This window comes from Sinorhizobium americanum (genome assembly GCF_001651855.1).
In the GTDB taxonomy this organism is placed as follows: Bacteria; Pseudomonadota; Alphaproteobacteria; order Rhizobiales; family Rhizobiaceae; genus Sinorhizobium; species Sinorhizobium americanum.
In genome coordinates this window covers 1-57671 of the sequence record NZ_LNQC01000082.1, presented here as the reverse complement: position 1 = coordinate 57671, position 57671 = coordinate 1, and the positions used below count along the sequence as shown (strand labels likewise).

Here is a 57671-nt window from a genome sequence, read left to right as displayed (position 1 = left end):
CAAGATCTCGGGCTTTTTGGCGAAGTTCCTGCCCAAGGACCCAGTCTATGCATTGGCACGCTTTCGCAATATGCTGCTTCAGCGCTGCATCTACTCAGCCTCGCGCCGTTGGCCGAAGCAAACAAGACGTCTTCTGCTGGCTGGAGTAAGGAGACGGCTGGGACCTGATTTCGACCCCACTCACTTCGCGCCGAATTACAATCCCTGGGACGAGCGCCTCTGTGCCGTGCCTGACGCCGATCTCTTCAAGGCCATCCGGTCAGAACGGGCCTCGATCGTAACCGACACCATCGACACCCTTGATGAAAACGGAATCGTTCTGAAGTCCGGCGCTCACCTCGACGCCGATATCATAATTGCCGCGACTGGGCTCAACCTCCAGATGCTGGGCGGCATCACACTAAACGTCGAGGGCCGGATGGTGAATCTGAACCAGATCGTGATGTACAAAGGCGTCTTGGCCGACGGTCTGCCAAATGCAGGCGTTATCTTCGGCTACACGAACGCGCCCTGGACGATGCGATCCGACCTGTCATCGACCTACCTTGTTCGGCTGATGTCGCACATGCGGGAGCAGGGCTTCACGACCGTCACTCCCCGCGCTCCGGAAGGCGCGCAGGGCGTGTCTAGCATCATGGACACCATGCAGTCCGGTTATGTCCAGCGCGGTAACGCGGTGCTACCGCGGCAAGGGCTTTATGCGCCCTGGCGCGTCACCAACAACTACAATGCTGACAAGTCCGCGCTGCTATCCGAGCCGATCGAGGACGACGCGCTCGTATTCGAGCGAGCACCGGCTACCGAACGGACCGAGGCGCTCCTGGTCTGACTTGCCGGTTCGTCGACCCCGGGGCCTGCTAAGGAAATGAAGGAGGCTTTAGACGATTCATCGACAGCCAAAGCCGCCGCCTTCGATATTGAACCATGCATTCCCTCGCATTGAAGGGATTCGATCGGACGACCATGCCGTCGAGATCGCCCGGAGGCGCACCTGCGTAGAAGTAATGTTCAGCATTGCCAAGGATCAACAACAACGACGCCAGTGCCTTCGAAGTCTCTGATGTTTCGCGTTTGGGGGCCGCGACCGATCGTCGCGCTTCGTCCGGAAAGTCCGCAATCACGCCGTTTCGGCAGACGATATGAAGGGCAAATCTCACCCTACTGAGACGATTTGAAGCCGGCAACATTTCCCAGTTCGGGATGTCCACTAATATCCTGCGCGCTGAGGGCAGAGCCGTAATTTTACTCGATTTGAACAGACGGCGAGTGAAATAGCGCTCATCCTGTCACGTGCAGCTTCCCGGACGCCGCCTGAGTTCAACACATGTTTTGCAATACCGGCAAACTTTTCGCATCGCATCCTTCCCAAGGCTTGTCTCCGATTTGGCAGAAATGCAGTCGCCACTTGGAGACCGTTGACGTGTCGCCCGTACCGAGCACTTCGAGCAATCGATAATTGAGGGCACTATTGACGACGCAATTCAGGCTGGCTATAGCGCAGAGGATATCTTGAGTGGTTTACTCAAGATATGTGCGATGCAAAAGAGCGAGCGCGAGGCCGAACGCATGAAATATTGCCTTCTCTCCCCAGCACGATTGATCCCAACAGAAGAGGTGTGTCTCGACAGGGTCGATGCACTGCAGGCCAAAATCCTGCAGGCGGGCACATGGACCGCGCCAATAACAGCCGAGAAAGATGCCTTGTTCGTGATGGACGGCCATCATCGGTTGACGGTTGCCCGTCGCCTCAGGCTAACCACTGTTCCTGTGGTCCTCCTCGACTACGATTCAGTTCGGGTGGAGAGTTGGCGCGCCGGTGAGACGATCACTCCCGCGGAAATCTGGGCAATGGCCCGCAGCGGCCGCAAGTTTCCCTACAAAACGACCCGGCACATTTTCGCCGAGGGTTTGCCCAGGTGCGATGTGCCGCTGCGGCTTTTGTTCGAGCCCACCTCGCCCGAAATGGCGCCGGTCCGTGCCGCGGGGGCGCTGTCATGACGCTGCATGGCCACAAGACCGGATTTGGCCTTCCGCCGATTTTGCGATCGGCAACTGCGGACCTTCTCACTCGCCGCGGCGCTTTTCTTCTCGAATGGGTTCACCGTTATGGCTCGCCGCTCAACCTGATTTGGCCAGACGCGTTGCAGGAGAATCTTGCTGCCCTTGAAGGCACACTCGTAGATAGCCGTATTGCGCACGCAATCTACTACGGGGCGAAGGTCAACAAATCGCCCGGGCTCATGCAGGCAGCGCTCGCCGCCGGCGCGGGGATCGACGTTTCCAGCCTTTACGAACTGCGCGATGCTCGCCGGCTCGGGGCCGATGGTGCAAGGCTGGTCGCGACCGGCCCGGCAAAGACGCGTGCGTTTCATCAGGAGCTGCTCGATTGCAAGGCATTGATCTCGGTCGATTCTCCGGAAGAACTGGAGGACCTGGTCGCCTTGCTACCGGCAGATGGCGGTCCGCAGCCGATCCTGTTGCGCCTGCAGCCGCAGGATCAGAAAAAGAACCGCTTCGGCATGCCAGCCGATGCTGTCATCCATAGCCTCGCTCGGCTTGCCGGCGAAAACCGGCTGCGCTTCGACGGGCTGCACTTCCATCTCAGCGGCTATCGCTGGGAGAACCGTTTGGCGGCGCTGAACGAAACGGCCGAACTAATTGCCGAAGCGAGGCAAATGGGATTTTCACCGACGATAATCGACATCGGCGGCGGTCTGCCCATCCAATATGTCGACGAGGCCAAATACCAGGCGCATCTCGCGGCCAAGGCCCCCGAGGACTACCGCACCGGGAAAATTCCCGACTCGTTCTATCCCTATGGCGGCGCTCTCTCGGCGGCCGACTGGCTGCGCGAACTGTTGCAAGCGGAAATGAGCAAGGGTCCGAGCGTCGCCCGCTATCTCGTGCGCGAGGGGCTAACCTTGGCGATGGAGCCCGGACGCGCTCTGGCGGATCAGGCGGCCATCAGTGTCTTCAGGATCTTGCGGGTGAAGGCGCTGGGCCCGGATACGCATGTCATCTTCCTCGAGGGCAGCAGCTTCAGCGCCTGCGAAACCTGGTTTGCCTCCGAGTTCCTGATAGACCCCATTCTCGTGTCTGCCACCGGGGCCGCCGTTCGATCGTCGCCGGTCCGCGCCTATCTGGCCGGCCATAGCTGCCTCGACGAGGACGTCATCAGCAACAGGTGGCTGACCTTCCCGACCGCGCCACGCGCCGGCGACCTGATCGTCTACGCCAACACTGGCGGCTACCAGATGGATCTCCTCGAAAACGAGTTCCATCGCCATCCCATGCCCGCTCGCTTCTGCGTCACCGAAGACGCGGAAGGGCGGCCTAATCTCGTACCCGACACAATTGGAGAGGTTTAGATGCTGCACACCACCGTAACGCAATTGATCGGCCAGACGCCGCTCATGTCGATCGACGTACCGGAGCGCAACGCCACTTTGGTGCTGAAGATCGAGAAGAACAATCCCGGCGGTTCGATGAAGGATCGCATGGCGCGCAGCATGGTGGTTGCGGCGCTTCAAGACGGACGCCTCGTCCCCGGCGGCACGATCGTCGAATCCTCTTCCGGAAACACCGGTACCGGACTGGCGCTGGCGGCGCTGGAATTCGGGCTGCGTTTCATCGCCGTGGTCGATCACCATGCGGCGCCCGACAAGATCCGCATGATGCGGGCCCTCGGCGCCGAGATCCGCTATGTCGAAGGTGACTTTCGCGAGGACGAGGTCGCCGTTGTCGAGCGCCAGCGGCTGGCCGCGCAACTCGGCGCGCAGCTCCCCGGCGCGCTGTTCATGAACCAGTCCGACAACCCAGCGAATCCTGATGGCTATGCCGGGCTCGTCGAAGAGTTGCTGGAGCAGCTCCCGGACGGGATCGATGCCTTCGTCGGCTGCGTCGGGACCGGCGGCTCCATGACCGGTATTTCGCAGCGCCTCAAGCGCCACAATCCGGCCGTGGCCACCATCGCGGTCGAGCCGGCCGGGTCGATCGTCTTCGGCAAGCCAGGACATCCCTACTTCCAATCGGGCACGGGCACGCCCGCCGGCGACGAGGTCGGCAAGGTCCTCGACTACTCGTGCATCGACGAGGGCGTCCAGGTGACCGACACGCAAGCCTTCGAGACGGCGCGTTATATCGCCCGGCGCAAGGGGTTGCTCGTCGGCGGCTCGACCGGCGGAGCCATCTACAAGGCGCTCGAATTCATTGTATCAGGCAAGCTGACCGGCACGGTCGTGACCACGGTGGCGGATGGCGGCGAGAAATATCTCGGCACAATTTTCGACGACGAGTGGATGGCGAAGCGCCGCCTGCTGGACCCTGCCATCGCAGATCAGTTGGACGGCTGGCTCGCCGGAAGGGCGCGTGCTGCATGAAGGTGACGATTTGCGGTGCGGGCCGCACCGGACATTTGAATGCCGTGCTCTTCAAGCAGCGCCCCTGCATCGAGGTGTCCGTGCTGACGAATTCGTCGGAGGTCGCGGAAACCTGGGCAGTCGGCGACGGCCTGTGGCATGCGCAAACACCGGACGATCTCATCCTGACCGCCCGGCCGGACCATGTCGGCACCGATCCCCGCACGGCGCTCGAAGGTGCCGACCTGGTGGTGATAACCCAGCCGGCCCAGGCACGGCCGGCACTCCTGTCGCGGATTGCACCGCACCTGCCGCGCGACAGAAACGTCTATGTCGGGGCGATCCCCGGCTTCTGCGGCTTCGACTGGCTTGCGGCACGGGCATTTGAGGGTCGCGACAATGTCGTCATCTGGGGCATGAAGGACGTGCCGCACACGGCCTTCGATCTTCTCCCCGGGCAACGGGTACGCATGGGCGGCGGCAAGGCCGAGCTCTTTGCCGCACTGCATCGCCGCGAAAGCGCGGAAAGCTCTGCGGCGCTCGGGGCGATGCTCAATCGCCTCTATGACGCACCCGTTACGATGCTTCAGGACTATCTGGAGATCACGCTGACCCCCGGCAATGCGTTGATGCACCCGGCGGTACTCTACGCCCTTATCGGGCCGGGGGCTCCGTTCGAGGACAGGCCCGTCGACGCGCCGATCTGCTGGTGGAGCGACTGCCCGCTTGCGGGTGCCGAGCTGCTGGAGGCCTTGGACGCGGAAAACCAGGCGATCCGTCTGGCGAGCGAGGCGCGCCTTGGCATCGACCTCAGCTCGGTGAAGCCGCTTCGACAGGAGCTGATCGAGGCCTATGGCAAGCAGATCGAAGACGACAGCACCATGTACTCGCTCCTGCGCACCAACCGCGCCTATGCGGGGATCCTGGCGCCGCTCGTCCCCAATCCGGATGGCCCGGGGCTCGTCATCGATCGCGAAAGCCGCGCCTTTCATGAGGACATCGCCTTCGGACAGGCGCTGCTCGTGTCGATGGCGGCGCGGCTCGGCGTCGCCACCCCGACGATCGCCAAGACCTATAACTGGGCGCGCGACTACCATGGCCAGTTGGCCGCGGGCGCGCCGGACTATGTTCCGACAGACTGGCCGGAGGCTCAATGATGGACGAGAGAACTTCTTTCGCGGCAGCTCCCGTTGCAGGCGACGAACGCGCGCTTTTGTCGAATGCATCGCTGAACGCGATTAACCGGCTGGTGCGCTGCCTGTTTGCCGAACGCCTGCTCGATCCCGACGCGCTGATGTGGGCGCGCGACGGCCGTCAGGCGTGGTTTCCCCTCTGGGCCTCGCGGCGCGTGCTGCATTTCACCGACCTGCACCTGGCACCGGCCGGAACGCTGCAGAACCGCGGGCAGGTCGAGGTGCTGGACGGAACCGGTGGTCGCCAGAAAATTGACGATCCATCGGCCCTGATGAGGGAGGTCGCCCTCTCCCTCGCGATTACGCCTGCTGCCGATGGCCTCGAGCATCTGGTGCGCGACGTCGACAACAGCATGGCCAACGATATTCTCGCCCGCCGCGCCCGCGAAAACTGGAGTGCGACGTTGCGCCGGCAGGTCGCCGAAGCAGGCGCGCCGGGCTTCCTGGCCTTTCTACAGGAAAGCCTGCCGACGCATCTGGCGGCGATGACCCTCGACCAATGGGGCGCCCTCGAAGGTCATCCCTTCTACCCGACCTGGAAGGCAAAGCCGGGCTTGGCGCCGGAGGACGTCGTGGCGCTGGCGCCCGAATTCGGCGCGCGGGTGCCTCTCGTGATCGCGGCACTCCGACACGACTGGGCCTATGTCGAGAAGATGCCGCATGTCGGCAGCTATTCGGAATGGTTTGCAGAGAACTTCCCGGACCTCTGGCACGATTGGGCGGAGGGCCTGAGGGCGCGCAGCAAATCGCCCGAGGACTGGATTCCTCTCCCCGTCCACGGCTGGCATCTCAAGAATTTTGTGCGCCGCGAATTCGCGGCCGAGATCGAAACCGGCGTCCTCGATCCGGAAGGCCCCGAGATGATCACGCTGCCGTCGATGTCGTTCCGCACGATGCTGCCGGAGACCGAGGCGCCGAGACCCTTCGTCAAACTGCCGGTGGCGATCTGGATGACCAGCGAACAGCGCACGCTGCAGGGGAAATCGATCCATATGGGGCCGCGCCTCAGCACGTTGATTTCCGACATCCTGTCGAAAGAGGATGATCTGAAGCTCGAGCTGGAGATCTTCACCGAGGAGCTGGGCGCGATTCTGCACCATCCGGAGACCGGCGACGAGCATCCCGGCCGCTTCCTTTCGGTCGTCTACCGCAACGCCGATCCCTTGACTCGCGGCGACGGCATGCTGCCGGTGACCGTCGCAGCCCTGCTGACGGCAAGTCCGCTCGACGGCCGGCCACTAATTTGCGAGCTCATTGCCAGGTCCGGCAGCGCAAGCGAAGCGGCCGTCGCGGCGTTCTTCCGCGCCTATGCACGCACCGTCGTCCGCCCGGCACTCGCGATGTATCTCCTCTACGGCATTGCCTTCGAGGCGCATCAGCAGAACAGCACAGTCCTTTTCGACGATCTCGGCATGCCGCGAAAACTGCTGATCCGCGACTTCGGCGACGGCCGCAGTTTCGCGCCGCTCTTCAAGGAGCGCGGCTACGATCTGAAGCCGTTCAGCCGCAGGGGCATTCTGCCGACCACATTTGACGACGACATCAGCCTCGTCAGATCCTTCGTCATCGACGCCTGCTTCGTCTGCCATCTCCACGAAATCGCCCTTTGCCTCACCGAGCAGTATTCGATCGCCGGCAACAGCCTGTGGCGCATCCTGCGGGAAGAGACGGAAGCGGCGTTCGAGGCGCTGAGGCCGCGCATACTGTCGGATGCGTTCTGGATCGAGGAGCGCGACGCCTTCCTCGAGCGGCCCTGGCCGACGCGCTCGGTGCTGCGGATGCATCTGGAACGCTATCGCGATTACCGGGTCGAACATCACCTGCCCAATCCGCTTGCGAGCGCGCAATGACCGGTACAGTCGCCGTCCTGCGCGGCTTCGGACCCGTCTTCGCGCTGCTCTTCGGCCTGCAGTTCATTTCCATGGGCGCCATGGAAATGAGCGGTCCCTTCTGGCCGATCCAGATCAGGGGGTTGAGCGCGTCCGAGAGCGTCTTCGCGCTCGCCGGAGTCGGTGTCTATGTCTGCCCCATGCTCGGCGTGTCGCTGACGAGCGCCTTCTGGGGCCGCATGGGCGATCGCTACGGCAATCGGCTGATGATGGTGCGGGCGCTCGCCGGGCTTGCGGTCACGCAACTGCTTGTTGCCTTTGCCCAGGACGTCTGGACCATTCTGGCGCTGCGCTTTCTGCAAGGAGCCTGCGCCGGCTATATCGCCCCGGCTCAGGCCTACGGCGTGCAGGTGACCGGCGGACGCGATCGCGCCGGCCTCTTCGCCTGGCTCCAGGTGGCGACCAATGTCGGCTCCCTCGGTGGTGCCTTCCTCGGCGGCCTCATCCTCGATGCCTTGCCTTTCGCCGCCGTCAATCTCACCGCCGGCGTGATCTGCGCGCTCTGTGCCGCTGTGGCCTGGGCGAGCCTGCCGGTTCCGCCACAAGGAGCGGGCGGCACGGGTCCGGCCAGGGCGACGAACGTTTCTCCCGCACCCGCGACGGGCATATCGGTCCCCGGGCTTCTCACGCTGATGGGACTGCTGCTCGCGAGCCGGATGGTGCTGCAGGTGCCGTTTGCCCTCTATATGTCGGAGGTTTATGGCGCCCAGCATTGGATCACGGGCTTGAGCTACGGGCTGCTCGCCTTCGGCTTCGTAGTTGGCGCGCCGGTGTGGGCGCGGATATTCGAAGGGCGAGCGCCGGTCTTCGTACTCGGGTGGAGCGTGCTGATCGCCGCCGGCTGCCTCGTGGTCACCGGCCTTGCCGGATCGATCCGCGATATCGGCCTTTTCGCTGCGCTCTATCTTGCCTGGGGCGCGCTTCTGGGGGGAACGACGCCTGTTCTTCTGTCGCTCGTTTCGGCCTCAACGCGCAGCGAACGGCAGGGATCGGTACTCGGGCTCGCGCAAACCTGCCAGCAGGGCGCTTCCGTTCTCGGAATCATCACCGGCGTCGTCGCGACCCAAAGCTTTGGGCTTGAAGTGGCATTCCCGCTCGTTGCAGGCCTTTACGGCCTGTCTTTCTTGATGGCGCTCGCCCTATGGCTCAAATCGCGCCACCCGTTCGATAAAGGAGAAATACTGTGAGAAGAATATGTTCGGCGTTCCAGGCCGCAATCGTCGTGCTGGGCCTGTGGGTTCCGGCCGCGGCCCTTGCCGAAGAGCCGGCCGCGGTGGACAGGCAAACGCCGATCACCGTCACCGACATTGCCGGCCGCGAGGTGACCGTGAATGCGCCGGTCAAGCGCATCCTCCTCGGCGAAGGGCGACAGCTCTATCTGATCGCCTCGCTCGAGCCGGAAGATCCGCTCGCCCGCATCGTCGCCTGGCGCAACGACCTGATCGAGGCCGATCCGGCCACCTACGCACAATATCTGGAGGCCTTTCCCAAGCTCGCCAAGTTGCCGGCCTTCCCGGGGCAGGAGAATGGGCTGCTCGATATTGAGTCGACCATTGTCCAGAAACCTGACGTGGTCCTTCTCAATCTCGAGGCCATGCGCGCCAACGAGGACGTGAAATATATCGAGAAACTGGCGGAGCTGAAGATCCCGGTCGTCTATATCGACTTCCGCCACTTTCCGCTGAAGAACACGGAACCGACCATTCGGCTCCTCGGAAAAATCATGGGGCGCGAGGCGCGCGCGGAAGAGATCATCGAATTCCGCCATCAGGCGATGGCGCGCGTCAGCGACGTCATCGCCCGGGTAAAGCCGGAGAGTCCCAAGGTCTTCATCGAACGGATCGGCGGTTATGCCGATGATTGCTGCCTTTCCTTCGGTGCGGAAAACTTCGGCAAATATGTCGAGCTTGCCGGCGGCCACAACATTGGCAGCGACATCCTGCCCACCACCTTCGGCCAACTCAACCCCGAACAGGTGATCGTCGCCAACCCCGAGCACGTGGTCGTCACCAGCGCCGACTGGCAAGCCTATGTGCCCGGCGGGCACTGGATCCCGCTCGGCCCCGGCGCCGATCCGCGGGAGACGCGCAGGAAGCTCGAATGGTTCACCACCCGCGATGCCTATACCGGGATCGCCGCGCAGAAGATGCGGAATTTCCACGGCATCTGGCACCAGTTTTATAACAGTCCCTACGAGTTCTTTGCCGTCCAGCAGTTGGCGAAGTGGTTCCATCCGGAGCTCTTTGCCGATCTCGATCCCGACGCGACATTTGCCGAGTACCACCGCCGTTTCCTGCCGATCCCTTACAAGCCGGGCTATGCTATAAGCCTGGTGGGCAGCGCCGATTGATCGATCCGGTGGGGCGGCTGTCGTGATGACGCCGCCCCGACCAACTTGGGGCTATCTCCGTTCGGCCGTACAATTGCGGATTTGGTAGAATGGCGACGCTCTTCCGGAAAGCACGTGATACCCGCTCTGCCCTGCCGGGCATCTCCCACTTGTAGGCCCAAGAGGGGGAGATCGGCTAGGGGCAGGTGTTTGCCCGACCGTAAGGTCTTAAGCGCTGAAATCACTAACGGTGGTTTAATCCAGCAGGAAGCCGGTGGCGGGACATTCCGGTTTGGCGGTCTACTCCCTTGTGGGGGGAGATGCCCGGCAGGGCAGAGAGGGTGCCGCGAGCGCCACGCGGACACGCGACACCCACCGGATCGAGTTTCCTCCAAGACCAAAATGCTCCGGTGTTTTCCACCGGAGCATTTGTTTTCGCATCCAACATGTGTGCAGGATCGACACTCCATCGACGGAGGCTCGCCACGCCGCCACATCAGAAATCGGTCGTCATCGACACCTTCACAGTCAGCGGCGCACCTTGCGATATCGTCCCGAAGCTTGCAACGCCGGACCAGTAGTCGAGGTCGAAGACGTTCTCGACTTCCGCCCGGAAGGTGACGGGCTTTTCGTTGATCTCGGTCAGGTACCTGGCTCCGAGGTCAAGCCGCGTCCAGGAGGGGATTTCCATGGTGTTTGCCGTATTGACGAATTGCTCGTCCGTGTGGATGACATTGCCGGTGAGCGTCAGGCCCGGCACAAAGGGCGTGTCCCACTCGGCCCCCAAATTCACTTGCAGCGACGGCACACCGATCGGCGTGTTGCCGCGGGTGGCGGCGTTGTTCGTCTTCGTCAGTTCACCGCGGATGAAGGTCACGCCTCCGAGTACCCTGACCTCCGGGGTCACTTCGCCGAAGATATTGAGCTCCACGCCCCGATTGCGCTGTTCGCCGCCTTCGACAAAAACGAGGTCGGTGCCGCGGGTCTCGAGCTGGCCGAAAGGCCTTTCGATCTGGAACGCGCTAACGGTTACGGCCACGCGTCCGAGATCGACCTTGGTACCGATTTCATACTGCTTGGACCTGTAGGGGGCGAGCGTTTCCCCGGCATTGACGGCCGTCGTCGGCGCGGTGTCGCCGACGCTCAGGCCTTCGACATAGTTTGCATAAAGCGCGACATTATCCCAAGGCTTGACGACGATCCCCGCCAATGGCGTGACCGCGCTCTCATCCGAAAAGCTGCTGACGCCACCGGTGGTCGGCTCGTAATTTTCGGTATCGATGTGCTGCCAGCGCCCACCCAGCGTCAGCTGTACGCGCTCGTCAAACATCGACATCGTGTCGGAAAGCGCGAAGCCGTAGAAAATGTTTTCCGAGACCCTCGGCACATGTGTCGGCTGCGGCACATCCTGCTCGGGGCGGGGAAGCGGATCGAAGATATTGGTTAGCTGCGGAGTCCCCGAGTTCGAGCCGCGGGCGAGGCGCTGCTGAAGGCCGCTGACCTGGAATGTAACGGAGTGATCAATAGCGGCCGTTTCGAACTCGGCGCGCACACCTGTCTCGGCCGTCAGTCGGTCGACATCGAAAATGAAATTCTGTGGTGTGATGCTGGCATCGCCTGCGGAGTTAAGAAGCAGCGGCGTGCCAAAGAGCCGCTCGACTCGCGAATTGCCACCGCCGACGGCTGCGAAAACGGTGACCGCGTCGCTGACGTCATATTCGACCCGCCCCAACCAGGACAGGTCCTCCGTCTTCGCCCATTCCCACGATTCCTGGACGTTGGAGCGGCCATCCGGCGCGTCGGGAATTTCAAAGGTACCAACGGGAAAGAACGGGCGCAGCGGAGCGTCGACATCCTGCCGCTGACCGATGATGTCCAGTGTCGCCCTGAGGCTTTCGCCTTCGTAATCGAGTGCGAGGGCGCCGACCGCCACGTCAAGAGACTGGTTGTCGATCGCCGTATCGCCACCGTGATAACTGCCGTTGAAGCGAACGCCGAACTGCCGCTGGTCACCGAACCGGCGGCTGACGTCCAAATGGCCGCCGCCGTAGAGATCGGAAGCATAGTCGGTCGTCACTCGGGTCAGGTCGACGTCGGACGCGCGCTTCGGCACGATATTGATGGCGCCGCCAACGCTGCTGTTCGGCGAGACGCCATAGAGGAGTGCCGTCGGTCCCTTCAGGACCTCGACCCGTTCGATATAATCCGTAAACAGGCGGTAGGTCGGGGCAACACCGTACACGCCATCGAAGGCGACTTCGCCGAAGTTCCCTTCGTTCAGTGGGAAGCCCCTAATATAGAAGGAGTCCAGCATGCCGCCCGATGCGTGCGTGCTCCTCACCGAGGGGTCGTTGGCCAGGACGTCGGCCACGGTCTTCGCGCTCTGGTTTTCAATCGTCTCTGCCGTGTAGCTGGTGATATTGAATGGCGTATCCATGAAGTCCCGGTTGCCAAGCAATCCGACACGGCCGCCGCGCGCGACCTGCCCCCCGGCATAGTCTTCTGGCAAAGTGCCGATCGTTGAGGTCGTGGCCCCCGCCTTCACTTCGAGGCGCTCCAGCACCGTCGCATCTTGCGCCAAGGCGGCGCGACTCACTGTCGCCAGCAAAACAGTCAGCAGTCCAACACGCAATTCCATTCAGAGCCCCCTGTAACACATTGACCAAAAACATTTGGGTCGCCCCAGGAAGGAGCTGAATGTCAGTGGTTCGAAGCGGTGCTAATTAACATGACTGTGATTGTCAAGATATGTGCCAGAAGTCCAAGCTGGTGCAGCTCGCGCAATATTGAAAGCTAGGAATTAGGGAGATCGCCGCGGACCTCAGCCGGTTACCGTCGAAGCGATCAAGCGTGTCTGGAACGGGGAATCATTTTCTTTGATGAGGGGCCGGCTCCAGATGGCGGCACCGGCGTCTGCTTGGGCTAAGCCCAGCCAACTGTCTTAACCAAACAGAGCGCACCGGACTGGTAAGCGTCGCGCGATGGCCGCCTACCGGCGCTGCCCTGGAGTGGGATAGTGTCCACCAGGTGCTAGGTGGACACTATGGCGGTATCCGATGTCGGGAATGAGTCTCGCCGCAACGATCGAGCGTACCCAAGGCGGCGGAAGCCGTCAAAATGCTAGTGTTGACGCCTTTCCTCTCGGTCGTGCCGCGACGAGCTTGCGCAGTTCGACATCCATCATTCTGCCCGCAGCAGAGCGGCATAGGCGGCGAGGCGAGCGGCTCTAGAGTCGACGCCGTTGAGTAAGACGAAGAAGATAGGCTACCGCGAATGCAGTAGCAGCGAGCAGCATAACAGTGCCAAATGTGCTCCGCTGCTCTCGAATCTGGCGTTCTGCCGCCCGCCGAACGTCCGGTGTATCGACGACTTCGGTAAGCGGGCGATCGAAACCGGACGCGACTTGTTCATGCCAGCGACCGGCGGAGTCTTGGAATTCAATGTTCTCCGTCGAACCGGGAAGCTCATGGTGGCGCGCAGCAATTTCCGCGGCGGCAAGTGCATCGGCATGGGTGGGAAAGGTTTCAGAGAAGACGTCGTCAACTTTGTATGCCCAAGCCCCGTCGTGCTCTACTATCTCATACTGCACCTTTGCCATGGCGCTGCTCCCTTTAGATGAGCAGAAACATCCGACATCGATCTTAGTTCCGAGCAGCCTTAGGGCGGGGTACGAGCCATATGGCGATCAAATACCCCCGGCTAGGTACACAGCGACGGGAAGAAGCGCATTGATCGAACCCGTTCGGACGCCGACGAGCCGAAACTCGAGCTTACCGGACGACCGTAGCAGCCTACTTGGGCCGCGGAATTTCCAATGCTGCATGCACTGCAGACGGTGTGGCAAGGCACGCGAAGTTAGTCGACGGACAGCCTTCCCATCAGTTGATGTGCGGTTTCGGCGAAGCTCTTGAGGAAAGCATCGGCACTCAGGACTGGATTGGAAACCATGTGGCGGCCATTTGGGGGGACACGCCGTCAAAGTGGCTGAATGGCTGCGTGGCGTTTGACCATCAGGCCTGGCCTGTTACAGCTTCTCGCGCGCATTGCTGTTATTCAGCGGCTTGCTCTCCTACATCCGCTCTCCACCCACCTGAGACGATCGATCGACAGCCAAAGCGCGCCGAATGTGAGAGTCGACCGTGCATCCCTCGCCTTGAAAGGAATCGAACCGCCCCGTCGTGCCGTTGCCCCTTGGTACGGCAGTGACCGAGCGAATCGAGGTCGAAAAGTCCGACGCACGATGCCTTTCCCGATGACGCAGGCGACCTAGTGATGGATCTCACAGCCGCGCGAGGGCACTCTCAAGGAGTTCGTAGAACGCGTCTCTATCCGCAACTGTTAGCCAAAAGGCATTGGTGGCTCGCCCGGTGACAGCGTTCATGTCGACAATCGTCTGGCCATAGGTCAGGCCTGGCGTTGTATCGATCTCCACGTTCACCTCCTTACCGGAGAATATTTCGGGAGCCAGCAGCCATGCAATCACCGCAGGATCGTGGAGAGATCGAGGCCTACCCGTCCTCGTATAGCCCTCGTACAGGGTCAGCAGCTTTTTCAATTGCTCGGTGATTTTGCTCGTCACCGTCGTCAACCGATCCAACACATACTCTGTCATCAATAGTTTCGATGTGACGTCCAGCGATACCACCGTCTTGCTAACAGGTGCTGAAAAAACCCTCGCTGCCGCATGTGGATCGACAAAGACGTTGAATTCAGCGACAGCGTTCATGTTACCGCCCTGCGATGCTCCGCCCATGAGTACGAGCCGCTTCAATCTGCTTGCGATGTCCGGACGCTTTGCGAACGCAAGAGCGATGTTTGTCAACGGCCCTAATGCGCAGATCGTCACGCTCGCCGGGGGCTTTGACAGCACCGTCTCGATGATCCAGTCGGCGGCAAACTCCGGGCGTGGAGCAGTCGTCGATACCGGCAAATCCCAGCCCTCCGTTATCGCCTCGCCGTGCAGTCGCTCTGCCGTGACCAATTCGCCAACAAGTGGAGACGCCGCCCCCAGGAAGACCGGCACGTCTTCTCGCCCTGCCAATGCCAGAACCTTTAGAGCGTTCGCTGCGGTCGCCTGTACACTGATGTTCCCGCAGACGGCCGTTATTCCGAGAATGTCGAGCGCCTCGCCGTGAGCGAAAGCCAGAAGAATCGCTAGAGCGTCGTCCTGACCTGGATCGGTGTCGATAATGATGGATTGCCTGGGTATCGAGGCTTGCTGCATTTCTAAACCGTGCTGGATTAAGCGCTATTTACGCTTGCAGAGAGCCTGCTCTCTAAAGCGCTGGGGATTAGGGTGGATACGATAGGCGAAAGACACAATGCCGATGACTGCCGCACATGAACCAGCGCCAGTCCATTTTTGTTTGCCTTGTCTACATCAGCAGAATGCCCAGTGCTCGGTCGGGTGGATACCTTGACCGGGCTGAAAGTGCACCCGTAGGCTGCTGCTTCGAAATGCTTGCTGGAGAAAAAAGGGCCGCCGCAAGAAGCCGCCGCCCTACATTCGCATGACGACACTCAACCCACCATCTAGAGGGCAGACCTTACTTTTTCAGCGACGTCCGGGCTAACCCATTTGGTCCAGATGTCCTGGTTCGCTTCCAAGAAATGCTGTGCCGCATCTTCACCCTTGGCCTGATTTTCGTTCATCCACGCCAGGATCTTGTTGATCGTGTCTGCCGTTAGCTGGCGCTTCTTGAGGTAGTTGACGATTTCGCCGCCCTCCTCGTAGAATTTCTTGGACACCAGCGTCTTGACGTTGTCGGATGCAGCCCAGGCGTTGGGCTTCGGATCAGGGCAGTCCGCATTCGCGGTGCAGCGCTTCCACTCGACCGGATCGTGCGGGACACCCAGATCGACCTTCACCATGTCGTAGCGGCCGAGCAGCCCGGTCGGGGACCAATAATAGGCAATGATGCCCTCTTTACGCTCGTAAGCTCGCGATATCGCGCTATCCAGACCAGCCAAAGAACCCGGGTCGATGAGGTCGAAGTCTCGATCGGCCATATGATTTGCCTTGTAGAGCTGGGCCGTAACGATGGTCGCACCCCATCCCGGAGCACCATTGTAAATTCCACCGCGTGATGGGTTATCAGGATTCGGGAAGAGCTCCGGATGCTTCAGGACACCGGCCAGTGTAGCGAGTTCCGGATTATCGTCGACCATGTATTTTGGAACCCAAAGCCCCTGATGACCGGCATTGGAAAGAGGGTCCGATACAGCGACGATCTTATCGTTCTCGACACCCTCTTTGTAAAGTGTCGGGACGACGTCAACGGCACCTTCCGGGATGATATCCGGCTGCCCTTTTTCGATCATCGCAGTAATGCCTGGGACCGTGTCACCAGCCACCAGATCGGCATTGCAGTCGAAGCCGTTGTTCAAAATGAACTTGTCCATCGCTGCAAGAAATTCGGCTGACATTGAGCTCATATCAGCGATCGTGACGTCGTCACAGGATGCAGCTCGGGCTTGCTGAGTGGCGAAAAGGCTAAGAGCGCTGGCAACAGCGACACCTAGAATTCTCATCGTATGTTCCCTCCAGGGTTTAGACGTGACGGGAGGTTGCTTAGAAGCGGAGTCGATCTTAGGAAAACCGAGTCGTTCGAAAAATAACGACGAGCTCGTCGTTAGACGTCATCGTTCCCCGGTATCTTATTGTACACCGCGTCATGGCACCGTGAAAAAGCTTTGTTTTACCGGGCATGAACAACCAACGGCGCCATCTTTATCACCGGACCTATTGCTCGTATCGCGCAAAAAAATCACCGGGAGTTGATCTGGGCGTCGCCGCGTTTGGGTAACGCCCCACCGAAGGCGCATCTCGAGAGCTTAGCTTGAGGGTCTCGCTTGCTCACGGAGCCACGATTGAAACGATTTGGCTGCATGGGAAAGCGGCTTTTTGTCACTCCATGCAAGACAAAAACCAATCGGATCAGGTAGCGAGAGATCCGAAAATCGAACGAGCTTCCCTTGGTCAATTAGCGGCCGAACCATCGCGTCCCATCCTAGCGCGAGCCCTTGGTTGGCCTCGGCGGCGGCTAGCAGAACGGTGTACTTCGCAAATCTTTGACCTCGCAATCCCTGGTAACTAATCGATTTAGCTTGAAGAAAATCCTGCCACCTTGGCCAATTGGGAGCGGTCCAATCTAGGTGTAGAAGGGGCAATTGCCAGATAGGCGACGACTCGCTATCGCGATACTCCTCGGCAAAGGCTAAACCACAAACGGGATAGATAAAGTCATCGTACAGGGGCTCGCTGTTTTCATTCGGCCAAGCTCCATTCGCCGGCCTTACGAATAAATCGACTTCCGCATTGCGATAGTCGCCCACCTTCTCGGGGATCAAATAGTTTACTGTTATTCCGGGGAACCTGTTCGAGAAGTCCGCCATCCGTGGCATCAGCCAAAGCGTGGCAAACGCCTCAGTGCAAGCAAGCGTGACCGTTTCCTCCGGCTTGTCGGTTGTAATGGTACGAATAGTCAATGACCACCGCGAGAAACTGGAAGATATTTCGGCGAACAGGTCCTGAGCCGCGGCCGTCAATTGGACACCGTTTTTTTCTCTTATGAAAAGCCGAATGCCGAGTTCGTCTTCTAGGGCCTTTATCTGGCGGCTTATGGCGCTCTTGGTGACATTCATTTCATCCGCCGCGCGGCTGAAGCTCGCATGACGCGCAGTCGCTTCGAAGACGGCCAAGCTCGTAAGAGGCGGGAGGCCGTAATATTTCCGTACGATCGTCGTTCTCCTCAACGTGGATTTTGAGATCTGAAAAAAGCGTGTCGTCGCTTTCTTCCATTATAATCCGAATGGGTGGGCCGAACCATCCACTACCGCATCCTTCTGCTCCCAAGCGCTGATGATACAATCCTGATCCGGCGACGTATCCGCTTCCCGGAGGCGAGCGTGAGAGGATTGCGATCGCACGCAATCCTTAACCGCTCGCCGAAGCGACCGCGCGTATCGATCTCGACAGCGCGATCTGAAAGCCGTCCACAGAAACGAAAATGCCTGCGCGGCAGGAGGTGCCAGGCTCTCCGCAAAGTACCGGAGTGACGGGAGGAGGAGTGCCGCTGTTCCCTTAGACGTCCCTTGAGAGGAGGAGTGGGCCGTCTGAAACGTGAAGCTCTGAGGGAGGAGGTGCATCGCTTCGATAAAACGATCTTAGCGGAACCTTTGCGCCTGGGGCACATTTTCCGCTCGAGCGCGGGCCGTTGCACCGGTGGCTACAGGCATGGTGACGATGGCGGCTCCATGAATGAAGAAGCGGCAGTTGAGCAGCCGATGTGCCCGGGACGCCGCACCCGAGATTTCTTCTCAGTTCAGAACGAGGTACTGGCATGACCACGATGACGCTCTCCGAGATCGCCAACAGGCTCAAGAAGATCGATTTCTGCATGTTGGCGACGAAGACGGAGACGGGCGCCATTTCCCATCGCCCGATGAGCAACAATGGCGATGTCGAATATGATGGCGACTCATGGTTCTTCTCCCATGACGATACCAACAAGGTAGCCGACATTCGTCGCGATCCGCGGGTGACCTTGTCGTTCACGGAACCGCCAAGCCTTCTCGGAAAACCCGGCATCTTCTTTTCCATCGAGGGCCGCGCGACAATCATCCGCGAAAGAACGCAGTTTCAGGAGCATTGGGTGGATGGGTTGGAGCGCTGGTTTACGCAAGGTGTCGACACGCCCGGCCTCGTGCTCATCAAGGTGCACGCTGACCGAATTCAATATTGGGATGGCGAGGAGAATGGCATTGTCAAAGTGTAATCCGGAACCTCCTCGCCCGTCGTCGGTTCCTCCTTCCCAGCAGGAGAAACAACATGGCCAAGGACGAACTGAGCGCCGGCTTCACCGGGTCCCCGACCGAGCCGCCCACTGGTGTCCGAAAGGTAGCGAAGACAGCCACCGACGCAGTGAGCCGCGAAGCAAACGCTGTGGCGGTCGGCGCTGCGGATCACCCATACACAGCAATCGGCCTGGCGCTCACAGTCGGCGCCTTCGCCTTCGCAATCGGGTTTGTTGTGGGTCGATCGTCAGTCGACAGCGGGCGGAGATACTGGCGTTGGGAGTGAGGGAACTTGCTGCTCTCGCGAAAGTCGCTCTGCCGCTGTCACGCTACGAGGCTGGCGAGGAACTCAAAGAGCGAACAGTGGATGATACTCGCGTGGAGCAGGCGTGATCTTTGGACCAGAGAATGGCGAAGGCGTCGGCGGTCCGACACCGCAAGAAGGGATAGTCAGCACATGAAATCCGCCCTTCTCAGCGCATCAGCATGCTATAAAAGGCTGATGACCCAAAACGATCAGCAGTACGAGTTTTCTGAATTCTCCGGCGAGTTCGTCGATGATGATGTGACCGTTATTTTGCGCATTTACCGGCCCGCCGGGACAAATCTCGACTGGATGCTCGAGGTGCTCGACGAGGAAGGAAACACGACCGTCTGGAATCACCCCTTCGATACTGATCGAGAGGCGTTCGAAGAGTTCCTGGCCACCGTTCAGCGAGATGGCATCCGCAGCTTCCTGGACGAGCCAGTGCAGAAGCTGCATTAGCGGCCTGACCGGCGCATTTCGCGCCGATAGGGATGATCCTCGACTTCGACCGCCAGGCGTTTGTCATGCGGATCGAGCGACGGCCCCTTGGTTACCGCCCATGACTTGAACACGCCGTCGAGTTCGAGCCTCAGATTGTAGTGCAGTCGTGTTGCATCGTGCTTCTGGATAACGAACCGTCGGCGGTTTGACGGCTTGACATGCGCCTCGCCGCTTGGTTCGCTGGGCTTCTTGAAATCGCGTTTGGCACGATATTTCGAAAGATTGCCGGCCATTGTTTTCGCGGATCCATCCAGAGGCTCGACGAGCGGCCGGCGTCTGCTTCCTGATTGTTGTCGTTCACAGGACGAGAAAGCCTTTCGGCGGCCCGTAGTTTCGCGGGCGTGGCACGGGGTCGCTCGAAACAGTTGATATCGCGGTAGAGGTTGGTATGTTCTCTATTTGTTTCGGCACAAATTTCAAAGCGACAAGCCGGATCCCATCGCGATCGCTGAAGCTGCCATGAACGATATGAGCCCGACCCCCATCCGCAAAATCGTCCACGTGGACATGGATGCCTTTTATGCGTCGGTCGAGCAGCGTGATAATCCGGACCTGCGCGGCAAACCTATAGCCGTCGGCGGCTCCGCCGCCCGCGGCGTCGTGGCCGCCGCAAGCTACGAGGCGCGCGCCTACGGCGTTCATTCGGCAATGCCGTCGGTCACCGCCAAGCGAAAGTGCCCGGACCTGATTTTCGTGCCGCCACGCTTCGACGTCTACAAGGCGGTGTCCCAGCAAATCCGCGAAATCTTTGCGGAATACACGCCGCTGATCGAGCCGCTGTCGCTCGATGAAGCCTATCTCGATGTCACCGAGAACCTGAAAGGCATGGACATCGCCACCGAGATCGCGCTGGAGATCCGTGCCAAGATCAAGGCCCTCACCGGCCTCAACGCGTCGGCCGGGATCTCCTACAACAAGTTCCTCGCCAAGATGGCAAGCGACCTCAACAAGCCCAACGGCCAGGCGGTCATCACCCCGAAGAACGGGCCGGGATTTGTCGAGGCCCTCCCCGTCAAGAAATTCCATGGTGTCGGGCCGGCGACTGCGGAGCGCATGCGGAAATATGGGATCGAGACCGGGCTTGATCTCAAATCGAAGTCGCTCGCTTTTCTGCAGGAGCATTTCGGGAAATCTGGGCCCTATTTTTATGGCATTGCCCGTGCGATTGACGAGCGCCAGGTGAAGCCCAATCGGATTCGCAAGTCAGTGGGTGCGGAAGACACCTTCGCCGAGGATATTGCTGATCTCGATCTGGCGACCGCGGAGCTCAAACCCCTTGCTGAAAAGGTCTGGCGCTACTGCGAGGCCCAAGGCATCAGCGGCAAGACAGTGACCGTGAAAATCAAATACTCGGATTTCACTCAAGCGACACGCAGCCGGACCAGCGCATTGCCGATCTCAGGTGTCCCGGAAATCATGGAAGCTGCCACCGCATTGCTCGCGTCCGTCTATCCGTTCAGACGATTGGTGCGGCTGCTCGGGGTGACGCTGTCCTCACTCACCAACAATCCCGGCGCCGACGGCGAGGAACAACCACAGTTCGATCTCGATTTGTAATCAGCGCAACTTTTTTCAGGAAAGCAGGCGATCATTATCGACACGTCCACACCCAGAGTTCGCGTTATCGACCTCGAGACCGGCGGGAGCGGGCCGAACGACGTCTGTGAGATCGGATGGCAAGACGTCGTCCAGGACAACGATGGCAAATGGCAGGTCGTCGAGGAGCGCGGTGCACTGCTGGTCAATCCGGGGCGACCGATCTCGGCAGATACGATGGCCGTGCACCATATCCTCGATGCTCAGGTCGCGGATGCTCCCTTCTGGAAAGAGATTGCCGCAACCATTCTTCGACCAACTGGCCGCATTGATGCGCTCGCTGCTCACCGAGCAGCCTTCGAGCAGCGTTATTGCCCGCCGAGGTTCACCGGCGGCACACCTTGGATCTGTACCTGGAAGTCCGCTCTGCGGGTCTGGCCGGACCTGCCGCGATTCTCCAACCAGATGCTTCGCTATCAACGCATGCCTGAGGGTCTCGTTCATGAAATCGGCCTGCCAGCGCATCGCGCCATGCCAGATGCTTATGTAACAGCGCATCATCTCCGTGACCTTCTGAACGCGTCATCGCTGGAGCAGCTTCTAAGCTGGAGTAGACAGCCGGGCCTACTTCCTCGCGTTCCGTCGGGGCCGTACCGCGGCAAGGGCTGGGACCAGCTGACGGACGATGCGCTGGAGGAGTTCGGTCGGGACCGAGATGCTGACGTGCGCTTCAGCGCAGAAACCGAGCTGAGCCGCAGGGGCAAGAAACTCGAGCCGATGGTTACTGAGCCGGCGCAGCAGTCGTTGCTATGAGGCTGAGTGTGGAAGAAAGATATCCAAACACGCCTGCTGGACGATATTTCGTGGTTCGTGGCCGCCTCTGGCGTCGAACTAGTCCTGCTCTTAATGGTGACACGCGAGATCGCTTTCTCAGGGAACTGATGCCCGCACGCCGGGCTGTTCGCGATGCCAAGGGAGACACCGACGCGATGGCTAAGGCTAGATGCACATCCTTTCAGGTCGTCGGCACCGAAAGCGTCCGGTCGGGACCGGACGCTTACTGAACAGCATGTTAATGAACGACGTGAAGGGCGACGCGGAGGCCTTCATATCGGAGCGGATAGATAGTATGAGCGAACTGCTCGTTTGGACCTATGAGAACCGGAAAGATCGACCACCCGCGACGCTGATGAAGGCGAATTCTCGAGAGTATAGTAAGCTGACTCGGCGCCCGTCTTATCGGCGGGCGCTCTTGGTTTTGGTAATCGGCTTGTAGGATCCCTCGGCAACAAAAAAAGGCCGGGCAACCCCGACCTTCCTGCAGCCATTGCCAGTACATCCGTGGTCAATGGCGAGATGAGATCTGTATAACGGTGATCGTGTCGATTGCGTGACCCAGGCGTCAGTCTGCTCGGTTCGAGCGTGTCAGAGGCAGATATCGCACAAAGGATTCGGGGTTCGTCGCCTCCCACCTTCGCATCGGTCTGCCGCAATGGAGGCCCCTCGTCTCCGCGCGCCAGTTCCTTCAGTTCAGCAAGACGCTTCCCAGCCTTTTGGGCTTCCGCTTGCCGTTTAATGGCGTCATCGCGGCGCTTTAGCTCGCCGCTCGCTCTTCATCAGTAAAGCCGCTCACCTACGCACTCCCTTCGGTCTCGCTCCCCTCGTCCAAGTCATTGATGGGCAGGTAACCGTATCCCTGCAGCCACTCGCGAATGATGAGGCGGATCAATTCTTCCCGCGTCATCTGGAGCTCTTCGCAGGAGAGGGCTAGCGCCGTCTCCACGTCGTCATCGAGTTTCATCATCATTCGCATCTCGCTTTGCGTTCAGCGTCGCACAGCGCCGGTGGCAGTCAAGGATTAGGGGGCACCGCCCAAAGGGGCGACGCGCGCAATCGTTTCCCTTTGACGGCTACACGGAGTAGATGTATTTACTAATAGGTATACTACTTCCATCTGAAAAGTAGGTAGCATCCGATGATGACCACGGTAACGAGTTTCGTTTCCGAGCTATGCCGCGCCGCCAATGAGGTCCATCATCTTACTCCGTTGGCGGCCCGCCGGCTGCTGGAGCGCGCTGTGGCGGTAATCCACGACATGCCGAAGATAAAGGGCGTCGAGTCGAACAACGCTGTCCAGGACGCCACTATCGCACTGTTAAAGGTTGCCGTATCCGCTCCAGACCGTTCAGAACGAGAAATACGAAGCGCTCTGCTCGACGCCGCTGATATCATTCGGCTGCGGAAGAGCGGGCGATCTGTTCAGCGGGATTCCGAGCCCGGCGAGAAGGCTGGACACTTTTCGGAAAACCTAATGATTTCGCGTGAAGGACCGGTGTCCAAATGAATGCTAAGCCATTGATGCGGAATCTGAACTGGAAGGATCGACCCCATTGCGTGCCGCCCATGGCGGCTGCAATGAACGGCTCGATCGCCCCCCGAGCGGACGCATGGGCGCTAGCATGACGTTGCATCGCGACGCTCTTAGTGGCGCTCGACGCCCTTTGCTGCCAAAGTGCCATCGACGTCAGCCGACATCAGAAACTCCGACAGTTGCTTCGCAGCTTCTGTGTCCCTTGGATCGGCGCTGATGCCAATGGCGAAGTCGATGTAACTTTGGAGTTCCGCCGGAAATCGCCCGAGAAGCATTACATCGGGAGCGGCAGCGAGAATTGAGGTCACGGGAACGACCGCCAACTCGGCCTCCCCACGGGCTACAGCCAGCGCTGTCTGCCCTCCTGATATGCCCACCAGCCCGGGCGTCACCTCGTCCGCTATTCCCAGGCGCTCCAGCAGATCGGAGAAGTAGCCGCCGCTGGTTCCGTCAGCGGCGTAGGCGATTGATCTGGCGCTCTTCAATGCGTGTTCGAACGCTTCCATGGAGCTAATGTCGAACGATCGACTGCCTGCCTTGGCTGCGACGCCCATTGCGATCCGGCCAAACGCTACCTCACTCCCCGCCTTGATCTTTCCCATGGCGGCAAGATCCTGAACCATATGCGGATTGATGATGACGACGTCAAAAGGCTCCCCCCCTCAATCTGCTTCTTTAATGTCGGATTGAGCTCGAACTTGACCGCAACATTGTATCCCGTCGCCGCTTCGAACTGAGATATAAGAGCTAGGACGGCGGGTCGGACCGCAACAGCGCCAAAAAGCCGAATTTCCTGTTTCATAGCCTAACCTGAAATCGGTTGAACAACGCCCTTGCATTGCGGCACTCCTGGGGCGGGGGCGGCCACTCCGCTCAGCGAGTTTGGGTGAGGCCCTTACCCGACTCAGTAACCCTGTTGGAGGTCGATCTTGTTGGACGGCGGCTCTCCTCTTGCGACTTGACCGCAGAGATCGGCGGCTTGGACAATTCCACAATCAACCCAGAAGCTCGCGGCATGAGGTGTGATGGTCACCTTGGGATGGCTCCACAATGGTGATGAGGGCTCCAGCGGTTCGTGCTGAAACACATCAAGGCAAGCACCGGAAAGCTGATCTTCGTCGAGAGCGCGGATCAGGTCGGCTTCGTTCACATGCGCGCCCCTGGCGACATTGACGAGGTAGGCACCTCGCTTCACTTTTTCAAAGGCACTGGAGTTCAGTATCCCACGAGTGTCAGCAGTCAGGGGAAGCGAACAGATAACGTAGTCCCGGCCTGTGAGGGCATCCGCGAGTTGGGCAGGGCCAAAGTAACTCTGTATGCCAGGAAGCGCCTTCTGGTGACGAGACCAGACAGCAGTGTCGTAGCCCAGCTCCGCAAACAGCTTTGCAGCCCAGCCACCGATCCGGCCCGCACCCAGCACGACAATTCTTGTCTCGGAGATCTTCCCCGGCGCGATCGGATTCCAAATCTTACGGGCTTGCTGACTCATGTACTCCGCAACATGCCGTTGCTGGCAGAGAACGCGAAGGACGATGTACTGTACCACTTCCGAAGCCAGCTCGCGCGTTGCGAGCCTAATGAGCGGAGCACTCTTGGGAAAGCTTTTGAGATCAATACCATCGACACCAGCACCCAGATACACGACGGCGCGCAGTCCTGTCATCGCGTCGAAAGGACCGGTGCCCTTGTCGATCAGCACGATATCTATGTCAGCTTCGTTCCCGATGTCTGGCCAAAGCCTGAACTCCAGCTGCGGCACGCGCTTCTTCAGCTCAGCAGCCCACACTTCGGCGTCGATGTAGTCAGGATACTCATCGACCATCAGAACGGGAATGGGTTGGCCGGACACTTCGCACCTCCGGATACAGCCAATGATCGGATGTGTATTCCCACCGATTCTAGCACACTCGTCTTGCGCAATGAATTTGCGAAACGGTGCTGGTCCTCCGGGCGGCGGAGGGAAGTTGTCGAGCATAATTTGGATGCACGTCTTCTCCGTCTGCCTTGCCCCTCCAGGATGTCTGGAAAGCCTTGCAACAGCCCGCTCGGCCCATTTTGCGCCTCGCCAAGCGGGAAAATCGACCCTCTGCGGGCATTGGGATGCGGCCCATGAATGGCACAGTTGTGGCCCTCAGCGGACGCTGAAAAAAGGCCTGCCACAGTGGGCAGGCCAATCCGCTCTAGGAGTAGAGAGCGGGGGGAACAACGTTCGAAGGCTATCCCGCCTCCCGAAGCTGGTGTCGACTCAGGCTAACGATCATTCCGCCGCGGGTGCCGGAGCAGCCACCTGGCGTTACGGGACTACTCATGCGCTACAGCTTCCTGGGGGGGGCAGGCCGCTTATTGGCCACCGCCAAAGCGAGACCGCCCAAGATCAGGACCACGCCCGCCGCGAACATCAGGCCGAGCTGATCGCCGAAGAGAAACGACGCAGCGGCAATCCCGAAGACCGGCTGAAGATACCGACCGAACTTTATGAAGTCGGCGATGATCTTGCTGGTTAGGGTCACTCGGGACGGCCGTGTGCCTCCGATCTCGACCTCGTGAAGGTCCACGGCTACGGCTTCCCACGCTGGCGCGGCGGGCCGATGCAATATGGGCAGGCTGGTGGCCTCGATAAGGCTCGACGCGCTGAGCGCGCTAGCGGCCGAGGGGCTGCTCGATCCGCCTTGCGACCTCCTGCTCGAAGTCCCGCGGCACGGCGGCTTCCCCGATGCCTCCCGTTGAGCCACTGTCACCGAGGGGGTGAAAGCCGATCGTCCGCTGATGCGCGGTTACGGATACCGTCACCTGGCTCTCGACAGGCTTTCAGATTCCGCGCATGGGGCACCCCCCTTTTCATGCGACCTTGCGAGCGGGGCTCGGCAGCGGCTTAGTCGTGTCGATCAGCTTATGGGCGACGCCGTTTTCCGTGAGGAGCCGGTGCATCTCGCCGTAGGTTTGGTACCAGGCACGGTTGTACCTGTCGAACAGCGACTGGTCCCAATAGTCTTCGAGCCGGAACGCGTCGCGGCCGAAGAGATCGAAACTGGGGATCTGAAATGTCTCGGCGAATTCGACGGTCCGACTGTCGTAGGTGAAGTAGATGGAAGGGGTTCCGTTGGCGAGCGCCATGAGGTTGCCGTGCAGCCGATAGCCGAGGACAAGGTCCTGTGAGCGCACCAGCGCTTCGTAGTCGGCGACGACGTCGGAATAGAACAGCCGCTCGCGATAAAGCCGTTCCATCGTGTCATCGAGATACCAGGATGCGGCCCAGCCATTGGATCGCAAGGCGGCCATGGCGTCCGCCCGCTGTGCTTCGGTCCCCAGAACGAGTTTTTTTTCCTCGACCTCGCCTTGCGCCATCAGCACCGTATCGAAACGCTCCGCCATGGTCTTGGCAAGGTAGCGCTGGAAGGTGAGATAGCGCTTGATATCCCGCGCATAGTCGGGAGAGACTTCGCGTCGGATCGTGACGCCGACCTTCCGCACGCTTTCGAGCGGCGGCAGCTTGATCCGGAGCTCGGGGTCGTTCCGCCGGAAGGCGGTGGGACAGCCGACGATGCGGACATTGCGGATGCCGAGATCCCATAGAACCTGTGCCGAATAGGCGCCGCGTACGCCGACCGAGACGGCGGAGTCGGCGATCAGATGGAGAAGCGTCCGCGTCTCGTTGGAAAGCTGGAGCCTACCGTTCACAGGCGCCTGCGCCCCAATGCCGAAGCCGATCACCGGCAGTCCCAGCCGCTTCAGGATGGGGATGGCCTGTTCCCAGTTCATCGACGCGTGGATGTAGTTGGAGCCGCGCAGGAAGACATAATCGTATTCGCCGCGGAGCCGGTCGATGACGTCCGGCCGGAATGCGGAAATATCGAGGACGCCGAGCTTGTCGTAGCTCAGGAGCTTCAGCGAGGAATCGAAAACGAAGGCGTCGCCGATATTGTGGTAGCTATCGATGTAGCGCTGCATGTCGTGATGTTCATACCAGCGGACATTGTCGTGTCCGTATACCTCACCCGAGGGAATCATCACAAGCACGCGTACCATGGCGATCCTTCTCAAGCGTCAGCCGGCGTGCGCGAGCACGGCGGGATTCGCGGCATTCGCTTGCCCGAGCTTTTCCCGCAGCAGCCGGCGATAGAGTTCGGCCTGTTGACGGGCCGAGTCGATATGACTCATCGGCGGCCTGAGACTTGCGTGCAGCCGGTCCCAGGCCTGCGGCTCGCTCAACACCTCGACCAGCCGGTCGGCGAGATCCTGGGCGCTGCCGGCGCGGAAATGCAGCCCGTCCCTGCCGACCTGCACCTTCTCGGCCATGCCGCCGATGTCGGAGCAGATGATCGGCCTGCGGTGATGCAGCGCCTCCTGGATGACGATCGGCGAGTTTTCCCACCAGATGGAGGGCAGCACCACCCAGTCGACCGACCGCATCAGCCGCGGCAGGTCGCCATTCTGATAGGCTCCGTAGAAGCGCACGCGGCGACCGGCCTCATCGATGAGCTTCTTCACGCGGTCCTGGAATTCCAAGGGCTGCCGCTCGAGATTGCCGCCATAGATCATCAGGCAGGAATCGTCGCCCCAGATCTCCTCCGGTACGCGCGACACCGCGTCGATCAGCACGTCGATGCCCTTGAATGGCGTCATCTGACCGAAGTAGGCAAAGCGGTTGCGGCGTGTGGCCGGAGCGGGGAGATCGCGCGCCGGCGCCGGTTCCCGCATGACAATGCCGTTCTCGATCACCGAGAGTTTCTCCGCCTCGATTCCCCATTCGACATAGCGGGTGGCGAGAAACATGCTCGGTGAAACGAAAGCGTCGGCAAGGTCGAGCATGCCGCGGACGAACTGTTCCCGCTTCAGGAATTGCGAGACCGGGATCTCGGGAAAGCATCCGTGACAACTGATCGGGGACGCCTCGCTGCAGAGCTGCCCCGAGGCGCGCTTCACCATCTGACCGTGGTTGTGGCAGATCGGCAGATATTCATGGAAGGTCACCACGATGACCGAGTGCGGCAGGGCCTCGCGAAGCGCATAGACCGCCTCCAGACCCATGCCGATGATGTGATGAAAATGAACGACGTGGGGCTTGAGGTCGCCGACGAACCGCAGCAGGTCGCGGCGGATCGCATCGGTATCTCCATTCGACAGGAAGAAATGGTCGTAGTCGTCGGCGTGGTAGAGTACCTCATCGACGGTTAGACGCAGGCTCATCAGCGCTGACGCGCCGTGGCGCGGCACCGGATGGCCGGTCCGGGCGAGGTAGATCGACTCGACCTCCGGCAGCGCGTTCAGGCCCTTGTGCAGGCTGTGCGACGCGATCTCCGCCCCGCCGAGCGACATTGCCGGATGGCCATGCGAAACTACGAGGACCCGGAGCAGCTCGTTCACGTGGAGATCCTTTTGGCAGAAGGCCTGTCCCTCGGCTCTGTTTCGCCTGCTGGAGCGGCTGCCCAGCGAATGCTGAACATCCTCTGGTCGATCCGTTCCATGAGCGCAGCCGTTGCGGCTGTGGTGACGCCGGATGCCTCGTCGGAACCGAGCATCTGCACCGATGGAAGCCAATAGGACTCGGTGCCGGAACGGCCGAGTCTCAGGCCGAGATCAAGCCCCTTGTGCCCGGAGCCGAGATAACCGGCGGCAAAGCCTCCGGCGAGCAAGAGAGACTCGCGCGGCAGGATGCAGCAGTCGAGCGACGCCGCCGCGACCTGCGTCAGCTTCAGACCGGCCAATGCGCCCAGCGGATAGCCGGCATAGCGGGCCGACGGCGGGCATTCTGCTTCGGCGGTCGGCCAGCTTCCGGCCCAGCGCACGGAGTGGTCCTCATAGGCAAGTGTCGGGGAGATGATCGAACCCTTCCGCGTCGCATGGGCGGCGGCGAGCTTGCCGTACCAGCCCCTCCGATGCGGCAGCAACGAGCCGGCAAGCAGAACCACCGTTTCTCTGGTGAGCGCACGTGCCCCGGCTTCCAGGAGATCGTAGACGTCCCCAGCCGCGTCGGTCGACATCAGCCGCAACGACAGTTGGTAGAATTCGGCAAGCCGCCGTATGCGGGCGGCCTGCCGGCGAAAGCGTTCGGCGGTAAGCACGAGAGCGATCGGCGCCCGCCGCGTTTCCGGGTCGAGGGCGAGGAGCCCGAGGAACGGGGCGATGGCTTCCCCTTCGCTATCGCCGACGGCGACGACGATCGGCGGGCCGCCCGCCCGGTCGAACGAGCCTGCCTCGAGCGTGGCGCCAACCGTCGGTAGAGGTCTTTCCGATCCGGACAGGAACGGCACGATCTGGCGATCGATGATCTCCGGCAGAGCCCAGTCGGTCGGGTCGATGGACTTCAACTGCCGAAGGACGGCAGCACGGGCCGGAATCCTCAGGGGCGTCAGCGGCAGGAAGGCGCGACGCGAGTCCCTGAGCGTCAGTTCCAGATGAAGGGGCGCTTGAGCGCCTCCGGCGAGGCGATCGGCAAAGATGAGGAAGCCGTGACCATGACCTCCACCTTCAAGCCCGTTTCGGAACGACGGCTGGTCCGTAAAGGCATCCGTTACGTCGGACCGGTCGATCCTCGTCCAGCGATCGTCGATCCGCATTGCGGCCCGCTGGCAGCAAAGCCTGACGCCTTGGACATGGCTGTCGGGGTCGAGCAGCCAGCCCGAGATTAGGAGTCCGCCGTTCACCTGAAAGACATTGTCCAGGTCCATGCGCACGGGAAGCGAAAGCGTGGAGACCGTCTCCCGGCCATCGAAACTGTTCGCGGCCGCCCGCAGTCGCAGGAGAACCTCGGGCGAGCTGTGGGTCTGGAGCAGCACCGAGCGAATATGGCCGGGCGTTTCCGTGGGGCCGGCGATTGTTCGATGCTGGTGGATACGCACATAGCGCCAGGCGCCGGGCGTGCGATAAAGGAGCCCTTCGATATCCCGCGCCCGGAGCGGCTCGTTTGCGGACAGCAGCCCAACGAAGCCGGCCGCGCCCTCCGGCACGTCCTGGCGGGAAAAGGTGGCGATCGCGCATTCGCAGGCGGCGGGGCTATCGCCGCCCACCACCGCCCGGCAGACGCCCGGCACGATGTGGCGGCCCCATCCGCTCAGGAAAATTGGACCCTCGTGGCTTTCGCCGAGGAGTTCGATGAAGCCGTCCCTTCCACTTCCGGACTGCAGCAATGCGATCACTGCCGACAGCCTCCGCCGCCCGGTCGGACCCTTCATCAGCACGTCCACCAGGGACTCGACGGTTGCCGTGAGATGGCTCCCTGCCAGATCGGTGAGGATTGCGGTGGCTACGCCAATCGTGACCGGGCGCGGCGTGAAGAGATAGCGCCTGGCGGTCGCCTCCTCGCCGAAGCGGATGGTCGTCAGGGCACGATCGGCTGCGTTCATCGGCACGAGCGCCGCAAAACCATGCGTGGCCGACACCTGGGGGGGCGTGAGCCGCCAGCCGATGATCGTCGCTGCGAAGGCGGCGCCGGCGTCGTCGTTGATTTCCGCCGCCAGCTCGCCGGCGAGCGGATCACCCGTGCCGATGACGAGCAGGAGTGTGTCGTCCACGTGGCAGGCGACCACTCGTCCGGCCCGCATGATCCGGCCGGCGGGTTGCGATGCGAGCGGGAGCGCCTGTTCGATATCGACCATGGGCACGACCGCCTCAGGATCCTGCAAGGAGCGAGAGGGCTGCGCCCGCCACGAAGCCCACGAGAACGAAGAGGAGCAGCAGCAATGGCTTCAGCTCCCCGTTCGAACGCTTCTGCAAGCCGCCGACGTTCTTCTCCATCGCCGCGACGACTCCGTCGAGCCGCATGAGTTGGACGTCGAGATCGTCCAGCCTCTGGGCGATCTCGACGCCGAGTTTGGTGATTTCCTCGCGGATGGGGCCGAGCCCGGCCGTTTCGTCGTCGCTCTCGTCGACCCGGTTGCGCTGGAGCGAGCGCTGCGACACCTGCAACTGCCGCTGCGCCGCCATCAGCACGTCGAGCTTGTCGAGCACCTTGGTGAGTGGTGCAGCGATCAAGGCTTCGGCCGCCTGCTCGTCGGGCCGGGGAACGCGCAACTTCTGTTCCACGCCGCCTCCGTCCAGTGCCGTCACCACGAGGTCGGCGACACGCGCGGCAGCCGTCTCCGGCAAGGGAATCTCGAAGGCGTGGCTGCCATCGCCAATGCCGTTGCGCCTGAGGTCGGGGCGATTGCGGTCGGCAATCGACTCGGCGATGACGCCGCCGTCGAGAAGCACGCGGATGCTCAGCCGCTTGTCTGGGGTTGCCGGATCGAAGGCCCATCCGTAGAGCCGGCCCTGGTCGATAGCATCGACCCGGCCGCTCATCGGCTTCGCATTGTCCTGTTCCGGTGCGGCATTTGAAATGGTCGCCATCGATGTTCCCCCCTATGCCGCCTCGATGCGCGCCGGCTCGATCGTTTCGATTAGATCGAGGTAGCGCCGGGCGGTCGTGTCGATGTCGTCGGGCTTGCGGGCATTTACAGTAAGATCGCGCTGCAGATCTGGATCATCGATGATCCGGCGCATGGCGGAGGCGAGCGCTCGCGGATCGCCGGGTGAAACGGTAAGACCGTTTACGCCGTCTTCGACCATTTCGGCCATGCCGCCGATATTGCTGGCGATCACCGGCTTGCCGAGGGCCTGCGCCTCTCCGACGACGAGCGGGGCGTTTTCCCACCAGACGGACGGCACGATGGTGCAGTCGACGGCGGCAACGAGCTCGGTGATGTCCTCGCGTCGATAGGGGCCGCGTTGCTGCACGATGGGGGCGGTTTCGCCAAAAAGCCGGGCAATCTCGTCCAGGAAGCCTTCGCTCTGGAACGGCGCCCCGCCATGGACGCGGAGCTCGAATTCGCACCCATCCGCAATGAGTTGTCGCGCCGCTTCGAGCAGCACGGGCACCCCTTTCCAGGGATTGAGATTGCCGAAATAACCGAAGATCGGCCGGCCGCCGCCGTTCCGGTCCGGTCGCGCCGGGGCTGCGCGAACAGGGATGCCGTTCGGGATCACGCTGATCAGCTCGGCGGCAAGCCCCCATTCGATGAAACGCTGCCTGAGGAAGCGGCTCGGAGAAACGAAACGGTCCACCGTCCGCAGAAGGGCTTTCAGATGCTGCTCGCGCAGCGTGAAGCGATCGAGCGGTATGTCCTTGAAACAGGCGTGGCAGCGGTCGGCGCTTGCCTTATGACAAAGTTCCTTGCCGCTCGTGCGCACCATAAGCCCGTCGTGATGACAGATCGGGTAGTAGTCGTGCAGCGTCATCACGATCCGGCAGTCCGGCAGGGTGCGGCGCACGATATGCGGAAACTCTGCGCCGAGCAGCAGCAGGTGATGGATGTGAACTACATCCGGCCGGAAGTCGCGCAAGAGCTCTTCGAGGTCCGGAACGATGCCGTAGAGGTCGACCTGGCTCATGAAGAAGCGGTCGAAGTGACCGGACCACAGCAGGAGTTCGTCCCCCGCCGGGCCGATCCCCTGGAAGCTCGTGCCTGGCCGTGCCTCGCGATGGATCTGGTTCGTGGCACCGAGGAAGATCGCCTCGCATCCGGCACGCTGATAGGCACGGAAGAGGTCGTGCGCGAAAATCTCGGTGCCCCCGGGGTGGAGCGCGGGGTGGTTGTGGGCGGCGACCAGAATGCGTGCGCTCAACCGCCACCTCCCCGGCACTCGGCCACGAAGACATCCTGGTAGTGATCCGCCGCCTGCCCGCGCCAGTGGCCGAGCGATATCAGCACGGTGGCGAGGCCGGCGCGCTCCAGCGCCCTGTCGAGAAAGCCGTCGTCAAAACCGACGGCGGCGAGCGGCGGCAGGTCCGGAACGAACCAGCAAGGCCCGTCGCCATGGCGTTCGAAGGCCAGGCGCGGGTCACGCCTGCCGCCCTCGTTCGCCGCCGCCACCTGGTCGACGACAAAGGCGGTCATGAACAGCCGGCCGCCGGCCTTGAGGAGCCGTCCGACCTCGCTGAGGTAAACGAGCACCTCGTCGGCCGGCAGATGCGTCACCACCGAGGTCATGATGGCGAAATCGAAATGGCGATCGGCATAGGGCAGCCTCAGCGCCTTGCCGCTGACCTTACCCTTCGGATTGTAGAGGTCGTGTTCGATGTCAATCCGCTGGAAGGTGAAATTCGGATAGGCCGGGGTGATGAAGCGGCGGCACCATCCGATGCCGCCCTCGACAGGGTCGATGCCGCTGTAGCGGCCCTTCTCTAGGTCCAGATATTGCGTAAGCGGAACGGCCATCCGGCCGATGCCGCAGCCGATGTCGAGCACTCGGCTCTGCGGCTGCAACCCACCCATCCGGATGAAATGGCCAAGAAACTCGGTGCCAACCGCCCTGAAGTCACCGTCGCCGACGAAAACGCTGTTCGGATCCGGGTGCGGCAGAAAACGGTTGCGCTCGATCGTCTCGAGGAGCCATTGGACACGTTCTTCACGAGCGGAAGGCACCGCGGGTTCGGTTGTAGGGCTGAGGGCGGTCTCGCTCATGCGGCGCTCCTCGCCGCGGCTTTGTTGAGGGAGGCGCCCACCTCGCCGGCGCTCAGTCGGGCAGCCATCAGTTCGGCAATGACGCCGTTCCAGCGCTCGGTGTGCAGCCATGCATTGTACTGGCTGGCGACGCCGCGCATGTAGTCCTGGCTGCGGCGGATCGACCGGCGCTCGAAATGGTAGAGAGACGCGGACGGCTCATAGGCTATGTCGAAGCCGGCCCTGCGAATCTTCAGGCAGAGGTCGCTGTCCTCGTAGTCGCCGATGACATAGTCTTCCGTGTAGCCGCCGACGAGCTCGTAGATGTCCCTGCGCGCGACGAGGCACGCTCCGGTGACGCCGGGGACAGGGCGGGGAACTTGCGCTGGGGGATAATCTCCCGGCATGCCCTTGTGGAAGTGGTGGTTCATCCAGACGCCGCGCTTGTCGCGCGCAAAATAGAGCCCGGCATGCTGAAGCGAACCATCCTCGAAAACCAGCTTGGGACCGATGGCGCCGAGTTTCATCTCGTCGAGAAGCGGTCGGGCAAGCTTCTGCAGCCAGCCCGCGGCGCGAGGAACGACGTCGGAATTAAGCATGACGAGAACCGCGCCGCGCGCAAATCGCGCGCCGGCATTGCAGGCCCGCGCATAGCCACCGTTGCGGTTCATCACCACCAGTTTCATCGGTAGCCCGTGCAGCAGGTGCAGCCCACCGAGCAGATGTTCCGTTTGGTCTTGGATTTCGGGGGAATCCAAGACGTAGACGATCTCCGCATTGCTGACGATCCACGGGTCCGTCGCCATGCCGGAGAGCTGGAAGCGGAGGAAGTCGAGGACCCGGTAAAGCGGCACCACGATCGAAACGAGGGGTGCTTTCTCATGCAGGCCGTAATCCTTGGTGCAGTCGACCGTGATCGTCTTGCCCAGTCGCTGCTCCACGTCCTCGATTGCCGGGGCAAGGATCGTCCGGAAGGCCTGGTCGATCGCGTGCTGCGGCGGCACGGCGCGCAGGATGCGGTTTCGCTGCGCCGCCGGCTCGAAGGGCTGCGGTTTCGGCACGAGCGGTTTTGCCGCGCCCGAGGCAAGCCGCATCTGAAAGCGCGGCTGGAGCAGAACACCCGGGGGCTGATCGAGCGGAAGCCAGGCAACGAAACCGGTGACATCGGTTCGGGAGCCCTCTTCCGCCCCGCGTGCCCAGGCCGGAAACGTGTACCAGTTTCCGTCGAGCGGCAGGGCGGTGCCGTTTTCCTTTAGGTAGTCGATCCCAGCGAAAGTGGATGTCGGGTCATGGTACCAGCCGCCGGCAATGAGGCCGCCGGAAAGCACCAGCGCAAGGTCGATCTCCGCGGCCGGGTGCGTTCCGGACTTGACGATCTGCCTTGACGGCAAAGGGAGCCGAAGCTGCAGGTCGACGGCCGTCGCCGCGCCACCCTCCGGCTGACCCGAGAGCCACCGAACGACGAACTCGCGCAATGGCGCTGCGCCGCGGTGCTCGGCCCACAACGTCTGGAGGTTCGGATAGCGGGTCTTGCCGGTGGAGAGCTCGCGAAGCGCTATGCCCTTCTTGCCGAGGAACACGAAGAGCAGCGGCTGCGTGGGCCGGGGCGATTCGATGACGAAGTGGCAGGGTCGGTGCGCCCGCGCCGGCTGCGCGCCGACGAGAAAATGCGAAGAGAGCGGCAGGATGCCGTTCGCCCCGAGCGCATAGATGGCGCCGATCTCGCCAAATTCCGCGCTGATGGCGGTCTCGACCAGATACCGGCCCTCGGCGATGGGGCAGAGGAAATTGGCGGGACGCGGCCCTGAAGTCAGCGCGTAAAGCGCATCTTCGACGGCACCGATGAACAGCGCGTCTCGGGAAAGGCGCAGTGCGCTGCGCCAGGCCGTAAGGAGATTGTTGAGGACCTTTAGGCAGCCCTCCGGCGAAAGATCGGCAAACAGCGCCTCCACATCGAGCGCGGGCAGGTCGCGGACGGGCCGTAGCACGAAAGATTGAAGGTTGCTGCATTCAGCCGAAATCTCGACTTGTTCCGGCTCGGTTCGCGGCCGCAAGGCCCAGAGTACGCGATGGCGGCCATTCGCCAGCGGCACCATCATGCTGACGAGCGGGACCGGTTGATGCGGCAGGGAAAGGGTGTACTTGGCCGCGACCGGAAGGGCGGCTGGAATGTCCCAGATGATGACGGCCGCCTCTGATGCGAGCCGGAAGGCCTTCGCTTTGTCGAAATTGCCGCTGGCATCCCGCGCTCGGTCGTCGAACGTCACCCACCACTCCTCTTGACTGCTGGAGGGAAAGGCGCGCCCCGCGGGAGGAGGGCAGGACGCGCCATTTCAAGTAAGAGCGGGATGGGGAGAATCTCTGTGGCTTCCGCCCGCATCCCGCGTCTGAACCTATTAGTGGACCGTGAAGTAGTTTTCCGGATTGGCCTGGATGTCGTCCGCATCCGTGTTCACCAGCGTCAGCGTGTCGCCATGGCCGAGATCGATGACGACATTGCCGCCGACCTGGGTGATACGCGAGGCGAGGTCGTCTGCCGAGGTGATGTCGAGGCCATTGATGCCCTTCGAGATCTGCAGCACGTCTTCGCCCGGGGCGAAATCGAGGATGACGTCGTTGCCGCCGCCGCCGTCGAAGACGAAGACGTCGCTGCCCTCGCCGCCCGACAGGATATCGGAACCGGACCCACCGTTGATGATGTCGTTACCGGCACCGCCGATGAGCACGTCATGGCCGTGGCCGCCGATCAGGAAATCGTCGCCGGCACCGCCAACCAGGACGTCGCTGCCGTTGTCGCCGTACAGGAGATCCGCGCCCGAACCGCCGAGCAGGATGTCGTTGCCGTTCTCTCCATAGAGAATATCTGAGTCTTCCCCGCCAAACAGGACGTCGTTCCCGTTGCCGCCGAACAGCAGGTCGTTACCCGCGTCACCGAAAATGACGTCGTGCCCGTTGCCTCCGCCGACAAAATCATCACCACCATGGGCGCGGATGAAATCGTCAAAGCGAGAGCCAAACAGGGCGTCGTCGTATGCGCCGCCTTCCAAAGTGGCCATCTGCTTCTCCTCTTCGCCGTTTGAGGCGTCATCGCACGGAACCCCGAGGACAACGCGGCCGGAGTGTGCACTGCGAAAAACCAGAAGGCAACAGTAGTACCGAAACTAACCGATGGCCACTATGCTAATAGTTGCGCAATTTGGATATTGAACAGAACGTGTGTTAATATTGGCACAATATATTTAAGGAACATTGCCGGCGTAATACTTATAATTCAATTCGAAATTTGAAGTAAATTGCGGCTGTCCTGAAACTTGCATCGTCAGTCTTCCCGGAAGGCGCGGTTGAGGCTGTTGCTGACCGGCGAGACGAGGTAATCGATGACCGAACGCGGCTTGTGCACGATCAATACCTCGGCGGGCATGCCGGGGTAGAGGCGGATATCGGGGTTGGCGGCGAGCGATTGCGAAGCGATCTCGGCGCGCGCCACGAAATAGGCGAAGTTGGATTTCTCATCCACGGACTGGTCCGCCGCGACATACGTGACCGTGCCGTCGAGCGGCAGGTGCGAACGCTGGTTATAGGCCGTCAGACGGATCCGCGTCTTGGAGCCGATCGCGATGCTGTCGATGTCGCGGGTACTGACGCGCATCTCGATGAGCAGTGGCTCGTCCTCCGGCACGATGTCAAGCAACGGCTGGCCGGGGGTGACGGCGCTCCCCGGCGTGCGAAGCTGGATATTGGCGACGACTCCGGCCTGCGGGGCGCGGATCTCGAGGCGGCGCAGCACGTCCTTCGCCGCCGTGATGCGCTCCTCGACATCGGCGAGTTCCAGCCGGGCCGTGGTGATCTCGCCGGCAATCTCCGACTGGAAATCGCTCTCGATTCCCGTCAATGCGAGCTCGGCCCCGGACCCGGCCTTCTCGGCCTGCGCCCTGTCGCCCACGAGCTCCCCGCGTGATGCGGCAAGCTCGCTCAGTCGCGCGTCGATCTCGATGAGCTTCGAGCGTTGGGCAAAGGCCTTGTCCACCAGAGTCGCGATTGCCGATCGCTGTTCTTTGATCAGTTCGATCTGCCGGTCGGTCGCCTGAATCTGGGTGGCGAGCGACTTCGCCTTTTCGGAATATTCCTCGATGGTCTTGCGCTGGATCTCAAGTCGCCCGCTCTTGGCCTCGCGGCGCTTCATGAAGAAAGAGGTTTCCGCCGTGACGGCATCATCGGCGGTGACGGTCTCGGCATTGGCGAGGTCGGCGGGAAAACTTATCGCCGTCGCCCCCATCTGCTCGGTTTTGAGGCGTGCCAATTTTGCGATCAGCCCAACGCGCCGGCTTTGCAGGGCCTGCAGGTCGGAGCGGGCGCGCGTATCCTCGAGCTTGACGAGCGGCTGCTCGGCGACGACGTGGTCGCCTTCTTGAACCAGGACGCGGCTGAGCACGCCGCCTTCGAAGTGACTGACCGTCCGGCGCTTCGTGTCAACGATGACGGTGCCGTTGGTCACCGAGGCGCTGCTGAGTTCCGTTGAAAACGCCCAGCCGAAGAAGCCGCCGAAGGCGACGAGGATCGTCGCCAGGCCTGCAATGACGAGGCGGCGCAGCGACGAATTCGCGTCGTCTTCGATGAGCTCGGCGTCGACCGCGCCTGCCGGCTGCGCCACGGGGAAGCTCATCGGCAGGCGGCGATCCGGATCGTCGGTCTTTGCCAGTTGCTGCGCAGAAGGGCGCATGGGCACGATCGGCTCTGTGATCATCAAGAGGTTCCTTCGCGCCGTGTTTCGCCAGGCAGCATGGAAGCGACTACGTCGGTGCGCGGTCCGAACTGAGTGATTCGGCCGCCTTCGAGAACGAGCAATTTGTCAGCGACCTGCATGATCGCGGGCCTGTGGGCGATCATGACGACGATGGCGCCGTCGTTGCGCGCCTGTTCGATGGCGCGGACGAGCGCCCGCTCGCCGATCGCATCGAGATTGGCGTTCGGCTCGTCGAGCACGATCAGCCGCGGCCGGCCGTAAAGGCATCGGGCAAGCGCAATTCTCTGCCTTTGCCCGCCCGAAAGGCTCAGCTGGCCGTCGCCGACCGGCGTGTCGTAGCCGAGCGGCAGCCGCCCGATCATGTCGTGGACTTCGGCAAGCCGCGCCGCCTCGAGCACCTTATGAGGATCGCTTTCCTCCATGCGGGCGATGTTTTCACGGATCGTGCCCTCGAGCAGCGATACGGATTGCGGCAGATAGCCCGCCATCCGCCCGAACGAGCCGCGCTCCCAGAGATAGACGTTGTTGCCATCCAGGAAGACCCCGCCGGCCGTCGGTTTGAGGATGCCGACGAGGAGGCGTGCCAGGGTGGACTTGCCGGCGGCGGAGGGGCCGACGATACCGAGCACCTCGCCGGGCGAGAGAGTCAGGGAGATGCCCTTGATGATCGGCACCTCCACGCCGGGGGCGGCGTAGACCAGCTTGTCGACGACGAGATCGCCTTGCGAAGGCGGTGTCGGCATGGTCTGGCGGACTACGAGATCCTGATTCAGCGCCGCCTCGATCCGTCGCCAGCTCGAAAAGGCCAGCACCCATTGCCGCCAGTTTTCGACGATCGAATCGAAGGGTTGCAGCAGGCGCCCGACGAGAATGCTTGTCGCCATCATCGCGCCGGGGGTGACCGCCTGCTCCACCACCAGAAGCGCGCCGCTGGCAAGCGCTACGATCTGGATGGAGAGGCGCAGGCCGCGGGTAATCGAGGCCATCGCCCGGCTCCGGCTCCCGCTCGTTTCGAGCGCGGCCAAGGCATGCAATTGCGCGGCCCGCCATCGTCTGGCCAGCGCCGGCAGCATCCCCATCGCCTCGATTGCTTCGGCGTGACGTAATGTCGCACCTATTTTCGACACTGCCTCAATATTGGCCTGGCTTGCCTCTTTCATAAGCTGGCGTGTTAGCAGGTCGGTTAACAAACCGCAGCAAACGAGCACCACAACCGCAATCGCGCCGATCAGCCCGAAGAGCGGGTGCAGAAGAAAGAGAACGCCGAGAAAAATCGGCGACCAGAGGGCATCAAGGGGCGCGCTGACGGCCGAGGACGTCAGGAAACCGCGCAGTTCCGTGAGGTCCCTGAGCGACTGAGTCGCGCGGCCAAGTCCCTGATCGGCCGACGCCTGGACCGCGGCGGTGAGGACCGGCAGGTTTAGCCAGCGCACCACCGCGCTGCCCATCGCCTGGAAGGTCATGGCGCGGATGAACTCGAGCACGCCGAAGACGACGAGTGCGCCGACCGCCAGAATGGTCAGCATGACGAGGGTGTCCATGCTCTGGCTGTTCAGAACCCGGTCCTGCACCTGCATCATGTAGACCGGCAAGGTGAGCTGTAGCAGGTTGATACAGGCGCTCAGCAGTGCTGCATAAAGAAGCGTCACGACGAATACGCGACGCACTTTGAGCATCAACATCCTATGGTTGATTGTTCCATTTTGGACTGGTGATGGGCCGATTTGGCCCTTGCTAATCATATTATTTCGAACAGTATCACGCATGGGCGATTTTCTGGCTACAACGCGTCAGCGGGTTGAGGGGCAGTCGGTTCATAATCACTCAAATCACAGTATTGCTGTGATCAGTGTGACATAATAATGATCCATTGCTCAAGGTCAGGTAATTCGGGAGCGGGGGCCATGAAATTTGCTTCAATTTTTGAAGTAAATTCCCGAATGTTGAAGTAAGTTCCCTAATGGAGAGAGGGATGAATCATAGGATTCTTTATTCGTTCGCAAACTTTGGAGACGCCGTGGCGGTCCAACCCGCGAGCGAAACGGCCCGCACTACCCCCAGTCAAGCTGAGCGCCAGCAAGGCGGAGAGCCTCCCCTGATCAGCTATTTCGAACTGGCCCGCGTCATGGAGCGTGCGAGCCGGCGCTTTTCCGGACTGTTGCGCACGGAACTGACCAAGCTCGGAGTCGACGACATCGGGCCGGCGCAGGCGATGGTTCTTCTGGCCATCGGGGAGGCGGAGCTGTCGGTGGGAGAGCTTCTGGACCGTGGCCATTATGTGGGGTCCAACGTCTCCTACTATCTGAAGCAGCTCGCCGACGGGGACTATATCGACCGGATGGCATCGCAGCGCGACAAGCGCTCGGCTCGCATCCGGCTGTCGGAGAAGGGCAGAAAGCTCTGCGCGGAACTGCGCGAGGCAGCGAAATCATACGAGCGGGCCTTGACCCGCGGCGAGCAGGACCGGCGCAATCTCGAGACCGCCTTCCAGACCCTGCATCAGCTCGAGCTCGTTTGGGGCAATGCCCACCGTTACGGCTTCTGACGACCGGCGATCGTAACCCTCGTTTGGCGACTGGCTAGAACATGCACGTAGCGTTTGTACACCGGCGCGGGTTTGGTCAGTTTGCCGCCCTGGCAGCCCATTTGGCCCAATCCGGAAACGAGGTCACCCTCGTCACGGAAACGGTGGATCAGCGGATCCCCTCCGTCCGCGTCGTCCGCCACCGGGCGGAACCCGGCCCGCGAGCCCATCCGCAGATGGCCCGGCATCTCGCCATTCCCGACCATCACGCGCGAATCGGCCATCGGGTCGCCGAGACGTTCGATGCGATGGCGCACCAAGGCCAGGCGCCCGACATCATCCTCGGCCATATCGGCTGGGGCAGCATGATGTTCGTCAAGGACGTGCTGCCGCGGGTGCCGGCACTCGGCTATTGCGAGTTCTACTATCGGGCGGAGGGCGCCGACGTCGGCTTCGCGCCAGAGGACCAGCCAGACACTGAGACGCGCAAGAGGCTGCGTCTTCGCAACATCGCCCAACTCCTGTCACTCGAGGCGATGGACGGCGGCATCAGTCCGACCTCCTGGCAAAGGAGCCTCTATCCGGACGATGTGCGCTGGCACATCGCCGTCTGCCACGAGGGGATCGACACGCGGCGCTTCCGCCCCGACCCGTCCGCCTCGCTGAAGCTTCCCGACGGGCGTGTGCTGAAGGCCGGCGATCCTCCGATCGTAACCTTCGTCGCTCGCGACCTGGAACCCTATCGCGGCTTTCCACAGGCGCTGGAAGCGGCTGCGAAGGTCGCCCGGCGGCATACGGACGCGCTTTTCGTCTTCGTCGGCGGCGACGGCGTGAGCTACGGCGCGCCGCCACCCGGTGGCGGCTCGTGGAAGGAGCACCTGCTCGCGTCGCTCGAAATCCCGCGGGAAAGATTTTTGTTTCCGGGCGTCGTGCCGCATTCGGTGCTGCGCCAGCTCTACCAGATCTCCTCGGCGCATCTCTATCTGACCTATCCCTTCGTGCTGTCCTGGTCGGTCCTGGAGGCGATGGCCTGCGGCGCGCTCGTCATCGGGTCTGATACCGCGCCGGTGCAGGAGGTCATCCGCTCCGGCCGCAACGGTCTTCTCGTCCCATTCTTCGACACGGATGCGCTGACCAACACCATTGTCGACGTTCTCCAACGTCCGGCGGACTTCCGGGAGCTGCGGGCGGCGGCGCGCAGAACCGTCGAGCAACGCTTCAACCAGGAGGATTGCCTCGCACGCCAGATGGCACTGATCGGTCAGGTGACCGGCCAGGGCGAGATATTTCGTCGGGAAACGGAGTCTGCTTGACCCATTGTTTCAATTTTTGAAGTATAATGAAATATTATTCATAGTGTACCGACACGGCAATCGCTACAAAATTCGATGTAAATTACGCGCAAAGCATTTTTTCATTTTTATAAAGAATCAACGCGATATCAAATCATTAAATTTCATAAATTTTTCTACTGCACTGCAATATGTATTAGTTTGACAAACCTAATGAATACGCCATTATTTGGATGGATCTGCTGTTTGGCGCCATCGGGATGGGGCAGGATGTAGGAAATGACAATACAGACTTTTAAGCTTTCTCCAGCTGCGAAATCACTCAGCGAAATTGACCTGTTGAAGAAACCAATCCTGCTCCGCATGGGAATTGCCCATGACGATCTTCCTCATACTCTGTCCAAGGCGGTCCAAATTTTCGGCGTTGAAGTTGTCAGAGACGACACCGCCGTGCTGTGCGACGACTCAGGCAAGAAAATCGAAGTCCACGAGGCACCACTGTGCACGCTCGCAATCATTATCAATCCCGCGCATCGCGGCCAAGAAAAGCCCTTTCTCGACTGGTTACGAGAGCGGGGTGTCGCAGACGCGCCGCTCGTCCTTGAGTGGCAAAAAGGCAAGGAGATCGAGACAACGGCGCTCATCATCCAGAAGCTTGCCGACCTATTGCTATCCGACGCTCGGAAAATCGCTCAGGCAAATCGAGAGCTGCTCGCACTGCGTACCTTGAACGACAACCTGCAAAACCGTTTCGCAGCAGTCGAAAGTTTCGTTGACAGGCAGGGGCTACAGCCTTTCGATCTGGCTTTTTCGAACGAGCCCGTCAGCAGCTCGTCTCGCTCTAATGTCCTGGCCGACGCCTCTTTTAAGGGAGTGTCCCAGATCCTACCGGTTGCAAGTGCTGGCGTGAGTGCGATTGCAATTCATTTCGAGCGGTTGGCGCATCGTGATGAGGCCACGCTGCATGCTCAACTGGTGACGCTTGAGGACCGACAGGTCGTAGAAAAATGGATCATACCGTTCTCGCGACTTCATCAGGGGTGGAATTATCTGGGTCTGTCGCGCACGCTCGCCGGTCTTCGGCGCACGTTGAAACTGCAGCTGCATATCGAGGATCTGGACGATGAAATGCCGCTGCTTTCGCTTGGTGGCCTTCAGCCCCTGGAGATGTTCCAGGTCCAGGATGCAGGCAACGACGCACCATTGTTGAAGAACAGCTTGGCAATGCAGGTCTGGTGCGGAATGCCTGGTGTGCTGCTTCCGAGCTGGGCGAATTATTTACCGGCACAGTCGGGACAGGCAAGGGACGAGGGCTTTCGCGAGATGCCACTTGCGAACGGCATTATTGATCTTGCGACACTGGCCAACACGGAGGAGATTGCGTTCGAATTCCCGGCAATCATGGCGCTTCCGGAGGAACGGGCCATCGCCTGCCATCCTCCCTCGACCGGAATTACGATCGGCCGGCTTCCGGCAGCATGCCCGCCCAAAATTTTGCGGATATCGTCCACCGCGATGATCGACAATGATCAATCACAAGACGTCGATTTTGCGCTTGTAATCGCGGGTGATCTGAACAGTGCTCGGCAACTTTTCAGCGAGGCACGTGGTGCGGGCAGTGGAGAGGGCTTCTCTGGTTGGACAAGCGTTACTCATGGCGAAGAGGCGCGTATCAATGCCTTTATCGCGGAGCAGGTGGGCATCTGGCAGAACATCTATTTTGCCACACGGATGAGAAATCCCGGTGATAACGCTTTCGCCTGGGCCAAATTCCGCGACATCAGCCTCATGGTCAACGGGTAGGTCGCTCATGCGGGACCAAGTCAAGCATCATCTGGAACAGGTCACCGCGTCGCCACCATCCGAGGATGACGTCGAAGGTTCGTTTTCTCCGAAGGTTGCAGTGGTCGTTCCGGCCTACAAGCATTCGGTGCTGTTGGCTGAGGCCGTTGAATCGGCACTGGCGCAGGAGGCACCTTTTGACATAGCGGTCGTCATTGTCGATGACGGATGCCCTTTCCCGGAAACCGGCCAAGTGGGGCGAACCTACGCGCTGGCCCACTCAAACGTATTCTAGCTGCGCAAAGCCAATGGCGGATTGAGTTCAGCTCGCAATTACGGAATCGAATTTGCCTTGCGGAACTTTCCGGCTCTTGAGGCGGTCTATTTCCTGGATGCCGACAACCGTATTACTCCGACGTCAATCCGAGATATCCTAGACTTCATGAAGTCGGACGACAATGTCGACTGGATTTATCCCAACATCGACAAGTTCGGTATCGAATGGAATGGGAACTATACAACGCAATATTCGCGCCTTCTGCACCTGACCTTCGATAATATTTGCGAAGCCGGCAGTCTGGTATCTCGGCGAATGCTTGATGCCGGTATTCGTTTCGACGAGAGCATGAAGTCGGGATTTGAAGATTGGGACTTCTGGCTGCAGGCGATCGGTCAAGGCTTCCTTGGTGCCAATTATCCTTTCTTCGGGTTCGAGTATCGCCAGCGCGCCGAGAGCATGCTGCGGGATTCAAACCGGACGCGAGAAGGCATCCTGACGTATATTCGTCAAAAGCATAAGAAGCTCTTTGCTGCTGAAACCCTACTCGATTGGGAGCATCAGGAAGCCCCGCGATATGCCGCGATCGGGATGGGCGGTTATGCGGTTGATTTGTTTACCGATCCTACGGTCGAGCATACCAAATGCAGCCTGGAGGATTTCGTAACGCGGTTCTGGGCGGCTAGGGCTGAACCGGAGACCTTTGGCGTTCCACCCTTCCTGCTCTGGATGACGCCAGCCCACCGAGATGCCTTGACCAGACTCGGCCTCGTCCACAACCTGCTTTGGCTCGGTGAGAAGCTTTCTCAGGAGCATCACTTTGTTGCCATTCGTTTTGAGCGGAGTAGTTCAAAGATCGGGCTCGATATCCGCAAGATCAATGAATCTAGACCACTCGCCGATAAACCTTACGGCTGGATGTGTACATTCGATATCTTTTCGAACTGCGCTGAGGACACGTCCGATGAATGGGCGCGGACGCTGCACAAGTCCGTACCCTCTCCGAATGTGGTTGAGGTTGTCATCAGCGGACCCTTCACGGCGCGCGAGATGCAAAGCACTGCTCTATCACCCACGAACGCGCTGCTCGCGACATTGGGTGCACTTCGCGATTCCGGATACCGTTCACTATCGACGAATCGATGGATATGGCGGTCGGCCTATTTTCCAAGTCGCAGCCGGTATTTCGAGTTGTTGCGACACGCCGTCGGGGCAAAGCCGGTCATGCCGAGATTGCAGCAGGCATCGAACCAGCTTCGGGTCGGTTTCCTGCTCCCGATCGCGAGCTTCGGTGGGGTCGAAAAGGTCGCCTACGCCGTCGCTCGTGCGCTCAAGAACGCTGAATGCGAAGTCCACCTCTTCCTCCTCGGAAAGCCGGTTTATAATCGGGTTCCTGAAAATGACGGCGTGTTCAAGACGATCAATTTCCTCGCCGATGATTATCCCTTGTGGGGCGGCCCGCACCAGTTTGCCGGCCACGACTTGATGATGGGCCATGACGAAGCCGCAAGGGCTGAGCAGATCATGGGCTTCCTTGCCGGACTCGACGTCGTCATTAACAACCATGTCGCGCCGGTAAACGCTGTCCTTGGCGACCTGCGCCGCCGTGGCATCAAGGTGCTCAACTACGTTCATGTACTCGACAAGTCGAAAATGGGGCGAGATGCCGGACATCCGTATCTCTCGCTCGCCTTCGAGCACGTTTACGACACAATCCTGACGTGTTCCATCGACATGGCACAATGGCTCCACGCGATGGGTGTACCATCCGCAAAGCTGATGCATATCCAGAACGCTGCCAGCTACGCCTTAGCTCCGAAAGACCGAGACACCTTGCTGGCCGCTCGGCGCAGCAAACCAGGCGCGCTAAACGTCCTTTTCCTTGGCCGACTCGACGCGCAAAAAGGTATCGAACGTCTGTTCGCCTGCGTTCGCAGTTTGCAGCAACGTGCCGTGCCGGTCGAATGGAAGATCATCGGCAGCGACGTCATGGATTCGGGCGCTGGTGGTTCGTGGAAAGAGCGATTTGCGGAAATCGGCGTCCAGGTGGATATGCCTGTCTATTCCAGCCGCCATTTGAACAAGGCCTTTGCTTGGGCCGACGTGGTCGTGCTGCCATCACGATGGGAGGGCGCGCCATTGACCATTATCGAGGCGCAACGCCTCGGCTGCGTACCGGTCGCAACAGCGGTCGGCGCTGTCGACGAGCTGATTGAACATGGCGTTGACGGGCTCTTGATCCGATCGACTGAGGACAGCGTCATCATTAGCGAAATGACCGAGACGATCGCGGCATTGGCCGAAGATTCGGCTGCGCTCAGCCGCCTATCGGAAGCCGCGGCTGAGCGCGGTGCTTCGCTCAGTTGGGATCGAAGCGTTGAACCGCTGGTAGAGCAGTTGATGGCATGGTTTCCCGACCGTTTTTCCACCCGCTCGCCTGCCCCTGGCTTAAAGCTCGTCGAAGAAACAGAGGCGCCGGACCAACCCTGGGCAATCGAGCGTCTGTTGCGCGAGACCGTACCAGCCTGACGAAATTTGCGAAATAACGCCGCGGCAGGTGGCCGCTGGCGGATCAGCCAACATGAATAATTCGAGGGACTAACGATGCAGAGACTCTTTGTTCTTAACGGTGGTGCGGCGGTGAAGCCTGGAAACAAATCCGCCTACTTGAAGTTCGAGGACCCGCTTGCGGCCTTCAACAAAGGCGGCATCAATACAGGCGACGTTCTCGTCTACGACGCCACACTCAAAGCCCTTGCCTCCGACGAAATTCGCAATGTGCAGTTCTCGCATGCGGCTGATGACAAGCTCTGGCCGCAGGATGGCACGTACGACGCGACCGTCGTTCGCGGGTCAAATTATCTGACCGAAACCGTTGACCTCGGCCACGTCGTGCCTTTGCTCAAAAAACTGAAAGGTCCGGTCGTGGCGATCGGTGTTGGCGCCCAGGCCGGCAAGTACAAGAAGCTAAACGTTCCCAAAGGAACGGTCGAGGCTTGGAAAATCATTGCCGACAAGTGCGAAACAATTGGCGTGCGCGGATTCTATAGTGCGGAAATATTCAACGACCTCGGCATTAAAAATGTGCGCGCAATCGGTTGCCCGAGTTTTTACCGCTCATTGCGTCCGTCGATCACCATAAAATCAATTGATCCGGCGCAGGCTCGCATCGGGCTTACGCTCAACAAGTACCTTTCCGCAGATTACGCTAGCAATGCTACCAAGACAAATCGCATGCAGCGTGCATTGATCGACGCGGTTGCAAAGCGCCCATCAAGCAAGCTCTATTCGCAGGGTGAGCGCGAGGAAACGCTGGCAATTTTCTCCACTGGCAAGGAGAAGCAGGACAACATCAAGTCGATCCTGACCAAATTCAACCTGCTTGGCCATCAAGAAGCCGAGGAGATGCTCAACAACCGTATGAGCGCGTTCTTCGATATTGAGGAGTGGGCTGCTGATGCTGCGGCCAACGTCGATGTGATGGTCGGCTTCCGGCTGCATGGCAACGTCATTGCTCTGCATCAGGGAATTCCGGCAATCTTCTTTACCTATGATTCACGCATTCGTGAGCTGGCGTCATTGTTTGCAATCCCCTCGGTTGAGATCGAGGACTATTTGCCCATCAACCTTGAGAAGCTGCTCGAACGTGCTGATTTTTCGAAGGTCCAGCACATCTACAGGATCAATTATGCTGAGTACCATCGCTTCCTGACAGAAAACAAACTCAATCACGTCTTGCCGAAACCTGTCGCCGCACCGGCAGACAAGCCCCTTTCCAGCCCCAACCTGGTGCAGGTCCCACACAACGTGCAAGAAGCTGTGACTTGGTTCCGTAGCGAGATGGATTTCATGACCGGGGAAATTGAGACGCTGCGCAATCGCGCGTGGAGCCTTGAAACCACCTTGCGCAACCTCAATACCAAGCAGGAAGACCCAGCAAAGGTCGCCGTATGACTCAGGCCTTCCGGTTCAGTCGGCGCTCGTTTCTGGGACTTGTCGGTTTCGGGATAGCGTCGACTGCATTGCTCGCACGACCAGGCCTTGCACGTGCGCTTCGCTCCGATCTACCGGCTCCTCTAAAGGGCACTGATGGTCGATGGCAATTGTCGTTCAACGACGACTTCACCGAGGAGGCGGGTTTCAATCAACGCTGGCTCAAGGTGAATGACAGCGGCGGAGAGACCAAGTCTGTCCGCCTGCCCGGAAACGTCGACCTATCCGGTGGGGTGCTGTCGCTCAATCTCGGGAGTAACACCAACGATGCCACCAGAAAACGGCCGTTTACCGGTGGTTACGTCCGATCGCGTGATTTTCGCCAGTGCTATGGCTATTTCGAATGCGAGATGCGGATTGCTGACGAACCCGGTGTCAACAACGCATTCTGGCTCACGTCCGTTCCCGAGACGGAAGGCGATACACATTTTGAACTCGACGTCGTTGAAGCCAAATATCCGAATGTCGTTCAGGTCACAGCTCGGCGTTGGCGTCCCGATCGGGAGGTTTTATCGAGAACGTACCGACCGCGGGGCACACGACTAGCCGACGCTTACCATCGCTATGGCATGCTGTGGAACGAAAGCCAGTTCCAGTTTTTCTTTGACGACAGGACGATCTACGAAGTTCCGAACACTTTCGCCCACACGCCTGCGGTATTGCTATTTAGCAATGCTGTAGCCTCTTTCGCTGGCAAGGATGATGGTGATGTGAATGGGGCGGCAACCGCTATTCGCAACGTCCGGGTCTTTCAAAGTACGCAATAGCGAAACGTGCCGAATTGGAGGTGTTCATGAACGGGTCGCGGCCGGGACGGGATAGCGGGCGGAGCCTAGGCTCGGACGTTAGGGCAGCAACCGGAGGCACCGCATGAAGGGCATCATCCTTGCGGGCGGAACTGGCAGCAGGCTTTTCCCCGTCACCATCTCGATCTCGAAGCAATTGCTTCCCGTCCACGACAAGCCGATGATCTATTATCCGCTCGGCATCCTCATGCTGGCGGGAATCCGCGAAATCCTGGTGATCACCAGGTCGAGGGACAGGTGGCTTTTCGAGGAGCTGCTTGGTGACGGAAGCGTATTCGGGCTCTCGATCGCCTATGCGGAGCAGCCCGAGCCGAACGGGCTCGCGGAAGCCTTTGTCATCGGCCGCGATTTCATCGGAGACAGCGCCGTGGCGCTTATCCTCGGCGATAATATCTTCTATGGCGCGGGACTGCCCGAGATCTGCCGGGAGGCCGCGGCCCGCGAGAGCGGCGCCACGATCTTCGCCTATCGGGTCGACGACCCCCAGCGCTACGGCGTCGTCAGCTTCGACGGCCAGACCGGATTGGCCGAGACGATCGAGGAGAAGCCGGAACGGCCGAGGTCGAGCTGGGCTGTCACGGGCCTCTATTTCTACGAGAACAGCGTAGTCGACATCGCTGCCTCGATCAGGCCGTCGGCCCGCGGCGAACTGGAGATTACCGACGTCAACCGGGCCTATCTCGCCCGCGGCGACCTGCATGTCTGCCGCCTTGGCCGGGGTTTCGCCTGGCTCGACACCGGGACGCATGACAGCCTCCACGACGCCGCTTCGTTCGTGCGCACCATCGAGCACCGGCAGGGCGTCAAGATCATGTGCCCGGAAGAGATCGCCTTCGAGCTCGGCTATGTCTCGGCGGACCAGGTTCTCAAGCGGGCGGAACTGCTCGGAAAGAACGACTATGCGGCCTATCTGCGCCGCCGGATCCGGGAGCTCGCCGATGCTTGAGGTACGAGCGCTCGGCCTCGACGGCGTGCTGGAGATCGTGCCGCGCAGGTTCGCCGATGAGCGGGGCTTCTTTTCCGAAACCTATAATGCCGAGATATTGTCGGCCCACGGCATCGAGCTCGCCTTCGTGCAGGACAATCACTCCTATTCCGCCGAGGCCGGAACGCTGCGCGGCCTGCACTACCAGCTTCCGCCCCGCGCTCAGGCAAAGCTCGTCCGGGTCGTTCGCGGGCGCGTGTTCGATGTCGCAGTCGATATCTGCAGGGGCTCGCCGACATTCGCGCAATGGGTCGGGCTGGAACTCTCGGCTGAGAACTGGAACCAGATCCTCGTGCCGGTCGGCTTCGCCCACGGTTTCGTGACCCTCGAACCGGAGACGGAGGTCCTCTACAAGGTGAGCGAGCATTATTCGGCCGAGCATGACCGGGCTATCCGGTTCGACGATCCGCAAATCTGCGTGAACTGGCCTGTCCCCTCGGGTCGCTTGATTCTGTCTCCGAAGGATCGGAACGCGCCGCTGCTGGCCGATGCCATGCTTTCCGAGTTTCCGGGGTGAGGAGGCAGTGATGCGGGTCCTGGTCACGGGCGGTGCCGGCTTCATTGGCTCTGCGGTCTGCCGGCATCTGGTCGCAGGCGGGGCCGAGCGCGTCGTCAATGTCGACAAGCTCACCTATGCCGGCAATCTCGCCTCGCTGAGGCCGGTCGAAGGGCGAGCGACCTATGCCTTCCACCGGGTAGACATCTGCAACGAGCAGGCGCTTCTGGACATCATGCGCCGCGAGCGCGTCGAAGCGGTTATGCACCTGGCGGCTGAAAGCCATGTCGACCGATCGATCGAGGGACCGAACGTCTTTGCGGAAACGAATGTCGTCGGCACGGTCCGACTGCTCTCGGCGACGCTCAGCTACTGGTCCGAACTCGGATCCGAAGCGCGCGATCGCTTCCGCTTCCACCATGTGTCGACCGACGAGGTCTTCGGCGACCTCCCCCTCGACGATGGGGTGTTTTCTGAGGAGAGCGCCTACGCGCCCTCCTCTCCCTATGCAGCTTCGAAGGCGGCGGCCGATCATTTCGCACGGGTCTGGCACCAGACCTATGGTCTGCCGGTCGTGCTCTCCAACTGCTCCAACAATTACGGCCCGTATCACTTCCCCGAGAAGCTGATCCCGCTCGTCATCCTCAATGCCATCGAGGACAGGCCGCTGCCGCTTTACGGAACGGGTGCGAATGTTCGGGACTGGCTCCATGTGGAGGATCATGCACGCGCATTGGAGCTCGTGATGAGAAGAGGCAGGCCGGGAGAAAGCTATAATATTGGTGCCCGCGCGGAGCGCAGCAACCTGTCGGTGGTGACGAGCATCTGCGACCTCCTCGACAGCCGTCGGTCGCGCAAGGGGGGCGGGAGCCACAGGGATCTCATCGCCTTCGTTTCCGACCGGCCGGGCCACGACCGGCGCTATGCGATTGACCCCTCGAAGATCGAGCGGGAACTTGGCTGGAGACCCAGCCGGCCCTTCGAGGCAGGTCTGAGCGACACGATCAACTGGTACCTCGCCAATAGGTGGTGGTGGGAACCGCTCCGGCGGGAACGCTATTCCGGCGCTCGCCTCGGCGGCCGATATCAGAGCGCGTCGTGAGACTGGTGGTGACCGGCTGCATGGGGCAGCTCGCACTCAGCTTGGCCGAGCAGGCTTTCGGGCTGCCCGGTATCGAGGTGGTTTCGATCGGACGCCCGCATCTCGACCTGACGCGGCCCGGAACGATCTTTCCGGCGATCGAACGCAGCCGCCCCGACCTCGTCGTTTCAGCGGCCGCCTATACCGCCGTCGACGCGGCCGAGGACGACCCGGGCCTGGCCTTCGCGATCAATGCTGCCGGCGCCGGTGCCGTGGCCGAAGCGGCCGCCCGCCTGGGCGTGCCGGTCATCCATATCTCGACAGATTACGTCTTCGATGGCGCCAGGAAGGGCAGCTACGTGGAGAGCGATGCACCGGCGCCGCTGAGCGTCTACGGCGCCTCCAAACTCGCCGGCGAAGTGGCCGTGGCTGCGGCAAATCCCCGGCATGTCATCCTGCGCACGAGTTGGGTTTACAGCCCCTTCGGAACGAATTTCGTCAAGACCATACTGCGGCTCGCCGAGGACTGCGACGAGATCGCCATCGTATCGGACCAATACGGCAATCCGACCTCGGCGCTCGATATTGCGGAGGCGCTGCTCGACATCGCGGATTTTTTCGCCCAACCACGCCCCGGTGCCGCTTTCGGCCTCTACCACCTGGCAGGCACCGGCGCCGTCAACCGAGGCGATTTCGCCCGCCATGTTCTTGCGGTGAGCCGCGTTTATGGCGGACCGTGGGCGGATATTCGCAACGTCACGACGGCGGAGTTTCCGGCGAAAGCCCGGCGCCCTGCCAACGCGTCTCTCTCGACCGACAGCTTCACTAACGCATTCGGCCGGGCCTTGCCGGCCTGGCAGCAATCGGTCGAGGTGTCCGTCAGGCGGCTCGTCCGAGAGAATCGGATCAATCCAAGGTAAAGTCGAAGCGGTAGGTCGCGGAGACGCGACGACGAAATGGTTGCGGCTGCCGCGTTCTCGTACCAGGCTCGATTCTTCCGCAGGACCCATCAGGCGCTTGTATTCGGCGAACGCGCTGGTCTCGGATCTGTCGGTGGCCTTCCACGTCAACCACAAGAGGATTCGCCGCCTCATGCGCGACACGATCTGCGGCCGAAGATCAGGCGACGGTTCATCGCCACGACCGACAGCGATCACCACGGCCCGATCTTCCCGAACTTTGCGAAGGACATCAAAACGTGGATAAAAATCCGTACGGGATGTTCAGCGGCATCGCTTTGTTTTCTATACAAAATTTCTGCGGATTCCCTTGCGGCGCAAAGTTCTGAAACGTCCGGATCTGATATAAGGGGGATAAAACGAGGACACACGATGCCGATCTACGACCCCTGCGCACTTCTAAACCGACGCGACCCGGACCCCCATCTACGATCTGACGGGCGACCCCAAGCCGAAAAGTCCTCAGGAGATCATTCGAAAGATGGTCGATGCCGGCTTCCTTCTCGACCACCTCGAAGGCCGATTCGACATCACCAATCTCGGCGCTATCATGTTGGTGCGCGACGTCACCGCTTTCCCATCCATCGCCGGAAAAACTGTACGCATCGTGAAATATGTTGGGCGTGACAAGTCGCGTTCCGATTTCAAGCAAGAAGGCAAGCAATGCCACTCTCCGAGAGCGGTTTTCACTGGCCGCGGAAGAATATCAGGCTGTGTCCGCCGTCATCGCTGGATTCGATCCGGCGACCCAGCAATCAAGCTCGGCGGAACCGCTTGTATTCGGGTGGAACTGAAACGGTCAGCCCTGCCAGGGATCGACGATAACGACGCCGGTGCCTTCGAAGTCTCTGGTGTTTCGTGTCACAACGATCATGTCGTGAACCAGAGCCGTCGCCGCAATCAGCGCGTCGGCCTCATTACGCCGGTCCGGGATGTGCAGGTGCGCGCAACGTGTGGCAACCGCATCGTTAACCGGCAGAATACGGTCTACGAATTCCGGACGCACATAACTGTCGAGCCAAGAACGCAACCGGGCGCCTTGTGCGGCGTCTCGGCGCTGGATCCCGAGTACGCCCCGCTCCAGTTCGAGGATTGTGATGGCCGAAAGGAAGAAGCGCGATGCATCCTCCGCTCCGATCCATGCGACCACATTAGCATCGGCTTTGCCGTCACCGATTTTGCGCAGTTCGGAAACGACGTTGGTACCGAGCAGGTATCTCAAGACAAGTCCACTTCGCGCGGACTGATTTCAACGCGGTGCGGCTCGAAATCGATCCCCGAGAGGCCAGGCATGGCGAGTGCCTCGACAAGACTGCGGTGCTTGCCGGTCAAGCGCTCAAATTCATTGTAGGTCATGAGCACATGGGAAGGTTTGCCGCGATCCGTGATGATGACCGGACCGCTTTTTGCCGCCTTCTTGGCGCTGCTCACGTCGTGGTTCAGCTCTCGGCTGGAAAGGGTCGTAATGCCCACGACTCACCTCCATGTAGGTAGTTACCTACATATAGCATCAAAGAAGGAAATAACAAGCCGAACAGTCGGACGGCCCAGCGGGTGCATCAGGGTCAATGGAGGCTTCCGGCACTGGAGCGTTCCAGTCGATACATTATGCGATCTTAAAAACCTCTTCTTTGCGCCCAGTGGTCCTCACGATAAGTGGCGCGTCGAAAGAGGTGACCCACTATAGCAAATCAGCTAACCGTTCGAACATTCTCGGCTTTTGCTCCGACCAGGAGCCATGTCGTTATCTTGCCCTTGCCCTTAACATCGACAGGTCCCCGACATTCGAACTCGAATTGATGGCATAACTGCGTGTAGGTCTCAGGAGAAACTTGAATGCGGCCGGGCACGCCTGTGGTCTCCATACGCGATGCCACATTCACCGCATCGCCCCAGACATCATAAAAGAACTTCTTCACTCCCACGACGCCTGCGACAACCGTGCCGCTGGCTATGCCGATGCGAATCGACACGGCGCGCCCATGCGGATCATGCAATCGGCTGGCAGCATCGAGCATTTCGATTCCAAGACGAACCAGGGCAGCGGCGTTATCCGGCCGCGCCACGGGCATGCCGCTGACAACCATGTAGTTGTCGCCCGTGGTTTTGATCTTCTCCAGGCCATGGCGCTCAACCAGCTGATCAAAGACAGTGAAAACCTCGTTGAGAAATTCGACAAGTTGGACGGGCGAAGTTTGGCTGGCCTCGGCGGTGAACCCTGCCATGTCGGCGAAAAGTATCGAAGCGTCCTCGTGCTTGTCGGCAATCACCTGTGTGGCACCGCACCTCAGCCGATCTGCAATCGCTGCAGGCAGGACGTTCGTCAGCAATGACTCGGATCGCGCATATTCAAACTCTGCGATTTGCCTCGGATCGCGCGGCTTCCCGAACCGCATAGAACACGACGGCGAACACGATTGTCGTGGTGGCAGTCACAACCGCGATGAAGACGCCCAACATTTCTGTCTCGGATAGCAAACCGCTGTTGTGGGGAGCAAAGATTTCCAGAGCCAGGATGAATGCCAGGGAAAAAATTCCGACTATAAGTGGGGGTGCGATGGGTTCCACACCTAGAACTAACACCGCGCCCGCAGCAAATGCCAAATACTCCATTTGCATGCCGCTATCGGTACCGACCAAGAGGCAAACGACAAAAATTCCGGGGTAACTCACGAAGAGAAACGCGACAGCGCCAGCGTTCGGTCCAACGCGATGGAGAAGTGGAACGCCGAACAGAAGAACTGCAATGCCCGATGACGACCGTGCGGAGCTTGAAGTCCGTCAGATAGTGGGTCGCGAAACCTAACCAAACGAGGGCCGTGCCCCAACACGTGATATTGAGGACGCGAAGTCGTCTGGCAATGTTTCTCGGATAGAGTCCGGCGCCGTAGCCAAGAACGTCAAGCAGGCGCATTGGAATTGTCCGCAAAAAAAGGCCTCCAGCCCTGCGCCTGCACTTATGCGCCGAGCCGGCAAACGGTTCCATTCAGACATCAGTGCCGACAGCACCAGCGGATAGCATCGGCAGGGCTTATCGATGTGCGACTTCGGAGGCTGCCAACACCAATTCCTCGCGATTTGGTGGCTCAAACGTGTGGAGCCCGGGCTCCAGAACTTCAATGAAGCTCCAGCGTACGATGCCCTCCCGATCGATCAGGAACTGACCCACAAGCTGGGCCCGACCGGCCATCATCTGCTGATCAGCCTCGGTAATCTCATATCCTTCCTTCCTGTTCAGAAACTCATTCATGGCCATGACGTCCATCTGCTCCGGCAACTCGCCGGGCAAATGGAACCTTATCGCCGTGAGCTCGTCCACCCCGACTTCCTGCAAGCCGAAAGCTTGGTGCGAGGCCCTTACCGGGTCGGATGCAGCAAGAAGATCGGGCACAGGGTGGTAATGAAAATACAGTCGTGCGCGCTCGACGGGCGTATTGACGACCGCGAGGCATTCGACGCCTTTCGCACGCAGCGCCGGCTTAAGTTGCGCCATCACGGCAACATGGCGACGGCAGAACGGGCAATGCAGGCCGCGAAACAAGCCGATCAACGCTGGGCTACGGCCACGAAAGTCATCGAGCGCGATCTTGCCTTCGCGCGAGATCGCATCGAGCACGACATTTGGAGCTAGGTCGCCCGGCTGTAGCGGGCGGTTGGCACTGTTCTTGGACATAACAACCTCCTCGCCCATGCCAGTCAGGAAAGGCACTGCATCATATCACGACACACGGATCATGCGGGGAATTCACCCGATACGGCTCACCTCCAGCTTTCCGTTCTTACTATGCCGGCAGCCTGCAAACGGTTCCATCCAGAGCGCCCCATTACCCCAATTGGGTGGCGTCGCTAATCCTTGACTGCAACCTGTGCTGTGACACCCTGAGTCCCCTCGGTGGTACTGCGTAGGAGGACAGGCAGTGAAAATCAGAAGGGCGAAGAAGAAGCATCCCGAGATCAAGGCAGGTGGACCCGAACGCCTCACCGAGGAAGGTTTCAGCGCCATTGGGCGCGGCTCCCATGGCCTTGGCTTCTCGTATCGCGGGATGTGGGCTCACGAGGGGTGCCCGGGCACGTTCGAGGCGTGGCTCGTAAGCAAGGGCATCGTCTCGAGTGGTGGCTCACGGCATTAGCACGCTGAAAGTTTACTCCGATGACCTTCGATGACGACGTCGAGAAGGCGATCGCTGTCGCCTGCGAAGAACTTGAGATGACGCGGGACGAGCTGATCCGCCTTATCATTCGCGAGTGGATGGAGCAGTACGGCTTTCTGCCCTTCCACGAGCTGGACGAAGGTAGCGAGACAAAGGGGAATGCGTGAGAGATCACGCCACGAAGGGGCTCTCCTCGCCAAGACGCGCCGTCGTGGATACGCTCATCCGCGATATGCAGAAATTGATCGACTTTGACGCTGCAGTTTTGGCGAGTTGCGATATGGCATCATTCAAATTCCGGAATGTGCCGCTAAGCGGACTTCCGATGCGTTCGAAATGGATTTCCGTCGTCCACCCACTCGAGACGATCGGCACTTGCCCAAGCGACACGACGGCAAGTCGACTGCGAATCCCTCGCCTTGAGGGGATGCGAACCAAAGACCCCGTGGTTCCGCATTCGAACGGCACAAGCACATTTTAAGGAGCCTTTTCATCCTCCGACCGGTCCGCGACCGAGAGGACGACTTCTGTCTCACNGCGCGGGCCATAGGAGGAGCCCTTGCGGCCGCCGAACGGCACGTGGAAATCGACGCCGGCGGTCGGCAGGTTGACCATCACCATGCCGGCCTCGGCATTGCGCTTGAAATGCGTCGCATGCTTGAGGCTCGTCGTGGCGATGCCGGAGGAGAGCCCGAACGGCGTGTCGTTGGCAACGGCGAGCGCCTCGTCGTAATCCTTGACCCGGATGACGGCGGCGACCGGGCCGAAGATTTCCTCACGGGAAATCCGCATCGCATTTGTCGCCTCGGTGAAGAGCGCCGGCTGCAGGTAGAAGCCGGGCGTGTCGCGCGCAATGAGCTCGCCGCCGAAGGCGAGCCTG

General features: G+C 60.6%; 52 protein-coding genes and 3 pseudogenes (1 of these 55 running past the window's edge). 27 read left to right on the top strand and 28 right to left on the bottom strand.

All coding sequences use genetic code 11. The features are described from left to right. The 8 genes from ATC00_RS30355 to ATC00_RS30320 all read left to right on the top strand — a co-directional run. Nucleotides 1-829, top strand: the 3' portion of a protein-coding gene (locus ATC00_RS30355) for a flavin-containing monooxygenase (protein ID WP_199275560.1). It extends 485 nt beyond the left edge of the window; 829 of the gene's 1314 nt are visible here — the last part of the coding sequence; its start codon lies beyond the left edge, outside the window; it ends in the stop codon at nt 827-829. A 737-nt stretch (nt 830-1566) separates the two neighbouring features. Further along, entirely contained in the window at nt 1567-1998 is a 432-nt protein-coding gene (locus tag ATC00_RS30350) for a ParB N-terminal domain-containing protein (protein ID WP_037388884.1), read from the top strand. After that, complete coding sequence (locus ATC00_RS30345) at nt 1995-3368, top strand: Y4yA family PLP-dependent enzyme (RefSeq protein WP_064255485.1); 1374 nt, start codon at nt 1995-1997, stop codon at nt 3366-3368. The genes ATC00_RS30350 and ATC00_RS30345 overlap by 4 nt, the downstream gene beginning before the upstream one ends. Further along, nucleotides 3369-4379, top strand: coding sequence for a PLP-dependent cysteine synthase family protein (locus tag ATC00_RS30340; protein ID WP_064255484.1), 1011 nt, complete (start codon nt 3369-3371; stop codon nt 4377-4379). Then, on the top strand, nt 4376-5515 hold the full coding sequence (locus tag ATC00_RS30335; RefSeq protein ID WP_064255483.1) for an NAD/NADP octopine/nopaline dehydrogenase family protein: 1140 nt from the start codon (nt 4376-4378) through the stop codon (nt 5513-5515). Before ATC00_RS30340 ends, ATC00_RS30335 begins: the two co-directional genes overlap by 4 nt. After that, nucleotides 5515-7401: an IucA/IucC family protein gene (locus tag ATC00_RS30330; RefSeq protein ID WP_064255482.1), complete on the top strand. Its 1887-nt coding sequence runs from the start codon at nt 5515-5517 to the stop codon at nt 7399-7401. The genes ATC00_RS30335 and ATC00_RS30330 overlap by 1 nt, the downstream gene beginning before the upstream one ends. Next, complete coding sequence (locus tag ATC00_RS30325; protein WP_064255481.1) at nt 7398-8627, top strand: MFS transporter; 1230 nt, start codon at nt 7398-7400, stop codon at nt 8625-8627. Before ATC00_RS30330 ends, ATC00_RS30325 begins: the two co-directional genes overlap by 4 nt. Beyond that, the gene (locus ATC00_RS30320; protein ID WP_064255480.1) at nt 8624-9790 is read left to right on the top strand and encodes an ABC transporter substrate-binding protein; all 1167 of its coding nucleotides are present in this window, start codon (nt 8624-8626) and stop codon (nt 9788-9790) included. The genes ATC00_RS30325 and ATC00_RS30320 overlap by 4 nt, the downstream gene beginning before the upstream one ends. 475 nt (nt 9791-10265) lie before the next feature. Here the strand turns inward: ATC00_RS30320 and ATC00_RS30315 are convergent, their stop codons facing one another. From ATC00_RS30315 to ATC00_RS30295, 5 genes are all read right to left on the bottom strand, one after another. After that, on the bottom strand, nt 10266-12407 hold the full coding sequence (locus tag ATC00_RS30315) for a TonB-dependent receptor (protein ID WP_064255479.1): 2142 nt from the start codon (nt 12405-12407) through the stop codon (nt 10266-10268). 588 nt (nt 12408-12995) lie between these two features. Continuing rightward, the gene (locus ATC00_RS30310) at nt 12996-13367 is read right to left on the bottom strand and encodes a DUF2188 domain-containing protein (protein ID WP_064255478.1); all 372 of its coding nucleotides are present in this window, start codon (nt 13365-13367) and stop codon (nt 12996-12998) included. A gap of 681 nt (nt 13368-14048) precedes the next feature. Beyond that, the gene (locus ATC00_RS30305) at nt 14049-14993 is read right to left on the bottom strand and encodes a nucleoside hydrolase (RefSeq protein WP_064255477.1); all 945 of its coding nucleotides are present in this window, start codon (nt 14991-14993) and stop codon (nt 14049-14051) included. 308 nt (nt 14994-15301) lie between these two features. Further along, nucleotides 15302-16300, bottom strand: a complete 999-nt coding sequence (locus ATC00_RS30300; protein WP_064255476.1) for a glycine betaine ABC transporter substrate-binding protein — start codon at nt 16298-16300, stop codon at nt 15302-15304. Between the two features lie 303 nt (nt 16301-16603). Further along, complete coding sequence (locus tag ATC00_RS30295; RefSeq protein WP_161951953.1) at nt 16604-17470, bottom strand: LysR substrate-binding domain-containing protein; 867 nt, start codon at nt 17468-17470, stop codon at nt 16604-16606. 641 nt (nt 17471-18111) lie between these two features. Here ATC00_RS30295 and ATC00_RS30290 point away from each other — a divergent pair. The 3 genes from ATC00_RS30290 (at nt 18112) to ATC00_RS30280 (ending at nt 19331) form a co-directional block, all read left to right on the top strand. Further along, nucleotides 18112-18546 carry a pyridoxamine 5'-phosphate oxidase family protein gene (locus ATC00_RS30290; protein WP_064255475.1) on the top strand — a complete coding sequence of 145 codons (435 nt, stop codon included), beginning with the start codon at nt 18112-18114 and terminating at the stop codon, nt 18544-18546. Nucleotides 18547-18599: 53 nt separating this feature from the next. Beyond that, complete coding sequence (locus tag ATC00_RS30285) at nt 18600-18851, top strand: hypothetical protein (RefSeq protein ID WP_064255474.1); 252 nt, start codon at nt 18600-18602, stop codon at nt 18849-18851. A gap of 216 nt (nt 18852-19067) precedes the next feature. Next, nucleotides 19068-19331: a hypothetical protein gene (locus tag ATC00_RS30280; RefSeq protein ID WP_064255520.1), complete on the top strand. Its 264-nt coding sequence runs from the start codon at nt 19068-19070 to the stop codon at nt 19329-19331. Between the two features lie 29 nt (nt 19332-19360). Here ATC00_RS30280 and ATC00_RS30275 read toward each other — a convergent pair. Further along, nucleotides 19361-19606: pseudogene (locus ATC00_RS30275) on the bottom strand (DNA polymerase ligase N-terminal domain-containing protein); the annotation flags it as partial. A gap of 226 nt (nt 19607-19832) precedes the next feature. On the opposite strand from ATC00_RS30275, the gene dinB reads away from it, so the two are divergent. Both dinB and ATC00_RS30265 read left to right on the top strand, forming a co-directional pair. After that, a complete protein-coding gene (dinB, locus tag ATC00_RS30270) occupies nt 19833-20930 on the top strand; it encodes a DNA polymerase IV (RefSeq protein WP_064255519.1) in 1098 nt (365 codons plus the stop codon). A gap of 30 nt (nt 20931-20960) precedes the next feature. After that, a complete protein-coding gene (locus ATC00_RS30265) occupies nt 20961-21722 on the top strand; it encodes an exonuclease domain-containing protein (RefSeq protein WP_199275562.1) in 762 nt (253 codons plus the stop codon). A gap of 820 nt (nt 21723-22542) precedes the next feature. Here the strand turns inward: ATC00_RS30265 and ATC00_RS32825 are convergent. Next, nucleotides 22543-22716 (bottom strand): hypothetical protein, encoded by a 174-nt coding sequence (locus ATC00_RS32825; protein WP_162532533.1) that lies wholly within the window; start codon nt 22714-22716, stop codon nt 22543-22545. Between the two features lie 168 nt (nt 22717-22884). On the opposite strand from ATC00_RS32825, the gene ATC00_RS30255 reads away from it, so the two are divergent. After that, a complete protein-coding gene (locus ATC00_RS30255) occupies nt 22885-23253 on the top strand; it encodes a hypothetical protein (protein WP_064255470.1) in 369 nt (122 codons plus the stop codon). A 137-nt stretch (nt 23254-23390) separates the two neighbouring features. Here ATC00_RS30255 and ATC00_RS30250 read toward each other — a convergent pair. From ATC00_RS30250 to ATC00_RS34000, 3 genes and pseudogenes are all read right to left on the bottom strand, one after another. Beyond that, nucleotides 23391-24082: pseudogene (locus ATC00_RS30250) on the bottom strand (molybdate ABC transporter substrate-binding protein). A gap of 102 nt (nt 24083-24184) precedes the next feature. Continuing rightward, nucleotides 24185-25129, bottom strand: coding sequence for an NAD(P)-dependent oxidoreductase (locus ATC00_RS30245; protein ID WP_161951952.1), 945 nt, complete (start codon nt 25127-25129; stop codon nt 24185-24187). Between the two features lie 463 nt (nt 25130-25592). Beyond that, a complete protein-coding gene (locus tag ATC00_RS34000; RefSeq protein WP_064255468.1) occupies nt 25593-25835 on the bottom strand; it encodes a hypothetical protein in 243 nt (80 codons plus the stop codon). Nucleotides 25836-25875: 40 nt separating this feature from the next. Between ATC00_RS34000 and ATC00_RS33885 the strand changes: the two genes are divergently transcribed. Next, nucleotides 25876-26007, top strand: a complete 132-nt coding sequence (locus ATC00_RS33885; RefSeq protein ID WP_268801754.1) for a hypothetical protein — start codon at nt 25876-25878, stop codon at nt 26005-26007. Nucleotides 26008-26118: 111 nt separating this feature from the next. Here ATC00_RS33885 and ATC00_RS30235 read toward each other — a convergent pair whose 3' ends face one another. From ATC00_RS30235 to ATC00_RS30190, 10 genes are all read right to left on the bottom strand, one after another. After that, entirely contained in the window at nt 26119-27306 is a 1188-nt protein-coding gene (locus ATC00_RS30235) for a polysaccharide pyruvyl transferase family protein (protein ID WP_064255467.1), read from the bottom strand. An 18-nt stretch (nt 27307-27324) separates the two neighbouring features. Continuing rightward, nucleotides 27325-28644, bottom strand: a complete 1320-nt coding sequence (locus ATC00_RS30230; protein WP_064255466.1) for a glycosyltransferase family 4 protein — start codon at nt 28642-28644, stop codon at nt 27325-27327. Then, the gene (locus tag ATC00_RS32730; protein WP_064255465.1) at nt 28641-30875 is read right to left on the bottom strand and encodes a hypothetical protein; all 2235 of its coding nucleotides are present in this window, start codon (nt 30873-30875) and stop codon (nt 28641-28643) included. Before ATC00_RS32730 ends, ATC00_RS30230 begins: the two co-directional genes overlap by 4 nt. A 13-nt stretch (nt 30876-30888) precedes the next feature. Then, nucleotides 30889-31608: a hypothetical protein gene (locus ATC00_RS30220; RefSeq protein ID WP_064255464.1), complete on the bottom strand. Its 720-nt coding sequence runs from the start codon at nt 31606-31608 to the stop codon at nt 30889-30891. 12 nt (nt 31609-31620) lie between these two features. Next, complete coding sequence (locus ATC00_RS30215) at nt 31621-32883, bottom strand: glycosyltransferase family 4 protein (protein ID WP_064255463.1); 1263 nt, start codon at nt 32881-32883, stop codon at nt 31621-31623. Beyond that, nucleotides 32880-33722: a class I SAM-dependent methyltransferase gene (locus ATC00_RS30210; RefSeq protein WP_064255462.1), complete on the bottom strand. Its 843-nt coding sequence runs from the start codon at nt 33720-33722 to the stop codon at nt 32880-32882. The genes ATC00_RS30215 and ATC00_RS30210 overlap by 4 nt, the downstream gene beginning before the upstream one ends. Continuing rightward, complete coding sequence (locus tag ATC00_RS30205) at nt 33719-35968, bottom strand: glycosyltransferase family 2 protein (protein ID WP_064255461.1); 2250 nt, start codon at nt 35966-35968, stop codon at nt 33719-33721. The genes ATC00_RS30210 and ATC00_RS30205 overlap by 4 nt, the downstream gene beginning before the upstream one ends. A gap of 129 nt (nt 35969-36097) precedes the next feature. Further along, nucleotides 36098-36757, bottom strand: a complete 660-nt coding sequence (locus ATC00_RS30200) for a calcium-binding protein (protein ID WP_064255460.1) — start codon at nt 36755-36757, stop codon at nt 36098-36100. Between the two features lie 263 nt (nt 36758-37020). Next, nucleotides 37021-38445 (bottom strand): HlyD family type I secretion periplasmic adaptor subunit, encoded by a 1425-nt coding sequence (locus ATC00_RS30195; protein WP_064255459.1) that lies wholly within the window; start codon nt 38443-38445, stop codon nt 37021-37023. Beyond that, nucleotides 38445-40211 carry a type I secretion system permease/ATPase gene (locus tag ATC00_RS30190; protein ID WP_082912632.1) on the bottom strand — a complete coding sequence of 589 codons (1767 nt, stop codon included), beginning with the start codon at nt 40209-40211 and terminating at the stop codon, nt 38445-38447. The genes ATC00_RS30195 and ATC00_RS30190 overlap by 1 nt, the downstream gene beginning before the upstream one ends. A 206-nt stretch (nt 40212-40417) precedes the next feature. On the opposite strand from ATC00_RS30190, the gene ATC00_RS30185 reads away from it, so the two are divergent. The 11 genes from ATC00_RS30185 (at nt 40418) to rfbD (ending at nt 52601) form a co-directional block, all read left to right on the top strand. Then, complete coding sequence (locus ATC00_RS30185; protein WP_064255457.1) at nt 40418-40990, top strand: MarR family transcriptional regulator; 573 nt, start codon at nt 40418-40420, stop codon at nt 40988-40990. A gap of 41 nt (nt 40991-41031) precedes the next feature. Then, complete coding sequence (locus ATC00_RS30180; RefSeq protein ID WP_064255456.1) at nt 41032-42282, top strand: glycosyltransferase family 4 protein; 1251 nt, start codon at nt 41032-41034, stop codon at nt 42280-42282. A gap of 258 nt (nt 42283-42540) precedes the next feature. Beyond that, on the top strand, nt 42541-44064 hold the full coding sequence (locus tag ATC00_RS30175) for a DUF6212 domain-containing protein (RefSeq protein WP_064255455.1): 1524 nt from the start codon (nt 42541-42543) through the stop codon (nt 44062-44064). Nucleotides 44065-44071: 7 nt separating this feature from the next. After that, nucleotides 44072-44338 (top strand): glycosyltransferase family 2 protein, encoded by a 267-nt coding sequence (locus tag ATC00_RS33230; RefSeq protein WP_064255454.1) that lies wholly within the window; start codon nt 44072-44074, stop codon nt 44336-44338. Nucleotides 44339-44395: 57 nt separating this feature from the next. Beyond that, nucleotides 44396-46849: a glycosyltransferase gene (locus ATC00_RS30165; RefSeq protein WP_072642900.1), complete on the top strand. Its 2454-nt coding sequence runs from the start codon at nt 44396-44398 to the stop codon at nt 46847-46849. 75 nt (nt 46850-46924) lie between these two features. Continuing rightward, complete coding sequence (locus ATC00_RS30160) at nt 46925-48274, top strand: polysaccharide pyruvyl transferase family protein (protein WP_064255452.1); 1350 nt, start codon at nt 46925-46927, stop codon at nt 48272-48274. Nucleotides 48275-48423: 149 nt separating this feature from the next. Then, nucleotides 48424-49080, top strand: a complete 657-nt coding sequence (locus tag ATC00_RS30155; protein WP_234782442.1) for a glycoside hydrolase family 16 protein — start codon at nt 48424-48426, stop codon at nt 49078-49080. A gap of 103 nt (nt 49081-49183) precedes the next feature. Next, a complete protein-coding gene (rfbA, locus tag ATC00_RS30150) occupies nt 49184-50065 on the top strand; it encodes a glucose-1-phosphate thymidylyltransferase RfbA (RefSeq protein WP_064255450.1) in 882 nt (293 codons plus the stop codon). Next, complete coding sequence (gene rfbC, locus ATC00_RS30145) at nt 50058-50621, top strand: dTDP-4-dehydrorhamnose 3,5-epimerase (protein WP_064255449.1); 564 nt, start codon at nt 50058-50060, stop codon at nt 50619-50621. Before rfbA ends, rfbC begins: the two co-directional genes overlap by 8 nt. Before the next feature lie 10 nt (nt 50622-50631). Beyond that, nucleotides 50632-51702 carry a dTDP-glucose 4,6-dehydratase gene (gene rfbB / locus ATC00_RS30140; protein WP_064255448.1) on the top strand — a complete coding sequence of 357 codons (1071 nt, stop codon included), beginning with the start codon at nt 50632-50634 and terminating at the stop codon, nt 51700-51702. Beyond that, nucleotides 51699-52601, top strand: coding sequence for a dTDP-4-dehydrorhamnose reductase (gene rfbD, locus ATC00_RS30135; protein WP_064255447.1), 903 nt, complete (start codon nt 51699-51701; stop codon nt 52599-52601). Before rfbB ends, rfbD begins: the two co-directional genes overlap by 4 nt. Here the strand turns inward: rfbD and ATC00_RS33805 are convergent. The 7 genes and pseudogenes from ATC00_RS33805 to ATC00_RS30110 all read right to left on the bottom strand — a co-directional run. Beyond that, nucleotides 52588-52751, bottom strand: a pseudogene (locus ATC00_RS33805) (MipA/OmpV family protein); the annotation flags it as partial. The gene rfbD and the pseudogene ATC00_RS33805 sit on opposite strands and share 14 nt — an antisense overlap. A 121-nt stretch (nt 52752-52872) precedes the next feature. Then, nucleotides 52873-53304 (bottom strand): hypothetical protein, encoded by a 432-nt coding sequence (locus ATC00_RS33160; RefSeq protein ID WP_064255446.1) that lies wholly within the window; start codon nt 53302-53304, stop codon nt 52873-52875. Nucleotides 53305-53439: 135 nt separating this feature from the next. After that, nucleotides 53440-53862 (bottom strand): type II toxin-antitoxin system VapC family toxin, encoded by a 423-nt coding sequence (locus ATC00_RS30125; protein WP_064255445.1) that lies wholly within the window; start codon nt 53860-53862, stop codon nt 53440-53442. Beyond that, nucleotides 53859-54113, bottom strand: a complete 255-nt coding sequence (locus tag ATC00_RS30120; RefSeq protein WP_037388408.1) for a type II toxin-antitoxin system Phd/YefM family antitoxin — start codon at nt 54111-54113, stop codon at nt 53859-53861. Before ATC00_RS30120 ends, ATC00_RS30125 begins: the two co-directional genes overlap by 4 nt. A gap of 218 nt (nt 54114-54331) precedes the next feature. Beyond that, entirely contained in the window at nt 54332-54970 is a 639-nt protein-coding gene (locus ATC00_RS33800) for an adenylate/guanylate cyclase domain-containing protein (protein WP_234782441.1), read from the bottom strand. A gap of 19 nt (nt 54971-54989) precedes the next feature. Further along, the gene (locus ATC00_RS33795) at nt 54990-55376 is read right to left on the bottom strand and encodes a hypothetical protein (protein ID WP_327291455.1); all 387 of its coding nucleotides are present in this window, start codon (nt 55374-55376) and stop codon (nt 54990-54992) included. Nucleotides 55377-55671: 295 nt separating this feature from the next. After that, entirely contained in the window at nt 55672-56313 is a 642-nt protein-coding gene (locus ATC00_RS30110) for a peroxiredoxin-like family protein (protein WP_064255444.1), read from the bottom strand. A 477-nt stretch (nt 56314-56790) separates the two neighbouring features. Here ATC00_RS30110 and ATC00_RS33125 point away from each other — a divergent pair, with 477 nt between their 5' ends. Continuing rightward, nucleotides 56791-56958 (top strand): hypothetical protein, encoded by a 168-nt coding sequence (locus tag ATC00_RS33125; protein WP_082912631.1) that lies wholly within the window; start codon nt 56791-56793, stop codon nt 56956-56958. A 370-nt stretch (nt 56959-57328) separates the two neighbouring features. On the opposite strand, the gene ATC00_RS30100 is transcribed toward ATC00_RS33125, so the two are convergent. Next, the coding region (locus ATC00_RS30100; protein ID WP_153045303.1) for an aldehyde dehydrogenase family protein at nt 57329-57671 on the bottom strand (343 nt) is incomplete at both ends.

Coding starts and splice junctions, on each gene's coding strand:
- ATC00_RS30350 (WP_037388884.1), top strand. CDS start 1,567: ATGAAATATTGCCTTCTCTCCCCAGCACGATTGATCCCAACAGAAGAG.
- ATC00_RS30345 (WP_064255485.1), top strand. CDS start 1,995: ATGACGCTGCATGGCCACAAGACCGGATTTGGCCTTCCGCCGATTTTG.
- ATC00_RS30340 (WP_064255484.1), top strand. CDS start 3,369: ATGCTGCACACCACCGTAACGCAATTGATCGGCCAGACGCCGCTCATG.
- ATC00_RS30335 (WP_064255483.1), top strand. CDS start 4,376: ATGAAGGTGACGATTTGCGGTGCGGGCCGCACCGGACATTTGAATGCC.
- ATC00_RS30330 (WP_064255482.1), top strand. CDS start 5,515: ATGGACGAGAGAACTTCTTTCGCGGCAGCTCCCGTTGCAGGCGACGAA.
- ATC00_RS30325 (WP_064255481.1), top strand. CDS start 7,398: ATGACCGGTACAGTCGCCGTCCTGCGCGGCTTCGGACCCGTCTTCGCG.
- ATC00_RS30315 (WP_064255479.1), bottom strand. CDS start 12,407: ATGGAATTGCGTGTTGGACTGCTGACTGTTTTGCTGGCGACAGTGAGT.
- ATC00_RS30310 (WP_064255478.1), bottom strand. CDS start 13,367: ATGGCAAAGGTGCAGTATGAGATAGTAGAGCACGACGGGGCTTGGGCA.
- ATC00_RS30305 (WP_064255477.1), bottom strand. CDS start 14,993: ATGCAGCAAGCCTCGATACCCAGGCAATCCATCATTATCGACACCGAT.
- ATC00_RS30300 (WP_064255476.1), bottom strand. CDS start 16,300: ATGAGAATTCTAGGTGTCGCTGTTGCCAGCGCTCTTAGCCTTTTCGCC.
- ATC00_RS30290 (WP_064255475.1), top strand. CDS start 18,112: ATGACCACGATGACGCTCTCCGAGATCGCCAACAGGCTCAAGAAGATC.
- ATC00_RS30285 (WP_064255474.1), top strand. CDS start 18,600: ATGGCCAAGGACGAACTGAGCGCCGGCTTCACCGGGTCCCCGACCGAG.
- ATC00_RS30280 (WP_064255520.1), top strand. CDS start 19,068: ATGACCCAAAACGATCAGCAGTACGAGTTTTCTGAATTCTCCGGCGAG.
- dinB (WP_064255519.1), top strand. CDS start 19,833: ATGAACGATATGAGCCCGACCCCCATCCGCAAAATCGTCCACGTGGAC.
- ATC00_RS32825 (WP_162532533.1), bottom strand. CDS start 22,716: ATGATGATGAAACTCGATGACGACGTGGAGACGGCGCTAGCCCTCTCC.
- ATC00_RS30255 (WP_064255470.1), top strand. CDS start 22,885: ATGATGACCACGGTAACGAGTTTCGTTTCCGAGCTATGCCGCGCCGCC.
- ATC00_RS33885 (WP_268801754.1), top strand. CDS start 25,876: ATGGGCAGGCTGGTGGCCTCGATAAGGCTCGACGCGCTGAGCGCGCTA.
- ATC00_RS30235 (WP_064255467.1), bottom strand. CDS start 27,306: ATGGTACGCGTGCTTGTGATGATTCCCTCGGGTGAGGTATACGGACAC.
- ATC00_RS32730 (WP_064255465.1), bottom strand. CDS start 30,875: ATGGTCGATATCGAACAGGCGCTCCCGCTCGCATCGCAACCCGCCGGC.
- ATC00_RS30220 (WP_064255464.1), bottom strand. CDS start 31,608: ATGGCGACCATTTCAAATGCCGCACCGGAACAGGACAATGCGAAGCCG.
- ATC00_RS30210 (WP_064255462.1), bottom strand. CDS start 33,722: ATGAGCGAGACCGCCCTCAGCCCTACAACCGAACCCGCGGTGCCTTCC.
- ATC00_RS30200 (WP_064255460.1), bottom strand. CDS start 36,757: ATGGCCACTTTGGAAGGCGGCGCATACGACGACGCCCTGTTTGGCTCT.
- ATC00_RS30195 (WP_064255459.1), bottom strand. CDS start 38,445: ATGATCACAGAGCCGATCGTGCCCATGCGCCCTTCTGCGCAGCAACTG.
- ATC00_RS30190 (WP_082912632.1), bottom strand. CDS start 40,211: ATGCGTGATACTGTTCGAAATAATATGATTAGCAAGGGCCAAATCGGC.
- ATC00_RS30185 (WP_064255457.1), top strand. CDS start 40,418: ATGAATCATAGGATTCTTTATTCGTTCGCAAACTTTGGAGACGCCGTG.
- ATC00_RS30180 (WP_064255456.1), top strand. CDS start 41,032: ATGCACGTAGCGTTTGTACACCGGCGCGGGTTTGGTCAGTTTGCCGCC.
- ATC00_RS30175 (WP_064255455.1), top strand. CDS start 42,541: ATGACAATACAGACTTTTAAGCTTTCTCCAGCTGCGAAATCACTCAGC.
- ATC00_RS33230 (WP_064255454.1), top strand. CDS start 44,072: ATGCGGGACCAAGTCAAGCATCATCTGGAACAGGTCACCGCGTCGCCA.
- ATC00_RS30160 (WP_064255452.1), top strand. CDS start 46,925: ATGCAGAGACTCTTTGTTCTTAACGGTGGTGCGGCGGTGAAGCCTGGA.
- rfbA (WP_064255450.1), top strand. CDS start 49,184: ATGAAGGGCATCATCCTTGCGGGCGGAACTGGCAGCAGGCTTTTCCCC.
- rfbC (WP_064255449.1), top strand. CDS start 50,058: ATGCTTGAGGTACGAGCGCTCGGCCTCGACGGCGTGCTGGAGATCGTG.
- rfbB (WP_064255448.1), top strand. CDS start 50,632: ATGCGGGTCCTGGTCACGGGCGGTGCCGGCTTCATTGGCTCTGCGGTC.
- ATC00_RS30110 (WP_064255444.1), bottom strand. CDS start 56,313: ATGTCCAAGAACAGTGCCAACCGCCCGCTACAGCCGGGCGACCTAGCT.
- ATC00_RS33125 (WP_082912631.1), top strand. CDS start 56,791: ATGACCTTCGATGACGACGTCGAGAAGGCGATCGCTGTCGCCTGCGAA.